The 57,671-nt window shown below is 74.3% G+C and carries 9 protein-coding genes (1 of these 9 running past the window's edge); all 9 read right to left on the bottom strand.

Going from position 1 to position 57,671, the window contains the following annotated elements:
• A protein-coding gene (locus VF092_09340) for an amino acid adenylation domain-containing protein (GenBank protein HEX6747477.1) crosses the window boundary here: on the bottom strand, nt 1-11,205 show its 5' portion. 159 nt of this gene lie to the left of the window's left edge; only the first 11,205 of its 11,364 coding nucleotides appear in the window; its start codon is at nt 11,203-11,205; its stop codon lies beyond the left edge, outside the window.
• A 446-nt stretch (nt 11,206-11,651) separates the two neighbouring features.
• A complete protein-coding gene (locus VF092_09335; GenBank protein HEX6747476.1) occupies nt 11,652-21,476 on the bottom strand; it encodes an amino acid adenylation domain-containing protein in 9,825 nt (3,274 codons plus the stop codon).
• A gap of 128 nt (nt 21,477-21,604) precedes the next feature.
• Nucleotides 21,605-26,389: an amino acid adenylation domain-containing protein gene (locus VF092_09330; protein HEX6747475.1), complete on the bottom strand. Its 4,785-nt coding sequence runs from the start codon at nt 26,387-26,389 to the stop codon at nt 21,605-21,607.
• Nucleotides 26,390-26,876: 487 nt separating this feature from the next.
• A complete protein-coding gene (locus VF092_09325) occupies nt 26,877-27,959 on the bottom strand; it encodes an HAD-IIIC family phosphatase (protein HEX6747474.1) in 1,083 nt (360 codons plus the stop codon).
• A 607-nt stretch (nt 27,960-28,566) separates the two neighbouring features.
• On the bottom strand, nt 28,567-33,096 hold the full coding sequence (locus VF092_09320) for a beta-ketoacyl synthase N-terminal-like domain-containing protein (protein HEX6747473.1): 4,530 nt from the start codon (nt 33,094-33,096) through the stop codon (nt 28,567-28,569).
• Between the two features lie 540 nt (nt 33,097-33,636).
• On the bottom strand, nt 33,637-43,791 hold the full coding sequence (locus VF092_09315; GenBank protein HEX6747472.1) for an amino acid adenylation domain-containing protein: 10,155 nt from the start codon (nt 43,789-43,791) through the stop codon (nt 33,637-33,639).
• Nucleotides 43,792-43,793: 2 nt separating this feature from the next.
• Nucleotides 43,794-47,033 (bottom strand): amino acid adenylation domain-containing protein, encoded by a 3,240-nt coding sequence (locus VF092_09310; protein ID HEX6747471.1) that lies wholly within the window; start codon nt 47,031-47,033, stop codon nt 43,794-43,796.
• 565 nt (nt 47,034-47,598) lie between these two features.
• Nucleotides 47,599-52,326 (bottom strand): amino acid adenylation domain-containing protein, encoded by a 4,728-nt coding sequence (locus VF092_09305; GenBank protein HEX6747470.1) that lies wholly within the window; start codon nt 52,324-52,326, stop codon nt 47,599-47,601.
• A 490-nt stretch (nt 52,327-52,816) separates the two neighbouring features.
• Nucleotides 52,817-57,352 carry a beta-ketoacyl synthase N-terminal-like domain-containing protein gene (locus tag VF092_09300; protein ID HEX6747469.1) on the bottom strand — a complete coding sequence of 1,512 codons (4,536 nt, stop codon included), beginning with the start codon at nt 57,350-57,352 and terminating at the stop codon, nt 52,817-52,819.
• Nucleotides 57,353-57,671: the final 319 nt, after the last annotated feature.

Here is a 57,671-nt window from a genome sequence, read left to right as displayed (position 1 = left end):
GCCGCCCTCGGGCGCGGGGAGGCCGGGGATGCCGTCGGCGGCCTCGACGAGAAGGACGTCGCCCGCGTAGGCGCCGAGACGGTGCTCGTTGACGGCGCGCATGGTGGTGGCGAAGACGCGCACGCTGCGGCCGATCTGCGCGAGCGTGGCCTCGGCCACGGGGAGGCCGCTGCGCGCGATCCACGCCGCCAGCGCGGGGAGGCGCGCGTTGCCCGCGAGCGGGCGCAGCTCCATCTCCAGCTCCGCCAGCCGCTCGGGGCCGACGCCGGCAAGGTCGTGCGTGTAGCGGAGATACAGGTCCACCTCGTCGGGCGCCCGCGTCTCCCAGTCCTCATTCGGCGCGTGGGTGTCGAGGAGGACGACGAGGGGGACGGCCTCGCCCATCTCCCCGAGCCGCCGCGCCATCTCGTACGCGATCACGCCGCCCGCCGACCAGCCGGCGAGCACGTACGGGCCGCGCGGGAAGGCGTCGCGGATGGCGTCGAGGTAGCGCTCCGCCATCTCGTCGACCGTGGCCAGCGGTTCGGCGTCGTCGTTCACGCCCTGCGCCTGGAGGCCGTAGAACGGCTGGCTGGGGCCCAGGTGGCGCGACAGGTCGGCGTAGCGGAAGACGGTGCCGCCGGCCGGGTGCACGCAGAAGATCGGCGTCCGCGTGCCGCCCGCGAGCAGCGCGACCAGCGGCGACGCGGGCGCGCCACCACCATCGCGCTCGAGGGCGGCGGCGAGCGCGCGCAGGGTGCGACTGCGGAAGAGCTCCGCCAGCGGCAGCTCGCGCCCGAAGCGCTGGCGGATGCGCGACGCCAGCTTCACCGCCAGCAGCGAGTGCCCGCCCAGCGCGAAGAAGTCGTCCGCGGCGCCGACGCGCTCCACGCCCAGCACCTCGCGCCAGACGTCGGCGAGCTCGATCTCCGTGGCCGTCCACGGCGCGACGAACGCATCCGGCCGCGCGCGCATGTCGGGATCGGGGAGCGACTTGCGGTCGACCTTGCCGCTGGGGGTGAGCGGGAGCGCGTCCATCTCCACGAACGCGCCCGGCACCATGTACGGCGGCAGCGCGCGACCGAGGCGCTCGCGCAGCACATCGGCGGAAATCCCATCTCCATCCGCGGGGACGACCCACGCGACGAGGCGCGCGTCCTCGCCCTCCCCCCGCGCGGCGACGACGGCTTCGCGGACGGACGGATCGGCGGCGAGCGCGGCCTCGATCTCGCCCAGTTCCACGCGGAGGCCGCGGATCTTCACCTGGAAGTCGTATCTCCCCAGGTACTCGAGTGCGAAAGTGCGAGAGTGCGAGGGTGCGAGAGTGGTCTCGGCGCTGGGAGAGGCCGCGTCTTCACCGTCGTGCTTTCGCACCTTCGCACTTTCGCACTTTCGCACTTCCGTCCACCTCGCCCGATCCCCAGTCCGGTACATGCGCGCGCCGGGATGATCGGCGAACGGGTCGGGGACGAAGCGCTCGGCGGTGAGCGCGGGGCGATGCTGGTATCCGCGGCCCACCTGCACGCCGGCGATGTGCAGCTCGCCGGGGACGCCGGGCGGGCACGGGTTGCCGCGCGCGTCGAGCACGTGGATACGCGTGTTGGCCACCGGGCGGCCGATGGGCACCGCCGCCTCGCCCGGCACGCACGGGTGCCAGGTAACGTCGACGGCGGCCTCGGTGGGGCCGTAGAGGTTGTGCAGCTCGACGCCGGGGAGTCGCGTGAAGAAGCGGTCGCGCAGCTCCGGCGGCAGCGCCTCGCCGCTGGCGACGATGCGGCGGAGGGTGGGGACGCGCTCCGGCGCCGCCTCGTCCAGCCAGAGCCGCAGCATGGAGGGGACGAAGTGCAGCGTCGTCACCCGCTCGCGCGCGATGGTCTCCGTCAGCCGCGCGGGGTCGCGGTGCGCGCCGGGCGCGGCCACGGCCAGCCGCGCGCCGGCCATCAGCGGCCAGAAGAACTCCCAGACGGAGACGTCGAACGAGAACGGCGTCTTCTGCAGCACCACGTCGTCCGCGCCGAGGGCGAACGTCTCCTGCATCCACAGGATGCGGTTGACGATGCCGCGGTGCGCGTTCCCCGCGCCCTTCGGCCGGCCGGTCGATCCCGACGTGTAGATCACGTACGCCAGCGCGTCGGGATCGGCATCTCCATCGACGGACGATGAGGGGAAGCCGTCGAGCACGCCGGGCGCGTCGAGCGCGATGGCTTCGGCCGGGGCGGGAAGCATCTCCATCCACCGCTGCTGCGTGAGGACGACGCGCGCGGCGGAATCCTCCAGCATGTACGCGATGCGCTCGGCCGGGTACTCGGGGTCGACGGGGATGTAGCATCCCCCCGCCTTGAGCACCCCGTAGAGCGCGATCACCATCTCCAGCGAACGCTCCATGAAGACTGCGACGGGCGTCTCCGGGCCGACGCCGCGCGCACGGAGGAGATGCGCGAGCTGATTGGCCCGGCCATCCATCTCCGCGTACGTCAGCGACCTTCCCTCGAAGGTGACGGCGACGGTGTCGGGCGTGCGCGCGGCCTGCGCCTCGAACAGCCCGTGCAGCGTGAGCGACGGCTCGCGCGCGACCTCCGGGCCGGCGGAGATGCGCATCAGCTCGTCGCGCTCCGCGTCGGGCATCAGCGGGAGATCGGCGACGCGCGCGTCGGGCTGCTGCGTGGCCGCGTCCAGCAGCGTGGCGAAGTGGCCGACGAAGCGCTGGATCGTGGCCTCGTCGAACAGGTCGGTCGCGTACTCGGCCGCGCCGAAGGTGCGGTCGGGCGCCTGCACCAGCGTGAGCGAGAGGTCGAACTTGGCCGCCTCGCCGGCGCGGCCGATGGGCGACATCTCGAGCCCGTCCAGGCGCGGGCCTTCGCGCGGCACGTTCTGCAGCGCGAACATCACCTGGAAGACGGGCGAATGCGCGAGGCTGCGCTCGGGCTGCAGCTCCTCGACCAGCTTCTCGAACGGCAGGTCCTGGCGGTCGAACGCGAAGAGCGACGCCTCGCGCACGCGCGCCAGCAGCTCGCGGAAGGTGGGCGCGCCGGACAGATCGCCGCGCAGCGCCAGGGTGTTGGCGAAGAAGCCGATCAGCGGCTCCACGTCGGCCGAGGTGCGGTTGGCCACGGGGGTGCCGACCACGACGTCGTTCTGCCCCGACCAGCGCGAGAGCACGGCCTGGTAGGCGGCCAGGAGCACCATGAACGGCGTGGCCCCCTCGCGCCGCGCGAGCCCGGCGACGCGCGCCATCAGCTCGTCCGGAAGCCCGAAGCCGAGCGTGGCGCCGCGATAGCTCTGCACCGCCGGGCGCGGCCAATCCGTGGGCAGATCCAGCAGCGACGGCGCGCCGGCGAGCGCCTCCTTCCACACGCGCACCTGCTCGTCGAGCGCGGCACCGGAGAGGCGGCGGCGCTGGCGGACGGCGTGCTGGCCGTACTGGATCGGGAGATCGGGTACGGAAGTGCTGAGTGCTGAGTGCTGAGTGCTGAGTGGGTCGGCTGCGAACGCCGAGTACAGCACGTTCAGCTCGCGCAGCAGGATGCCCGTCGACCAGCCGTCGCTGATGGCGTGATGCAGCGTCCAGAGCAGCGCGTGGTCGTCCGCGGCGATGCGGACGAGCATCGCGCGGAAGAGGGGGCCGCGCGCGAGGTCGAACGGGCGCGCGGCCTCGTCCGTGGCGATGCGGCGCAGCTCGTCGTCCGCTATCTCCGGCTTTTCGATGATCGGGAGATGGAAATCGTCCGCGGGGTCGACGACCTGCACGGGCTCGTCATCACCGCGCGTCTCGATGCGCGTGCGGAGGGTCTCGTGGCGGCGAACGATCTCGCCGAGCGCGCGCTCCAGCGCGGGGGCGTCGAGCGCGCCGCGGATGCGGTACGCGGCGGGGAGATTGTACGCGGCGCTCCCCGGCTCCAAACGGTCGAGCAGCCAGAGTCGCTGCTGCGCGAACGACAGCGGGTAGACGCCCTCGCCATACTCGGACGCGAACTCGCCGGTGTCGGGGGATGCGATGAAGTCGCCGCCGCGCGCGTCGATCTCGGCGGCGAGCGCGGCGACGGTGGGCGCGGCGAAGATCGTCTTCACCGGCAGCCTCACGGCGAAGCGATGCTCGATGCGCGACAGCACCTGCGTCGCGCGGAGCGAATGGCCGCCGCTGGCGAAGAAATCGTCCTCCACCCCCACCTCGTGACCCAGCACCTCGCGCCAGATCTCCGCGACGGCGCGCTCCGTCTCCGTGCGCGGCGCGGTGCGCGTCTCCGCGTGCTCCGGCGCGGGATCGGGGAGCGCGCGGCGGTCGACCTTGCCGTTCTGCGTCAGCGGCAGCCGCTCGAGCGTGACGAACGCGGCGGGGAGCATGAACTCCGGCAGCGATGCCCGGAGGTGGGCGCGAAGGGTCTCGGGGTCAGGGCCGGGACTCGCGCCCTCCACGGGCACCTGCGCGGCCGCGACCTCGCGAGGCCCTCTCCCTGGCTCGTTCCTCGCCTGTCCCTCCCCCAAAACCGACTGGGGGAGGGACGGGGTCGGCGCGGCCTGAAGCGCGTCCTGCGGATCACCGCCGGAGAGGCGCTGGGGGACGATGTAGGCGATGAGGCGGCGGTCGGCTGCGTCGCCGCGGGCGATCACGACGGCTTCGCGCACCTGCCGGTGGCGGGCGAGGGCGGCCTCGATATCGCCCAGCTCCACGCGGAAGCCGCGGACCTTCACCTGCTGGTCGGCGCGGCCCATCGGCTCCACCTCGCCGTCGGGGCGGTAGCGGCCGAGGTCGCCGGTGCGGTACAGCACGTCCCACGCATCGCCGCGCCATGGGTTGCGCACGAAGCGCGATGCCGTGAGGTCCGCGTCGCCCAGGTAGCCGAGCGCCACGTGCGGGCTGCGCAGCCACACCTCGCCCACCTCGCCGATCCCCGCCATTCCGCCGCTCGTGGAACGGACGAGCAGCTGCACGCCGGGGATGCCACGCCCGAGCGGGATCACCTCGCGGGCGGCATCTCCATCACCATCTTCGTCCATCTGCACGACGTGGTAGGCGACGGCGCGCTGCGTCTCGGTGGAGCCGTAGTAGTTGACGACGGTGAGGTTGGGCGCGAGGCGGCCCAGGCGCTCCACGTCGCCGCGCGTGAGCACGTCGCCGACGAAGAAGGCGCGGCGCAGGGATTCGACCGGCGCGGCGCGCTCCACCCCGCCGGGGACGTCGGCGATGAGCTGGCCCATCGCGGGCGTCAGGTGCGCCACGGTGATGCCGGCCTCGCGCATCCAGCGCGCGAGATAGCCGGGCGCGGCGACCTCGTCGGGCTCGGGCGCGACCACGGCGGCGCCCAGCTGCAGCGGCGTGAACACGTCGCGGTGGAGCGGGTCGTGCGCCAGGCCGCTCAGCAGGCTGAAGCGGTCGCCGGCGGAGAGGCCGAACGTCTCCGCGAGCCACGGGGTGAAGTGCGTGAGCGAGCCGTGGCGGCCCATCACCGCCTTGGGCGTGCCCGTGGTGCCCGAGGTGAAGGAGAGGTAGGCGAGGGTGTCGGGGCCGATCTCGGCGCGCGACTCCGGCAGCGCACCCTCTCCGGCTGGGGCGCCCTCTCCGGCTCGCTTAGGCTCGCCACCTCTCCCGTACCGGGAGAGGTAGCCGCCCGATGCCGGCGCGGCCGGGCTGGCTTCGGCGCTGCCGTGGATTACTGCGGCGCCGGGGTGGCTTTCGCTCGCGTCCCCGGCTGTGTGCTCCCCCGGGCTATAGATCCTTCGGCCTGCATCCTCTGGTGCGGACGCGGGTTCGGTGTGGCCGGCCTCAGGATGACGTCCCGCGGGTACGGCGCCTGGTTTTCCGCAGATGGTGATGCCGCAGCGGACGGTTTCGGCGAGTGCGGATTCGAGCTCGGCGGGGATGTCGCCGGCGGCGGGGATCTCCAGGAAAGCCTTGGGCTGGGCGATGCGGACGTAGTCGGCCAGGCGCGCGGGCGGATACGCGGGGTCGAGCACCAGGAAGGCGGCGCCAGAGCGCAGCGTGGCCAGCAGCGCGCGGACCAGCGCCGTGCCGCGGTGGCCCCAGATCGCGACGACGTCGCCGCTCCCCAAGCCGGCGGCGACGAGGTCGTTCGCGATCTCCGCCGTGTCGGCGTCGAGCTCGGCGTAGGTCCAGCGCTCGCGCGGATCCTCGGCGGCGAGGGCGTGCGGCGCCTCGCACGCGCGGCGGGCAAACAGCTCGGGGACGCTGCCGCGCCACGCGTTCGACAGCTCCGCCGCGGGGTCGGGGAGCACCGCGCGCGCCATCTCCGTCTGCAGCGTGATGCGCGACGTGGCGGCGTCCGGGTCCGCCGCGGCCTGCGCGAGGACGGCGCGGAGCTGGTCCAGCAGCTCGCGCATCCGCGCGGCGCCGAACAGGTCGCGCGCGTACACCAGGCGCAGCGCCAGGCCGTCCGGCATCTCCGTGGCGTACAGCGTGAGGTCGAACTTGCTGGTCTGCTCGCCCGCGTGGCCGTATCCCTCGACCTCCACCCCGCCGAACCGCATCTCCCCGCCCTCGTAGTTCTGCAGGTTCAGCATCACCTGGAACACGGGGGTGTGGCTCACGCTGCGCCGGGGCTGCAGCTCGGCCAGCAGCAACTCGAAGGGCACGTCCTGGTGCGCGTACGCGTCGAGCGTGGTGCGGCGCACGCGGCGGAGCAACTCGCGGAACGAGGGGTCGCCGCCGAGGTCCGTGCGCATCGCCAGCGAGTTGAGGAAGAGGCCGATCAGCCGCTCCGTCTCCGCGCGTGTGCGCCCCGCGATGGGCGTGCCCACCACCACGTCGTCGTGCCCCGCCAGCCGGCCGAGGACGAGCGAGAACGCCGCCAGCAGCGTCATGAACAGCGTGGCCCCCTCGGCGCGGCCGAGCGCGTGGATCGCCGCCAGCTCGTCCGCGGGAAGGACGGCATGCTCGTCGGCGCCGCGGTAGCTCTGGACGGCGGGGCGCGGGCGGTCGGTGGGCAGCTCCAGCAGCGGCGGCGCGCCGGCCAGATTGCCGCGCCAGTAGGCGAGCTGCCGCTCCAGCACCTCGCCCCGCAGCCACGCGCGCTGCCACGCGGCGTAGTCGCCGAACTGCACCGCCGGCTCGGCGAGCGGCGACGGCTCGCCGCGCGCGAACGCGTCGTAGAGCGCCGCCAGCTCGCCAAAGAAGATGCCGAGCGACCACCCGTCGCCCGCCACGTGGTGGAGGTTGAAGGCGAACAGGTGCTCGCCCTCGTCCAGCCGCACCAGCACCGCGCGCAGCAGCGGCCCGCGCGCCAGGTCGAACGGCGTGGTGAACGGCTCGCGCACGATGCGCCCGGCCGCGGCGCCCCGCTCGTCCTCCGGCAGCGCCTTTAGGTCCGTCGTCGGGAGATGGTACGCGCGCCACGGGAGCACGCGCTGCACCGGCGTGCCGTCGACCTCGGGGAAGACGGAGCGCAGCGACTCGTGGCGGCGCACCACCTCGCCCAGCGCGCGCTCGAGCGCGGCGGCGTCCAGCGCGCCCGAGAGGCGGTAGACGGAGCCCATGGTGACGACCATGCTGCCGGGCTCCATCCGGTCCACGAACCAGAGCCGCTCCTGCGCGAAGGTCAGCGGCAGGTCGCCCGTGCGGTCGACGGGGACGATGGGCGGCGCCTCCGTCCCCGTCCCCGCCAGCCGGCCGATCTCGGCGGCGAGCGCGGAAAGGGTGGGAGATTCGAAGACGGCGCGGAGCGGGAGGTCGACGCCGAACGCCTCGCGGACGCGGGTGATGACGCGCGTGGCCAGCAGCGAGTGCCCGCCGAGCGCGAAGAACTCGTCCTCCGCCCCGACGCGCGGCACTCCCAGTAGTGGAGCCCAGATGCCGGCGAGCGTCTCCTCGTCCGGCGTGCGCGGCGCGACGTACTCCACGGCCGACGCGGCGAGGTCCGGCTCCGGCAGCGCGCGGCGGTCGACCTTGCCGTTGCGGGTCAGCGGCAGCGCGTCCATCGCCACGAAGGCGGACGGCACCATGTAGTCGGGGAGATGCGACGACAGGTGCGCGCGCAGCTCCGCCGTCAGCCGCGCTGCGGACGCCCCCTCCCCCGGCTCGCTACGCTCGCCACCCCCTCCCCCGGAACCGACTGGGGGAGGGGGAACCGCAGCGTCTCCGTTCGACGGGACGACCCAGGCGACGAGGCGCTTGTCGTCGCCGGAGCCGCGGGCGAGGACGACGGCTTCGCGGACGCGCGGATGCTCGAGCAGCACCGACTCGATCTCGCCCAGCTCGATGCGGAAGCCGCGGACCTTCACCTGGTCGTCGGCGCGGCCGAGGTACTCGAGTGCGAGAGTGCGAGGGTGCGAGAGTGCGAAAGTGGACTCAGCGCCGGACGAGGCGTCGGCCGCGGCGTCCCGCTCTCGCACTTTCGCACCTTCGCACTCTCGCACTTCGGTCCACCGCGCCAGATCTCCCGAGCGGTATAGGCGCGCGCCGGGGACGGGCGGATACGGATCGGGGACGAAGCGCTCGGCGGTCAGCGCGGGACGGCCGAGGTAGCCGCGCGCCACCCCCGCGCCACCGACGTACATCTCCCCCACCACGCCCACGGGGACGGGGCGGCCGCGCGGGTCGAGCACCTGCACCGACAGGTCGGGGATGGGGATGCCGATCGGGCTGGCCGAGCCGGCGAGCACGTCCGCCTCGCGGATCACGCGATAGGTGACGTGCACCGTCGTCTCGGTGATGCCGTACATGTTGACCAGCCGCGGCGCCTCGTCGCCGTGCCGCTCCACCCACCCGCGCAGCGACGCCGGGTCCAGCGCCTCGCCGCCGAAGATGACGCAGCGGAGCGCAAGCCCGCTCGCAGCCGCGGGATGCGCGTTGGAGCCCGCGTCGGGGTCTGCTTCGGCAGGACCAGCCAGCGCCCCAGTCCGCGAAGGCGGACTTTGTGTAGTTGTTGCCGCGAATTCATTCGCCCGGCTCCCCCGCGCCGGGGCCTGGCCACCAGAGGCCGAGCGACTGCGATCTCCCCACGCCTCCTCGTCGGCGCGGATGAGCTGGCGGAAGGCGCTGGGGGTCTGGTTCAGCACCGTCACGCGCTCGCGGGCGAGCAGGTCGCGGAAGGCGTCGGGGTTGCGGCTGACGTAGAAGGGGACGACCACCAGCCGGCCGCCGTACAGCAGCGAGCCCCAGATCTCCCAGACCGAGAAGTCGAACGCGTACGAGTGGAAGAGCGTCCACACGTCGTCCGCGCCGAAGCCGAACCACTCGTCCGTCGCCGCGAACAGGCGCATCACGTTCGCGTGCGTCACCTGCACGCCCTTCGGCCGCCCCGTCGAGCCCGAGGTGTAGATGACGTACGCGAGCGCATCGCCATCCACCTCCACGGCGGGGGGGATGGACGGATGCGCGTCGATCTCCGCGCGGTCGGAATCGAGGAGGATCGCGGTGATGCCATCTCCCGAAACCCGCGACGCGAGGTCCGCCGTCGCGAGGACGAGGCGCGCGCCGGAGTCGGCCAGCATGTGCGCGATGCGCTCGTCCGGGTACGCCGGGTCGAGCGGGAGATAGGCGGCGCCGGCCTTGAGGATGCCCAGGATGCCGACCACCGTCTCCAGCGAGCGCTCCACGCACAGGCCGACGAGATCGCCCGGCCGCGTGCCGCGCGCGGCCAGGTGATGCGCGAGTCGATTCGCGCGCGCGTCCAGCTCCGCGTACGTCAGCCGCTCGCCCTCGTACGTCGCCGCGACGGCGTCCGGCGAGCGCGCGGCCTGCGCGGCGAAGCGGACGTGCAGCGGCTCGTCCGCAGCGAAGGCGGCGGCGGGGCGGGCGCGCGCCTCCAGCTCCACGCGCTCGGCGTCCATCAGCAGCGGGAGATCGGAGATGCGCGCGTCCGGCCGCCGCAGCGCCTCGCGCAGCAGGACGCCGAGGTGGCCGATCATCCGCTCCACCGTGGCGCGGTCCCACAGCTCGGCGGCGTACTCGAGGCTGCCGAGGGTACGCCCGGAGTCCTGCACCAGCGTCAGCGTGAGGTCGAACTTGGCGGTCTCGCGGCCGCGGCCGGCGGGCTCCATCGCCGCGTCGCCCAGCCGGCGCTGCTCGGTGATGCCCGTGGCCGCGGCCAGGTTCTGGAAGACGAACGCGACCTGGAAGAGCGGCGTGTGGCTGAGGCTGCGCCCGGGGTTGATCTCCTCCACCAGCTTTTCGAAGGGGAGATCCTGGTGCTCGTACGCGCCCAGCGTGGCCTCGCGCACGCGGGCGAGGAGGGCGCGGAAGGTGGGGTCGCCGCCCAGGTCGCCGCGCAGCACCAGCGTGTTGGCGAAGTAGCCGATCAGCGGCTCCACGTCCGGCGTGGTGCGGCTGGCGATGGGCGTGCCGACCAGCACGTCGTCCTGCCCCGACCACCGCCCGAGCAGCGCCTGCCACGCCGCGAGCAGCACCATGAACGGCGTGGCGTCGGCCTCGCGCGCCAGCGCCTCGACCGCCGCGGCGACGCCCTCCACCTCGAAGCCGACGACGTCGCCGCGGTCGGAGCGGACGGCGGGGCGCGGGCGGTCCGTCGGCAGCTCGAGCAGCGCGGGCGCGCCGGCCAGGCGATCCTTCCACCACGCCACCTGCCGTTCCAGCGCCTCGCCCGACAGCCGCTCGCGCTGCCGCACCGCGAAGTCGCCGTACTGGATGGGCAGCGGCGGCAGCGGCGACGAGCGGCCGGCGGCGAACGCCTCGTACAGCGCCTTCAGCTCGCGGTCGAACACGCCGGTGGACCAGCCGTCGCCGACCACGTGGTGGACGGACCAGACGAAGAGGTGGTCGTCGTCGGCGGCGCGCACCAGCAGCGCGCGGAAGAGCGGCCCCGCGGCCAGGTCGAACGGCCGGTTCGCCTCCTCCGTGGCGATGCGCGCCAGCTCCGCCTCGCGCTCCGCCTCGGGGATGGGGCGGTCGACGACGGGGAGCGTCCACTCGCGGAACGGCTCGACGACCTGCGCGGGCTCGCCGTCGCGGACGTCGATGCGGGTGCGCAGCGTCTCGTGCCGCCGCACGATCTCGGCGACGGCGCGCTCCAGCGCGGGCACGTCGAGCGGGCCGCGCAGGCGCCAGGGGAAGGCGAGGTTGTAGGCGGTGGCGCCGGGGTCCAGCCGGTCCAGCAGCCACATGCGCTGCTGCGCGAACGAGAGCGGAAAGACGCCGCCCTCGCGCTCCTGCGGCGCGGGGGCGGATTCCTTCGCCTTCTGCATCCGCAGCCGGAGCGCGAGGAGCTTCCGCTGCTCCGGCGACAGCTCGCCCAGCTTCTTCGAGACTTCGGTCATCTAGACTTCAACAGGTAACCCGTTCACGTGCGCAGATCCGCACCGTCAGCGCGCGCCCGTCCCGCCCTCTCCGCGAGGCCGGAGACCAACCGACTGCTGCAATGCCGCCTTCCGTCCGCCCTCTCCCCGCGCCTTAGAGCGCTCGCCCTCTCCCGTACCGGGAGAGGGTTGGGTTCCGGTCTGCCGCGCAGCCTGCGGCTCGGTTACAGGCTCCGGTGCACCGCGAGGCCGGAGGTCGGCACCGTCACGTACCCCCCACTTTGTTCTCCCCTCCCCTGCGCAGCGGGGGAGGGGCCGGGGGAGGGGGCCAGTCCGCGGCCACGCGAATCCACGCCGCCCGCGCCGATGTTCTCACCCCTACCTCTCCCGGTAGGGGAGAGGTGGCGAGCCTAGGCGAGCCGGAGAGGGCGCGATGCCGGAGAGGGCGCGATGCCAGGTGAGGGCTCCTAATCCCCCTCCGCGCCGCCAACCTCCGCCAGCAGCGCGGCCAGCTCCTCGTCGCTGAGCTCGGCCAGCTCGGCGTCGGCGTCCGCCAGCACACCCACGCCCAGCGCCTCGATCTGCGCGGCGAGCGCGGCCACGGTGGGGTGCTCGAAGATCGCACGCACGGGAAGCTTCACCCCGAACGCCTGCTCCACGCGCGACAGCACCTGCGTGGCCAGCAGCGAGTGCCCGCCCAGCGCGAAGAAGTTGTCGTCCGCCCCCACGCGCTCCGCGTTCAGCACCTCGCCCCAGATCTCCGCCAGCACCTGCTCGGCGGCGGTGCGCGGCGCGACGAACTCGGTGCGCTCCGCCGCCTCGTCCGGGTCGGGGAGCGCGCGCAGGTCGAGCTTGCCGTTGGCCGTCAGCGGCAGCGCGTCCACCCGCACGAACGCGGCGGGCACCATGAACTCGGGAAGGCGGCCGCGCAGGTGCGCCCGCAGTTCGTCCGCGACGTCGCCGGCCTGCGCGTGGGTGGCGACGTAGGCCACCAGCCGCCGCCCGCCGTCCGCCGCCTCGCGCGCGACGACGGCCGCCTCGCGCACCGCGGGGTGCGCGGCGAGGGCGGCCTCGACCTCGCCGGGCTCCACGCGGAAGCCACGGACCTGCACCTGGCGGTCGGCGCGGCCGGCGATCTCCACCGCGCCGTCGGGGCGGTAGCGGCCCAGGTCGCCGGTGAGGTAGACGCGGTCCGCCTCGTCGCCGGTGAGCGGGTTGGCGCGGAAGCGCTCGGCCGTCAGCGCCGCATCGTTCGCGTATCCCGCCGCGAGGTACGGCGTGCGCACCGCGATCTCGCCCGGCTCGCCCACGCCCGCGAGCGTGTCGCCGCGCATCACCAGCAGCTGCACGCCGTCGATCCCCCGCCCCACCGGCACGCGCCCGGCGCCGTCCATCTCCCGCGGCACGCGGTGGTAGGCGACGGCCTGCGGCGTCTCCGTGGCCCCGTAGAAGTTCACGATCTCCACCCCCGGCGCGAGCGCGCGCAGGCGGTCGACGTCGTGCCCGTGCAGCACGTCGCCGCCGAACGCGGCCAGGCGCAGCGCGGGAAGGCGCGCATCCCCCGTCGCCAGGAGCTGGCCCATGGCGGGGGTGAGGTGGGCGATGGTGATGCCCGTCTCCGCGAACCACGTCGCCAGCCACCCCGGCTCCGCGATGCGCGCGGGGTCGGGGATGCAGAGCGCCGCGCCCGCCGCCAGCGGCGCGAAGACGTCGCGCAGCAGCGGGTCGTGCGCCAGGCCCGAGAGCATGGAGATGCGGTCGCCGGCGCGCGGCCCGAATTCGTCCGCGTACCAGCGGAAGAAGTGCGAGAGCGGCCCGTGCGTTCCCGCCACGGCCTTCGGCGTGCCCGTCGTCCCCGAGGTGAAGACGAGGTACGCCAAGTCGTCCGCGCCCACCTCGATTCCCATGGGCTCCGCGGAGATGGACGCGAGATCCTCCGTCTCTCCCAACACGAGCGTCGGGAGATGCTCCGCCGCGCGCCGCAGCTCGTCCGGGAGCGCGCCGGCGGCGGAGATGGCGATCACCGCGCCCGGCGCCGCGGCGGCGAAGCGCTCCGCCAGCCGCGCGGCGGGATAGGCGGGATCGAGGATCGTCCACGCTGCGCCCGCCTTCGCGATCCCCAGCATCGCCACGGGGAGCCACGCGTTGCGGTGGGCGTGGACGGCGACGACGTCGCCCTTCCCGATCCCCATCTCCATCAACCGACGGGCGACGCGGTTGCTCGCCGCGTCCACCTCCCCGTACGTCCACGTCGCCGCCGCGTCGACGATCGCCGCCGCCTCGGGAGATGCGGCCGCGCGCGCGGCGAAGGTCTCGTGCACCGCGCTGGACCAGCGCGCGGGGAGCGGCGTCGCCGGGTCGGGGAGGACGGGCGCGGCCGCGTCCGTCCGCAGCGAGATGGCGTCGAGACGGAGCGCCGGGTCGGCCGCGGCCTGGCGGAGGACCGCGCCCAGCTGCCGCATCATCTCCGCGATCCGCTCGCGCTCGAACAGGTCGGCGTCGTACGCGGCGGTGAAGGCCAGGCCCGCCGGCGTCTCCTGCACGTAGAGCGTCAGGTCGAACTTGCTCCCCACCTCGAGCTCGTCGGCCCAGTTGCGGATGGCCAGCTCGCCGCGCCCGGGCTCCACCGCCTCGCGCGCGTGGCCGAACGAGCCCTCCAGGTTCAGCATGTTGAACATCACCTGGAAGACGGGGGTGCGGCTGAGCGTGCGCTCCGGTTTCAGGTCCTCCAGCAGCCGCTCGAAGGGCACGTCCTGGTGGGCGTACGCGCCCAGCATGGTCTCGCGCACGCGCTGCAGCAGCCCGGCGAAAGTCTCGCCGCCGTGCCAGCGCGTGCGGATGGCCAGCGTGTTGAGGAAGAGGCCGACCATCGGCTCGGTCTCCATCCGCGTGCGCCCGGCGATGGGCGTGCCCACCACCACGTCGTCCTGCCCCGCGAGGCGGCCGAGGACGAGCTGGAAGGCGGCGAGCACCGTCATCGCCACCGTGGCGCCGTGGCGGGCGGCCAGCGCGTGCACGTCGCGCAGCAGGTCGGGCGGAAAGGCGCCCGCGTGCGAGCCGCCGCGGTGGCGCTGCACGGCCGCGCGCGGGTGGTCGGTGGGCAGCTCCAGCGCGGGGGGCGCGCCGGCCAGCTGCGCCGTCCAGTACTCCACCTGCTGGCGCACGCGCTCGTCGGTCAGCCAGCGGCGCTGCCACACGGTGTAGTCGGCGTACTGCACCGCCAGCTCCGGCAGCGGCGACGGCCGCCCTTCGCGGAACGCCTCGTACAGCGCCACCATCTCGCGCGTCAGCAGCCCGTGCGACCAGCCGTCGGTGACCGCGTGGTGCACGTCCAGCAGCAGCACGTGGTCGTCCGCCGCCAGCCGGACCAGCGAGACGCGGTAAAGCGGTCCGCGCTCCAGGTCGAACGGCGTGGCGGCCTCGACGTTGGCCAGCCGCCGCGCCTCCTTCTCCGGATCGGGGTGGCGGGAGACGTCGGTGACAGGGATGGCGACCGGCGCGGGCGCCATCACCCGCTGCACCGGCTTCCCTTCGACGAGGGCGAAGACGGTGCGCAGCGGCTCGTGGCGGCGCACGATCTCGGTGAACGCGCGCTCCAGCGCAGCCAGGTCCAGCGGCCCGCGCAGCCGCATCGGCGTCGCCAGGTTGTAGAGCGCGGACGCGGGATCGAGCTGCTGCAGGAACCACATCCGCTCCTGCGCGAAGGAGACGGGGAGGTCGCCGTCGCGCGGCACGGGAACGACCGGGTCGTCCGCGCCGGTGCCGGCGCGCACCAGGCCGTCCACCCGCGCGGCGAGCTCGGAGAGCTGGGGAGATTCGAAGAGCGCGCGCAGCGGCAGCTCCACCCCGAACGCGGCGCGGATGCGGCCGGCCACCTGCGCGGCCAGCAGCGAGTGCCCGCCGAGCTCGAAGAAGGCGTCGTCGGGCCCCACGCGCGACGCGCCCAGCAGCTCGGCCCACACGGTGGCGATCATCTCCTCCGTGGCCGTCAGCGGCCGCGTGGGCCCGCTTCCCACCGCGGCGGGCGCGGGGAGGGCGGCGCGGTCGACCTTGCCGTTGGGCGTGAGGGGGATGGCGTCGATGGGGACGACGACGGACGGCACCATGTGCTCCGGCAGCGTCCGCGACAGGTGCTCGCGCAGCGCGGGGGTCGAGACCTCCGCGCCGTCCGCGGCGACGACCCAGGCGACCAGGCGCCGGTCCGCGCCCTCGCCGCGCGTGTCGGCGGCGGCGGCGCGCACGGCCGGGTGCGCGGCCAGCGCGGCCTCGACCTCGGCCGGCTCGATGCGGAAGCCGCGGACCTTCACCTGGCGGTCGGCGCGGCCCAGGAACTGGAGTGCGAGAGTGCGAGGGTGCGAAGGTGCGAAAGTGGTTTCGTCGCGCGAGGAGCCGCTTTCGCACTCTCGCACCTTCGCACTCTCGCACTCCGTCCACCGCACCCGGTCCCCCGTCCGGTACAGCCGCTCGCCGGGGACGAAGGGATCGGGGACGAAGCGCTCGGCGGTGAGCGCGGGCGCGCCCAGGTAGCCGCGCGCCACGCCGGGGCCGCCCAGGTACAGCTCGCCGGGGATGCCGGGGGGGACGGGGCGCAGCCGCTCGTCCAGCACGTACGCCCGCGTGTTGGCCAGCGGCCGGCCGATGGGGATGTCGCCCGCGTCCGCGTCCTCCCGCGTCACCACGTGCGTCGTGGCGAAGGTCGTCGTCTCCGTGGGGCCGTAGCCGTCGACGATCTCCGTGTCGGGGAGCAGCTCCATCGCCCGGCGCACGTGCGCGGCGGAAACCACGTCGCCGCCGGAGAGGAGGCGCCGCACGCCGCCCAGCCCCGGCGCGCCCGCGTCCACCACCTGGTGGAAGAGCCCCGAGGTGAGCCACATCTGCGTCACCCCGTGCCGGGCAGCGAACGCGCCCAGCTCCGCCGGCTCGGGCAGGTGCGGGGGATGGACCGCCAGCGCCGCCCCGCTCAGCAGCGCGCCCCACACCTCGAAGGTGGAGACGTCGAAGGCCACGGGGACGAACTGGAGGAACACCTCGTCCGCCGCGAAGCGCGCGTACGATTGCCCGCGGACGAGACGGACGACCGCGCGGTGCGGCACCGCCACCCCCTTCGGCGTTCCCGTCGACCCCGAGGTGTAGAGGACGTACGCCAGGTTCTCCGGCGCGACCTCGACGTCCGCCAGATCCCCATCCCCCAGCGCGGCGATGCGCTCGCGCTCGGCGGCGAGGGAGAGGACGCGCACGCCGTCCCCCCGATCTCCCGCTCCCTCCCGCGTGACGACGACGGTGACGCCGGCGTTGCGGCGCATCAGCGCGCGCCGCTCGGCGGGATAGACGGGGTCGAGCGGGACGTACGCAGCCCCCGCCTTCAGCACCGCCAGCAGCGCGACGACGAGGTCGGGCGAGCGCTCCATCGACACGCCGACGCGGTGCTCCACGCCGACGCCCAGCTCGCGTAGCCGCCGCGCGATGCGGTTGGCGCGCGCGTTCACCTCCGCGTACGTCAGCCGCGCTTCATCCGTCAGCAGCGCGGGCGCATCGGGCGTTGCCGCGGCGTGCGCCTCGAACAGGCGGTGGATGGGCGCGGAGGGGATCTCCGTCTCCATCCCGATCCCCAGCGCCGCCATCTCCTCCATCTGCGCCGCGGGCATCAGCGGCAGCGCGTCGACGGCGCGCGACGGGTCTTCCAGCGCCGCGGCGACCAGCGAGGTGAACGCCCGGGCGAAGCGCGCGGCCGTCTCCGGGCGGAAGAGGTCGGCGCTGTAGACGAGAGAAGCGTACATCCCGTCGCCGCTCTCGTGCATGTTCAGCTCGAGGTCGGTCTTGGCGCTGGCGACGGTGCCGGCGAGGTGCTCCACGCGCAGCCCTTCCATCTCCCCCGCGCCGTCGGCGGCGGCGTTCTGCAGCGAGAACATGGCCTGGTAGAGCGGCGTGCGGGCCAGCGAGCGCTCCACGCGCACCTCGTCCACCAGCCGCTCGAAGGGCACGTCCTGGTGCGCGAAGGCGTCGAGCACGTCCTCGCGCACGCGCGCCAGGAAGTCGCGGAAGGGCTCGCCCGGGCGCACGGTGCCGCGCAGCACCAGCGTGTTGACGAAGAGGCCGATCAGCCCCTCGGTGCGCGCGTGCGTGCGCCCGGCCACCGGCGATCCCACCAGCACGTCGTCCGTCCCCGCCAGCCGGGTGAGGAGGAGCTGGAAGACGGCGAGGAGGACCATGAACGGCGTCACGCCCTCCGCGTTGGCCACCTCGCGCAGCCGGGCCACGGCGCCGACGTCGATGGTGATGCCCACCGAACCCCCGGCGAAGGTGCGCACCGGCGGGCGTGAATGGTCGGTGGGGAGCTCCAGCACGTGCGGCGCGCCGTCCAGGTGCGCGCGCCACCACGCCACCTGCCGCTCGGCCGCCTCGGCGCTGGCCGCGGAGCGCTGCCAGGCGGCGAAGTCGGCGTACTGCACCGGCAGGTCGCGCAGCGGCGACGGCAGCCCGCGGCTGAACGCGGAGTAGAGCGCCGCCAGCTCGCGGTACAGCACGCCCAGCGACCAGCCGTCGGCCACGGCGTGGTGCATGGCCAGCACCAGCGCGTGGTCGCCGCGCGCGATGCGGAAGAGGCGCGCGCGGAAGAGCGGCCCGGCGGCCAGGTCGAACCCGGTCCCCGTCTCCTCCGTCACCCGCCGCTCGACCTCGGCCAGCGCGGCCTCGGGCCCGTCGGCGGACAGGTCCTCGAGCGGGAGCGGGAACGCGGTGAAGGGGCGGATGCGCTGCGTCGGCCGTCCGTCGACCTCGGCGAAGGTCGTCCGCAGCACCTCGTGGCGGCGCACCAGCTCGGCCACCGCGCGGCGCAGCGCGTCGAGGTCGATGGCGCCGCGCAGGCGCATGGACGAGGAGACGACGTAGCCCGCCGTGCCGGGGTCCATCCGGTCGATGAACCAGAGCCGCTCCTGCGGCAGCGACGCGGGGAGCAATCCGCCGCGCGGCACGGGGACGATGTCGCCGGCCACGGCCGCGAGCGGCGGCGCGGCGGCCGGCGCCAGCGTCTCCCCCGCGGACGCGTCGTCCGCGCCCTCGACGTCGGCCACGAGCAGGTCCTCGATCACCACCGCCAGGGCGCGCAGCGTGGGGTTCTCGAACATCTTCCGCAGCGGCAGCTCCACCCCGAACGCGGCGCGCACGCGGGAGACGACCTGCGTGGCCAGCAGCGAGTGCCCGCCCAGCGTGAAGAAGGAGTCGTTGGCGCCCACGCGCTCGCGCTTCAGCACCTCCTTCCAGATCTCCGCCAGCGCCTCCTCGGCCAGCCCGCTCGGCGCCTCGTCGGCCGCGGTGTCCTCGGGGGCCTGGGGATCGGGAAGCGCGGCGCGGTCGACCTTGCCGTTGGGCGTGCGCGGCAGCGCGCCGAGCGGGGTGATGGTGTCGGGCACCATGTAGTCGGGCAGAGACGCGCGCAGGCGCTCCTTCAGCTCCGCCGGGGTGGGGGGATTGGACCCACCGACGTACGCCGCCAGCCGCATGTCCCCCGTCTCGGCGGGACGCGCGACCACCACGGCCTCGTCCACGCCGGGGATGGCGAGGAGGTCGGCCTCGATCTCGCCCGGCTCGATGCGGAAGCCGCGGACCTTGACCTGGAAGTCGGCGCGGCCGAGGTACTCGAGTGCGAAAGTGCGAGGGTGCGAAGGTGCGAAAGTGGTTTCGTCACGCGATGAGTTGCTTTCGCACTCTCGCACTTTCGCACTCTCGCACTTTCCATCTTCCACCCACCGCGCCAGGTCGCCGGTGCGATACATCCGCGACCCCGCAGGGCCGAACGGGTCGGGGAGATAGCGCTCCGCCGTCATCGCGGGATGGGCGCGGTAGCCGCGCGTCACCCCGTCGCCCGCAAGGTACAGCTCGCCGCGCGCGCCGAAGGGGACGGGGCGCAGCAGGTCGTCGAGCACGTACGCGCGGCTCCCGGCCACCGGACGGCCGACCAGCACCTTCTCCGTGCCGCGCGGGACGATCCATGAGCACGAGTAGGTGGTGTCTTCCGTGGGCCCGTACTGGTTCTCCACGCGCGTGACGCTGGGGAGCGCGTGCACGGCCGCGGCGATCGCCGGGGCCAGCGGCTCGCCGCCGAGCGCGAAGGTGCGCACGGTGGACGGCACGCGCCCCATCCGCGCCAGCTCGGCCGCGGCGCTGGGCACCATGCTCGCGCGCACGACGCCCGCATCATCCCCCAGCTCGGCGAGGGAGAGCGCGTTCTCCACCATCACCAGCCGTCCGCCCCACGCCAGCGTGAAGAAGACCTCGGCGATGGAGACGTCGAAGGAGACGGAGGTGGAGAGGAGCACGCCGCGCAGCTCCTCCTCCGGCACCCACGCGCGCAGGTGGTGCAGGAAGGCGGCGGCACCGCGGTGCTCGATCTGCACCCCCTTGGGCCGGCCGGTGGAGCCCGAGGTGTAGATGGTCCACGCCAGGTTCTCGTCCAGCGCGAGCGGCGGTGGGTTCTCCGCCGATTCGCGGGCGATCTCCTCGCGCGCCGCGTCGACCAGCAGCACGCGGGCGTCCGTCGCGGGGAGCGCATCCTCCGTGCGCCGCTCGGCGATCACGACGCGCGCGTCCGCATCCCCCAGCATCCACCCCAGCCGCTCGGCGGGATAGGCGGGGTCGAGGGGGATGTACGCGCCTCCCGCCTTCAGCACCGCGAGCAGGGCGACGACCAGCTCCGGCGTGCGCTCCAGGCACACGCCGGCCGACGCCTCGGGCCCCACGCCCAGCGCGCGCAGGCGGTGGGCGAGCCGGTTCGCGCGCGCGTTCAGCTCCGCGTAGGTAATGCGATCGGTGCCGTGCTGCAGCGCGACCGCGTCGGGCGTGCGCGCGGCGGCGGCCTCGAACAGCGCGTGCACCGTCCCGCCGCGGGGGAAATCGATCGCCGTCTCCGCGAGATGGACGACGCGCCGCGCCTCGTCCGCGTCCAGCACCGCCAGCGACGCCATCGGCCGTTGCGGGTCGTCGGCGATCTGCTCCAGCACCCGCGCCAGCCCGCCGAGCACCGTCCGCACCGACGCGGGGGCGATGCGGGTGGGGTCGAAGGTCGCGGTGACGCGGAACCGCTCCGCCGACGGCGCGGCGACGAGCGACAGCGGGTAGTTGGTGCGCTCCGGCGAGTCGGCGGCGGTGACGAGGAAGCCTTCGTCGTCCTCGTCCGCCTCGGCCTCGAACTCGGCGCCGCCGCCCTGCTGGAGGGCGTCGACCGGGTAGTTCTCGTAGACCAGCAGCGTCTCGAAGCGCCCGCCCTGGCTCCACGCCTGCACCTGGGCGAGCGGCGCGTGCTCGTACAGCCGCGCCTCGTTCTGGCGGCCGTGCGCGTCCTGCACCCACTCCGCCACCGTCCCCGCGCGGGGCACGCGCACGCGCACGGGGACGGTGTTGATGAACATCCCCACCATCTCCTCCACCCCCGGCAGCTCGGGGGGGCGGCCGGAGACGGTGGCGCCGAACACCACGTCGCGCTCGCCCGAGTACGCGGCGAGGACGGCGGCCCAGGCGCACTGCCACACCCCGCTCGCCGTGGTCCGCATCCCGCGCGCGGCGGCGTCGACGGCGGCGGCGAGCGACGGCGGCAGCACCACCGTCTCCTGCGCGTGGCGCTCGGAGGGGGCGCCGGCGCGCGACGGGTCGCGGTCCAGCGGCAGCGGCGTGGGCGCGTCGACGCCCGCCAGCCGCCCGCGCCAGAACGCCTCGGCCGCGCGCTCGTCCTGCTGCTTCAGCCAGGTGATGTAGTCGCGGAACGGCCGCCGCGCGGGAAGCCGCGGCAGCTCGCCGTGCGCGATCCCGTAGTAGAGCGCCGCGAACTCGCCCAGGATGATGGGGAGCGACCATCCGTCGAACAGGATGTGGTGGATGTCGAGCACGAAGCGGTGCTCGTCGTCGCCGACCTGGTAGAGGCGGACGCGCAGGAGCGGCGCCCTGACCATGTCCACCCCGCGCGCGCGGGACGCCTCCATCTCCTCGCGGTAGCGGCGGTCGCGCTCGGCGGCCGACAGCAGGCGCCAGTCGGCGAAGGTGAACGGCACCTCGGCCTGGCGGTAGACCACCTGCAGCGGCTGCGGCACCCCTTCCCACACGAAGCCGGAGCGGAGCGCCGGGTGGCGGTCGACCACGGCCTGCCACGCGCGGCGGAACGCGTCCGGGCGCACGTTGCCGCGCAGGGTGAAGCCCATCTGCTCCAGGTACGCGCCGGTCCCCGGCGAGTAGAGCGTATGGAAGAGCATCCCCTGCTGCAGCGGGGAAAGCGGGTACAGGTCCTCTACGTTCTTGCGATTCATATCACGTCATCGCGACCGGCGTCGTCGCGTCGGCCGATCTGGTTGATGGTGTCACGCAGAGCAGCAGAGGGAGCAGAGAACTTCCTCTGCTGCCTCTGCTCCTCTGCGTGAGCCCATTTCTTTTTGGATCACCCGCCCAGCTGCGCCATCAGCGCGTCGAGCGATGCCTGGTCGAGGCCGGCCTCGGGAAAGTCGGACGGGGTGAAGCCGCCCGCGCCGCCTTCGCGGCAGTGCGCGATCAGCGCCCGCAGCGCAGACGCGTACGCCTCCGCCAGCCGCTCCACCGTCTCGCGGCGGTAGACGGCGGTGGAGTGCCAGAACGCCATCCGCAGCCGCCCGCCCGCCGTCATCCCCTCCACGGCAATGCGGTGGCGCCGCTGCGCCCGCGGCGACCGCACCGCGCCCGCCGGCTCCTCTGCCGGCACCAGCAGCGGCGAGCGGTCTCCCTGCGCGCTGCCGTCCACCTGCCCCAGGTAGTTGAAGCTCACCTCCGGCCGCGCGCGCGACGCCAGCAGCGCGCGGTCGGCCGGCTCGCCAATCCAGCGCAGCATCCCGTAGCCGATGCCGCGGCGCGGGACGGCGCGCAGCGTCTCCTTCGCCGCCTTCACCGTCGCCCCCACGTCGCCCACGGCGCGCAGGAGGACGGGATACATCGTCGTGAACCAGCCCACGGTGCGGCTGGAATCCACGTCCTCGAACAGGTCTTCGCGGCCGTGCCCCTCCAGCTCCACCAGCGCCTCCTCGCGCCCGGTCCACTCGCGCAGCGCGATGGCCAGCGCGGCCAGGAGCGCGTCGTTCACCTGCGTGCCGTAGACGGGCGGCACCTCCTCCAGCAGCGCCCGCGTCTCGGCCTCGTCCAGCTCCACGGCCACGGCGTCCGCGGCGCCCTCCACGTCCTCTCCCTCCGCGTCCACGGGGAGCGGGGGGAGATGGGTGGGGATGCCGCTCCAGTAGCCCGTCTCGCCGCGGACCTCGGGGGTGCGCGCGAACGCCGCCAGCCGCCGCGCCCAGTGCGCGTACGACGTGGTCTTGGGCGGGAGATGGGGATCCGATCCGGCGGCCAGCGCGCGGTACGCCGCCTCCAGATCCGCGAGCAGCGGCGGCCACGAGACCGCGTCGACGACGAGATGGTGCGCGGCGACGAGCAGCCGCTGCGGGCGATGCGCACCGCAGTCGAACAGGGTGATGGAGATCACGGGTCCGCGCTCCACGTCGAGCGACGCCTGCGCCTCCGTCGCCCGCGCGGCGATCGCATCCGCCAATGCCGCGTCGGAGACGTCACCCAGATCGACGACGAAGACGGGGGACGGGCCGCCGGGCGCGTCGAAGCGCTGCGTCCACCCGTCGCCGGTGCGGACGAAGCGGGCGCGGAGCGCGTCGTGGTGCGCCAGCAGCGCGTCCGCCGCCCGCGCGAGGAGATCCGCGTCGATGCGCTCCGTGGCGCGGAGGAGGAACGCCTGGTTCCAGTGGTGCGCGTCCGCGAGGTCCTGCGCGAAGAACCACGCCTGCACGGGCGTCAGCGGCGCCTCGCCCGTCACCGCGCCCTGCTCGGCGACGACGACGGGCGCCGTCCCCGCGACCGCGGCCAGCTCGGCGACGGTGGCGTGCGCGAAGATCTGGCGCGGCACGATGCGGATCCCCTCCTGCGCCGCGCGGAGGATGACCTGGATGGAGAGAATCGAATCTCCCCCCAGCTCGAAGAAGTTCTCGTGCACGCCCACCCGCTCGCGCCGCAGCACCTGCGCCCAGATCCGCGCCAGCGCCTCCTCCACCGCGTTCGCCGGCGCGTCTCCCTCCGACGCGGCGGCCGCGGGCGCTTTCTCCGCCGCCGGCTCGGGGAGCGCGGCACGGTCCATCTTCCCGCTCGTTGTCGTCGGGAAGGCGTCCATCGCCACGAAGGCCGCGGGCACCATGTACTCGGGGAGGCGCTCGCGCAGGAAGGCGCGCAGCTCGGCCCCCGTCGCGGCCTCCGCCCCCGGCGCGGCCACGGTCCACGCCACCAGCCGCCCGTCGCGCACGGCCGCGGCGGCCTCGAGCACAGCGGGGTGATGCATCAGCGCGTGCTCCACCTCGCCCGGCTCGATGCGGTGGCCGCGCACCTTCACCTGCGTGTCGAAGCGCCCGTGGTATTCGAGTGCGAAAGTGCGAGGGTGCGAGGGTGCGAGAGCGGATTCGCCGCGAGACGAAGCATCTCCCGCGTCGTTCCACTTTCGTACCTTCGCACTTTCGCACTCTCGCACTTCCTTCCACCGCACCCGATCCCCCGTGCGGTACATCCGCGCGCCGGGGACGCCGGAGAACGGGTCGGGGACGAAGCGCTCGGCGGTGAGCGCGGGGCGGCCGCCGTAGCCGCGCGCCACCTGCGCGCCGGCCAGGTACAGCTCGCCGAACACGCCCGGCGGCACCGGCTGCAGCGCCGCGTCCAGCACGTACGTGCGCGTGTTGGCGACGGGGCGGCCGATGGTCACCGGCGCACCGGGCGCGCACACGCCGGCGGTGGCGTAGACGGTGGCCTCGGTGGGGCCGTAGATGTTGCGGACGGTGCGCACCGTCCCCGTGGCGTACAGCGCGTCGACGAGGGTGTCGGGGAGCGCCTCGCCGGCCAGGTTCAGCGTGGCCAGCGACGGAGGGAGCGCGCCCGCGCGCAGCAGCTCGGCGGCGGCGGTGGGCACCATCACCCCCATCCGCACCTCGTCCGCGCCGGGGAGCCCGACGAGATCGAGCGCGTTGCCGACGAGGACGAGCCGCCCGCCGTTGCACAGCGTGTCGAAGATCTCCGCCACGGAGACGTCGAACGAGGTCGACGTCGAACCGAGCACCACCGCGCGCTCCTCGTCCGCCACCATCTCGCGCATCCACCCCAGGAGGTTCGAGACGGCGCCGTTGGGGATCTCCACCCCCTTCGGCGTCCCCGTCGACCCCGAGGTGAAGAGGACGTAGGCGAGGCTCGCCGGATCGATCCCGATCCCCAGATCCCCAGAATCTTCATGGGAGATTTCATCGCCGTGCGCGTCGACGAGGACAGGCGCGAGGCCGTCGGACGCGATCGCCTCCCATCGCCCCGAGGTGGTGACGACGAGCGGCGCGCCGGCGTCCGCCAGCAGCGCGCGGATGCGGGCGGGGGGATACGACGGGTCGAGCGGCACCCACGCCGCCCCCGCCTTGGCGACGGCGAGGAGCGCGGCGATCAGCTCCGGCGTGCGCTCCAGGCACACGCCCACGCGCACCTCCGGCCCCGCCCCCAGCGCACGCAGCCGCCGCGCGAGCCGGTTCGCGCGCGCGTTCAGCTCCGCGTAGGCGAGCGTCGTCCCCTCGTGCGTCAGCGCGGGCGCGCCGGGCGTGGCCGCCGCCTGCTGCTCGAAGCGGCGGGCGAGGGGGAGGTACGGGAGCTCGCGGTCGGTCGCGTTGAAGTCGCCCAGGACGGCGCGCCGCTCGGCCTCGTCGAGGATCGACAGCTCGGAGAGCCGCGCGTGCGGCCGGGCGACGGCGCCGCGCATCAGGTTCAGCATGCGCGCGCCGAACGCCTGCATGCTGGGCGCGTCCCACAGGTCGGTGTTGTACTCCAGCATGGCCATGAGGCCGTCGCCGGCCTCCATGGTGCACAGCATCATGTCGAACTTGCTGACGCCGGTGTCCACCAGCGACACGCTGTTCTCCGCGTAGACCGGCTGCGGGTCGAGCGGCGTCACCATCCCGTCGGCCGAGGCGCGGTGCACGCCCACGAACACGTGGTGGAAGAACATCACCTGGAACACCGGGTGCCGGCTGAGGTCGCGCGGCAGGTCCAGCTCGTCCACCAGCTTCTCGAACGGCAGGTCCTGGTGCGCGTCGGCCTCGAGCACGGCGGTGCGCGCGCGGAGGACCAGGTCCATGAACGTGGGGTCGCCGGCCACGTCCATCCTGAGCGCCGCGGTGTTCACGAAGTAGCCCAGGATCTGCTCCAGCTCGGCGCGGCTGCGGTTGCCCAGCAGCGTGCCGACGACGATGTCGTCCTGCCCCGACAGCTTGTGCAGCAGCGCCATGAACGACGCCATCAGCACCATGTTCAGCGTCACCGTCTCGCGCGCGCACAGCTCGCGCATGGGCAGCGTGACGTCGGGGGGGATGTTGAAGCGGTGGAAGGTCCCGCGGTGGCTCTGCTCCGCCGGGCGCGGCCGGTCGGTGGGCAGCTCCAGCGCGGGCGCCCCCGCGAGGAGGTTGCGCCAGTAGTCCACCTGCTCCTGCAGCGTGTCGCCCGAGAGCCAGCGGCGCTGCCACACGGCGTAGTCGGCGTAGCGCAGCTCCGGCTCGGGAAGGTCCAGTTCCAGCCCGCGCACGAAGCGGCCGTACGCGTAGTCGATCTCGCGGTTGATGATGGGCATCGACCACCCGTCGGTGGCGATGTGGTGCACGGTGGTCACCATCACGTACCGCTCTTCGCTCACGCGCAGCAGGGTGACGCGGTAGAGCGGGCCGGTGGAGATGTCGATGGGCCGCGCGCCCTCCTCGGCCACCAGCGCGTGCACGTCCTCGCCGGCGGCGACGCGATCGCGCCAGTCGAACACCTCCACGCGCGCGGGATAGGGCGGGAGGACGATGGACCTGAGCTCGCCGTCGACCATGCGGTAGACGGTGCGCAGCGTCTCGTGGCGGCGCACCACCGAGGTGAGGGCGCGCTCCAGCGTGGGCACGTCCACGTCGGCGCGGATGGAGATGGCCAGGGGCACGCTGTACATGGGCGAGCCGGGGTCCATCTGCGCCAGGAACCACATCCGCTCCTGCGCGAACGAGAGCGGGAACACGGGCCCCTCGCCGGCGCAGCGGGTGACGGCCTCGCGCGCGCGGTGCGAGCGCGCCTGGCCGCGCAGCCGCTTCTCGAGCAGCGCGCGCTTGGCGTCGGAGAGTCCGGCCTTGCGGTTCAGCAGGTCCTGCATGGTCCTATGGCTCGCGTCAACGTGATCGTTCCACAGCCGAAATCGTCGAATCCTCGATCCTGCGTCTGCCGGGGAGACGTCCCGGCCCTGCTCGCGTACGTCTCCGCGGCCGCCCCCCTCACCCTGCGCCTTAGAGCGCAAGCCCTCTCCCGATAACGGGAGAGGGTAGGGCTCCCGTCTGCCGCCCCGCCTGCGGTGCGGTCAAACCTCCGGTGCACCGCGAGGCCCGTGGGCTGCTCCATCGCGGCCCCCACGCTTTGTTCTCCCCTCCCCTGCGCAGCGGGGGAGGGGCCGGGGGAGGGGGCCGCTCGCGGCCGCGCGACCGCCCGCCGTCCGAACCGAATCCGACCCCGCGCTGAGGTCTCCCCCTCCCCCAGTCGGTTTTGGGGGAGGGGGCGGGGGGAGAGGGCCTCCGCGCCGCGCCGGGCACGATGCCTTTCCCCCGCGTCTCCCTCTATCCCCCAATCTCCCTTATCCCCGCCCGTTCCTACGCCCCCACGTCCACCCGCACGTACTCCGGGAACGGGGCGATCGTCGCCAGGTCGTGCTCGAAGAGGATCATCTCGCCGCGGCGCTCCACCTCGCGGAAGCCGCCGAAGCGGTAGGTGACCTCCATCATCCGGTTGCGCCCGTTGGGGACGAACTCGGCGCGCAGCTTCGCCCCCTCCGCCTTCGCCAGCTCCATGATGTGGCTCATCATGATGGTGCCCACCCCGCGGCTCATCACCCGGCAGCTCATCAGCAGCAGCTTGACGGTCCAGAACTCCGTCGTGGTCTTCTCCACCAGCGCCAGCCCGATCTTCCCGTAGGTGCCGTAGCGGTCCTCCAATCCCGCCACGAGAAGGACGTGGCCGGGCGAGGTGCGGAAGGCGTCGAGCTCGTCGTAGCCGTAGGTGTAGCCGGTGGTGTTGAGCTGGTTGGTGCGCACCGTCAGCTCCTCGGCGCGCTGCAGGTCGTCCACGCTGCACGGCCCCAGGGTGAAGCGCATCTCCAGTGTGCGCAGGAACTCCTCGCTGGGCCCGGCGAAGCCCTCCTCGGCCTGCTGCCGCTCGATGTCGGCGCGGTACATCTCGCGGCGCCGCCGGCTGTCGTCGGTGATGAACTCGGGGTTCATCTCGGGGAGGTCGAGGAGCCCGGCGAGGTCGGCCGCGTCCATGGTGCGCACCTGCGGGCAGGCGAACGCCACCTCCTCGCGCTCGAACGGCTGGTCGTCGATGAACAGGAAGGTGTCGAGCCCGATGTTCAGCTTCTTGGCGATGCGCTCGACGTTCTGCCCCTTGGCGTTCCAGTCGATCTGGGGATGGAGGAAGAAGTCGGCGATGCCGAGCGCGCGCAGCCGCTCCATGGCGCGGTCGTGGTCGTTGCGGCTGGCGATGGACTGCAGGATGCCACGCTCGTCCAGCGCGCGGATGATGTCCAGCACGCCCGGCCGCAACTCGACGTTGTCGTCCTCGAGCAGGATGCCGTCCCACACCGTGTGGTCCAGGTCCCACACGACGCACTTCACCCCCTTGGGCTTCTTGGCCTTCTCCGTCATCGTCGTCGGCGCTTCGTTCGTGGTGATGCTCATCGTCTCGTCTGCTCGGTCGTGTGCGTCGGCGGGAACAAGGCCCCGCGTGATCTCATCGGTGATGCGGACGCCTGCGCGGCCGCGGAACCCCTCACCCTGCGCCTTAGAGCGCAAGCCCTCTCCCGATAACGGGAGAGGGTGGGCGTCCCGTCTGCCGCCCCACCCGCGGCTCGTTCACAGCCTTTGGTGCACCGCGAGGCCGGACGCAAACAGACTGCTGCTGTGCGGCCCCCGTCCGCCCTCTCCCCGCGCCTTAGAGCGCTCTCCCTCTCCCGTACCGGGAGAGGGTGGGGTGCCATCTGCCGCGCATCTTGCGGCTCGTTCAGAACCTCCGGTGCACCGCGAGGCCTGTGGTCGGCTTCCGTCTCTCCCCCGCGCTTTGTTCTCCCCTCCCCTGCGCAGCGGGGGAGGGGCCGGGGGAGGGGGCCGCCCGCGGCCGCGCGAATCCCCGCCGCCCGAGCCGATCTCCTCACCCCTACCCCTCCCGGTACGGGAGGGGTGGCGAGCCTAGGCGAGCCGGGGAGGGCGCGATGCCGCGCCGCACATCAATTCCCGTCGCGTCGGCCAAGCCGGGGCGGGCGAGCCGGGGAGGGCCCGCCGGGGAGGGCTACCCCGCCACCAGCTCCTCCGCCTCCTCGTCCGTCAGCTCCTCGATCTCCGCGAGGATGGCCTCCTCCACCAGCACGGCCAGCCTGGCGATGGTCGGCGCCTCGAAGATCACCTTCAGCGGCAGCTCCAGCTCGAACATGTCCTTCAGCCGCGCGATGATCTGCGTCGCCAGGAGCGAGTGCCCGCCCAGCGCGAAGAAGTCGTCGTGCACCCCCACGTGGTCCACGCCCAGCAGGCTCTGCCACACCTCGGCGATGCGCTCCTCCGTCTCCGTTTCCGGCGGCGCGTACTCGGTCGTCAGGTCGTCGGGCCGGGCGTAGCGCTGCGCCGGCGCGGCGGCCTCGGCGGCCGGCTCGGCGCTGCGGCGGACGCGCGCCTCCAGGTCGCCCGTCGACACCAGGACGTTCGGCTCGCCCGCCAGCGCGAGGACGCGGCCCAGCGCGGGGGCGACTTCGTCGGGCGTGATCCACAGGTCGTCGCCATCGGCGAGCGGCGCGGCGGCCCAGCGGTCCCACGCCACGCTCGTCCACGGCGCGCCGGAGCGGGCCGCGCGCTGCGCCCAGGCGTCGGCCAGCGCGTTCGCCATCGCCACGCGCACGCGGCCGGGGCTGCCCAGGACGCCCGCGAGCGACGACTCCAGCAGCACCCACTCCGGCGCGCGGCCGGCGAGCGCGCGCTCCAGCGCGGCCAGGCGCTCCCGCAGCGTCTCGATCTCCAGCGCCCAGCCGGCGGGGTGCACCTCGTCGGTCGCGGCCAGGGTGCCGAGCGTGCCGGTGCCGAGCTCGTGGATCACCCCGTCGATCCGCCCCCAGCGCTCCTCCACGCGGCGGAAGCCGGCCTCCAGCTCGTGCACGGCGTCGGCGCGGTCGGTGATCATCTCCACGCCCGCCTCCCACAGCCCGCGCACGGCCATCCCCGCGGCGTACACCGGGTTGTCCGGCGCCACCATCCTCAGCAGGAAGTCCAGCTCGCCGCGTCCGGGTACGCGCGGATCGAGCACCGCGATGCGCACGCCCGGCGTCCGCGCCAGCGCCGCGGCCAGCGCGGCGCCGCGCCCCTCCATCCCCCCGACGAAGACGTAGACGCCGCCTTCCTTCGCCGCCGCCGGCCGCTCCACGCGCGCCGCCCGGAAGCCGCGCGCCCAGCGGTGCCGCCCGCGCAGCGCCACGACGGGCTCGTCCGCGTCCGCCAGCACCTCGCCGGCGAGGCGGGCGGCGAGCGCGGGGTCTTCGCCCACGACGTCGACGCCGCGGCAGGCGAGGCCGGGGTGCTCCTGCTGGACGACGCGCAGCGCGCCCAGGATCGCCGCCGCGCGCGGGTCCATCTCCTCGTCGCCGCTCACCTCCTGCGCGCCGCGGGTGACGGCGACGACGCGCGCCTCCACGCCCGCGTGCGCCAGCGCCGCCGCCAGCAGCAGGAAGGCGACGGGATCGTTGGAGACGTGGACGACGACGCGCGGCGGATCGTCCTTCACCGCGTCGGCCAGCGCGCGGAAGTCCTCGCGGTGGTCGGCGCGCAGCGTGAAGCCGTCCGCCGTGTGCGCGAACCTGTCCCCCGGTCGCGCGGAGACGAGCGGGCGGCCCGTGCCCAGCAGCTCGATCGCCAGCGCGTCGCCCAGCGCGCCGCCGTCGGTGATGAGCAGCACGCGCCCCTCGTCCGCCGCGGGCGTCGCCGCGCGCGTGCGCGTCCACGTCGGCACGTACGTCCAATCCGCCGGATCGGTGCGCTTCCCCTCCGCCCGCGGCGCGATGGAGAACGCCGCGTCGTCGGGCGCGTCGACCCAGTAGCGCTGCTTCTCCCACGGATAGGCGGGAAGATGGACCCGGCGGCGGCGCTCCGGGCCGCGGAACGCGCCCCAGTCGGCGGAGACGCCGGCGAGCCAGAGCCGGCCCAGCGCCTCCAGCAGCACCGCCTGGTCCGGCCGCCGGTCGTACGCGAAGCGGATGGAGGGGACGATGGCCGCGGGCGCCTCCTCGCCGTCCCCACCCGGGCGCTGGCGGACGAAGGTGCCGAGCGTCTGGCCGGGGCCGACCTCCAGCAGCACGCGGCCGGGCTCGCGCAGCAGCTCCCCGATCCCCTCCGCGAAGCGCACGGTGCCGAGCATGTGGCGCGTCCAGTACGCCGGGTCCGTCGCCTCCGCGTCCGCCAGCCACGTCCCCGTCACGTTGCTCACCATGGGGATCTTCGGCGGGGAGAGCCGCACCGCCGCCGCGAGCCGCGCCACCCCATCCGCCGCGGGCGCCATCATCGGCGAGTGGAAGGCGTGCGTCGTCGGCAGCCTGCGCGCGACGATCCCTGCATCTCCCAAACGCTTTTCCAGGATGGAGATGCCGCTCTCCGGCCCGGCCGCCACGCACAGCCCCGGCGCGTTCACCGTCGCGATCCCGACCCCTTCGGGGAGATGGGGACGGAGCGCGTCGGGAGAGGTGGAGACGGCGAGCATCACCCCCCCGGGAAGCGCGTCGATCAGCCGCGCGCGGCCGGCGACGAGGCGCAGCGCATCCTCCAGCGAGAGCACGCCGGCGATGCACGCGGCCGCGTACTCGCCCAGCGAGTGGCCGATCACCGCGTCGGGGACGATCCCCCAGCTCATCCACAGCCTGGCCAGCGCGTAGTCGATGACGAAGACGGCGGGCTGGGCCACGTCGGTGCGGTTCAGCCGCGCGGCCGCGGGGTTCGGCTCGTCGCGCTGCAGCATGCGGCGCAGGTCGATGCTCGTGGACGGCGCCGCGTCGGACGGCGCGTCGCCCGCGAACACCACCTCGCGGAGGTCGAGGTCCAGGAGCGGGCGCAGGATCTCCGCGCAGCGGTCCACCTCGGCGCGGAAGGCGGGCTCGGCCTCGTACAGCCCGCGCGCCATGTTCGGGTAGTGATCCCCCAGCCCCGGGAAGAGGAAGGCGACCGACGGCGTGTTCGCCTCCGCCACGCCGCCCGCCACGCGCCCGGGGACGGCGCCGCGGAGGATGGCCGCCGCGTCCTCGCCCGCACGCACCACGGCGACGCGGCGGTGCGAAAAGGCGCGCCGCCCCTCGCGCAAGGTAAAGGCGACGTCCGCGAGGGGGAGGTCGGGATGCTGCTGGAGATGGTCGGCGAGGCGCGAAGCCGCCGCGTCCGCCGCCGCCCCGCTGCGCGCGGAGACGGCGAGGAGCTGCCACGGCCGCGACGGGCCGGAGGGCGACGTCGCCGGCGCCTCTTCCAGCACCACGTGCGCGTTCGTCCCGCCGATGCCGAACGAGCTGACGCCCGCGCGGCGCGGATGCCCGTCCGTCTCCCACCCCTTCGCGACGGACGGGACGTAGAAGGGCGACGACGGGAGATCGAGCCGCGGGTTGGGCGCGGTGAAGTTGACCAGGGGTGGGATCTCGCCGTGCTCCAGCGCCAGGACGGCCTTGATGAAGCCCGCGATCCCCGCCGCGGTGTCGAGGTGGCCGACGCTCGTCTTCACCGCGCCGAGCGCGCAGAAGCCGGTGCGGCGCGTCGACGCGCGGTACGCCCGCGTCAGCGCGGCGATCTCGATGGTGTCGCCCAGCTCCGTCCCCGTGCCGTGCGTCTCCACGAAGCCCACGGTGTCGGGGTCGACGCCCGCCAGCGCCAGCGCCTCGCCGATGACGGCGGCCTGGCCTTCCACGCCGGGCGCGGTGTAGGCGACCTTGGCGGCGCCGTCGTTGTTCACCGCGCTGCCGCGGATCACCGCGTGGATGGCGTCGCCGTCGCGCAGCGCATCGGCCAGGCGCTTGAGCACGACCACGCCCGCGCCGTTGCCGCCGATCGCCCCGGCCGAGTGCGCGTCGAAGGCGCGGCAGTGGCCGTCGGGAGAGAGGATGCTCCCCGGCGAGTACATGTAGCCGCTCTCGGCGGGAACGTTGACGCAGGTGCCCCCGGCCAGCGCCAGGTCGCACTCGCCGCGCAGCAGCCCCTGCGCCGCGAGGTGGATGGCGACGAGGCCGGTCGAGCACCCGGTCTGCACGGAGACGGCGGGCCCGCGCAGGTCGAGCTTGTACGCCACGCGCGTCGCCAGGAAGTCGGGCGCGGAGCCGAGCTTCACCTGGAAGGCGCCGGCGGCCATGATCTCGGCGTTCGCGCGGACGCGGTCGCCATACCCCGCCCCCGCCGCGCCGGCGTAGACCGCCACGGCGCCGGGAACGCGGCCGGGCTCCCACCCCGCGTCCTCCATCGCCTCCCACGCCACCTCGAGGAAGAGGCGGTGCGCCGGCTCCAGCGTCTCCGCCTCGCGCGGGCTGAAGCCGAAGAACGCGGCGTCGAAGTGCTCCACGTCGGAGAGCTTCCCCGTCGCCTTGACGAAGCTGGGATCGGCGAGAACGGCATCCGGGAAGCCCGCGGCGCGCAGCTCGTCGTCGGAGAAGAAGGTGATGCACTCCTTCCCGTCGCGGAGGTTGGCCCAGAACGTGTCCAGGTCGTCCGCCCCGGGAAAGCGCGCCGCCATCCCGATCACCGCCACGTCGAAGTCGCCGCCGGGCGATGCGTCGGCGGTGGTCTGCTCGATTGCCTGCGTATCGATCATGCTCATCACACTGTGCTCTTTATCGTCTCCAACTGTGAATCACGTCGCCAGCGCCGGCGCGGCGGCCCTCTCCCCGCGCCTTAGAGCGCTCGCCCTCTCCCGATAACGGGGCCCGTACCGGGAGAGGGTGGGGTGCCATCTGCCGCGCGTCTTGCGGCTCGGTCAGAGACTCCGGTACACCGCGAGGCCCGAGGCCGACCGACTGCTGCTGTGCAGCCCCCGGTCCGCCCTCTCCCCGCGCCTTAGAGCGCTCGCCCTCTCCCGTACCGGGAGAGGGTGGGGTTCCGATCTGCCGCGCAGCCACGGGCGCGGTTACAGCCTCCGGTGCACCGCGAGGCCCGTGGTCCGCTTCCGTCGCGTCCCCCGCGCTTTGTTCTCCCCTCCCCTGCGCAGCGGGGGAGGGGCTGGGGGAGGGGGCCACCCCGCGGCCGCGTCCATTCCCGCCGCCCGCGCCGGTGTCCTCACCCCTACCCCTCCCGGTACGGGAGGGGTGGCGAGCCTAGGCGAGCCGGGGAGGGCTACCCGGGGAGGGCTACCCGGGGAGGGCTACCTAGGAGACCGCCGCAGCATCTCCCGCCGCATCGCCGCGCGGTCCTGCCCCACCTGCGCCGCCGCGGTCTCGTCGCGCGGCGCGGCGGCGGGGTCGTCGGGCGCCGCGGCGGCCTTCGCGCGGGCGTCGAGCTGCTCGGCGAGCTGCCGCACGGTGGCGAACTGGAAGAGGTCGATCACCGACACTTCCGTCGCCATCGCCGCGCGCAGCGCCTCCTGCACCCGCGCCAGCAGCAGCGAGTGCCCGCCGATCTCGAAGAAGTTGTCGTCCACCCCCACCGGCACCCCCAGCACCTCCTCCCACACCCGGGCCACGGCGCGCTCGGCGGCGCTCTTCGGCGCGGCCTCGGCGGGGCGCTCGGGCGCGGGGTCGGGAAGCCGGTCGCGGTCCACCTTGCCGTTCGGGGACAGCGGCAACTCGGGCACGATGACGAAGGCCGAGGGGATCATGTACTCCGGCACCCGCGCGCGGAGCCACGCCCGCAGCTCGGCCGGGCTGGGCTCGTCGCCGGCGGGAACGATCCACGCCACCAGGCGCGCCGCCGCGTCCTCGCCGCGCGCGGCCACCACCGCCTGGCGCACGCCGGGATCGCGCATCAGCTCCGCCTCGATCTCGCCCGGCTCGATGCGGTGGCCGCGCAGCTTCACCTGGAAGTCGATGCGGCCGAGGTACTCGAGCACCGCCGTCGCCGGGGCGGGAAGTGCGTGAGTGCGTGAGTGCACGAGTGCGGAAGTGCGTGAGTGCACGAGTGCGTGAGTGCGCTCCTCGCGCGCGGAATCCGGCGCACTTCCGCACTCACGCACTTCCGCACTTCCCGCCTCCGCCCCGCTCCGCCAGCGAACCCGGTCGCCCACGCGATACATCCGCGCGCCGGGGACGCCGGAGAACGGGTCGGGAACGAAGCGCTCGGCGGTCATCCGCGGGCGCCGGTGATAGCCGCGCGACACGCCCTCGCCGCCGATCCACAGCTCGCCGGCCACGCCGAACGGCACGGGGCGGAGATGCGCGTCGAGCACGTACATCCGCTTGTTCGGCGCGGCGCGGCCCACGAAGACGCGCTCGGCGCCGGGGGGGACGAAGTGCCAGGTCGAGTAGGTGGTGTCTTCCGTCGGCCCGTAGTAGTTCCCCACCGTCTCCAGCGTCCCCAGCGCGTGGAGCCCCTGCGCCAGCGCGGCGGGGAGCGCCTCGCCGCCCAGGTTGATGCGCCGCAGCGAGCGCGGGATCCCGCCGGTGCGCAGCAGCTCGGCGGCCGCGCTGGGCGCCATGCTGGCCAGCGCCACCGGCTCGTCCACCCCGCGCAGCGCCAGCGCGTCGCGCACCAGGACGAGGGTGCCGCCCCACGACAGCGTGCCGAAGATCTCCGCGATGGACACGTCGAAGGAGACGGAGGTCGATCCCAGCACCGCCCGCCGCTCGTCGTCCGACACGTGCCCGCGCAGCCAGTGCAGCAGGCCGACGGTGCTGCGATGCTCAATCTGCACCCCCTTCGGCCGTCCCGTCGACCCCGAGGTGTAGATCACGTACGCCAGCGTCCGCTCGTCCGCGGGGAGATCCAGCCGCGCGTCCGATTCCCCCGCGACCTCCGCCTCCCAGTCCGCGTCCACGCGCAGCACGCGGGCGCCCGTCGCGGGGAGCGAGGCCGCGAGCGAGGCGTGGGTGAGCACCACGGGCGCGCCCGACTCGGCCACCATGAAGCCGATGCGGTCGGCCGGGTAGGCGGGGTCCACGGGGACGTACGCGCCGCCCGCCTTCAGCACCGCGTAGAGCGCGACCACCAGCTCCGGCGTGCGCTCCATGCAGACGGCCACCTTCACCTCCGGCCCCACCCCCAGCGCGCGGAGCCGCCGCGCCAGCCGGTTCGCGCGCGACTCGACGGCCGCGTACGTCCAGCGCGCGCCGGCGTGGACCACGGCCGCCGCGTCCGGCGTGCGCTCCGCCTGCGCCTCGAAGAGCTGGTGGATCCCCAGGCCGCGGGGATGATCGGCCGCCGTGTCGTTCAGCGCGCGGAGGACGTACGCCTCCTCGTCCTCCCTCATCACCCGCAGCGCGGAGATGCGCTCGCCCGGCGCGCGCGTGATGGCGTCGAGCAGCACCTCGAAGTGCGCGGAGAGGCGCTCGATGGTCTCCGGATCGAACAGGTCGCGCGCGTACTCGAAGACGCCGGCCATCCGCCCGTCCGCGTGGGCGAGGGCGAGGAGGAGATCGACCTTGGCCGTGGACGTCTGCCCCTCCCGCATCTCCACCCGCAGGCCGGGGAGAGCGGGCGCGGGGGCGCCCTGCGCGTGCATGGAGAACACGACCTGGAAGAGCGGGTGCACGCTCAGGCTGCGCTCCACCTTCAGCTCCTCCACCAGCCGCTCGAAGGGGAGGTCCTGGTGCGCGTACGCGTCGACCACGCGCTCGCGCACGCGCTCCAGCAGCGCGCGGAACGTCGGGTCGCCGGAGAGGTCGGTGCGCAGCGCCAGCGTGTTGGCGAAGGTGCCGATCAGCCCCTCCGTCTCCTCCGGCACCCGCCCGGCCACCGGCGAGCCGACCACCACGTCCTCCGTCCCCGACCAGCGCGCGAGGAGCGCCTGGAAGGCGGCCAGCAGCACCATGAACGGCGTGGCGTTCTCCGCGCGGGCCAGCGCCTCGACGCGGGCGACGAGCTCCGGCGGCATGTCGAACGGGTGCGAGGCGCCGCGGAAGCTCTGCACCGGCGGGTGCGGGCGGTCGGTGGGAAGCGCCAGCGTGGCCGCGCCCTCCAGCCGCTCGCGCCACCACGCCAGCTCGCGCTCCAGCGCCTCGCCGCTCATCCGCTCGCGCTGCCAGGCGGCGTAGTCGGGATACTGGATGGCCAGCGGCGGCAGCGGATCGCCCCGCCCCTCCAGCGCGGCGGCGTAGAGCGCGCCCAGCTCGCGGAACAGCACCCCCATCGACCAGCCGTCGGAGATGATGTGGTGCATGTTCAGCAGCAGCTCGTGCTCTTCCTCCCCCAATCGCAGGAGCTGCCAGCGGATCAGCGGCCCCGCGGCCAGGTCGAACGGCGTGCGCGCCTCCGCCTCGCCGCGCCGCGCGGCTTCCGCATCGCGCTCCGACTCTCCCAGCGCGGACAGGTCGGTCACGGGAAGGGGGATGAACAGCTCCGGCGCCACCTCCTGCAATGGCGCGCCGTCGCGGAAGTGGAAGGTGGTCCGCAGCGCCTCGTGCCGCGCGACGAGGGCGTTGAGCGCGGCCTCCATCGCCCCGAGGTCGAGGCGGCCGTGGAGGCGCAGCTCCATCGGCATGTTGTAGGCGGGCCCGGCGGCGCCCATCCGCTCCACGAACCAGTAGCGCTGCTGCGCGAACGACAGCGGCGAGGTGCGCCCGCGCTCGGTGGGGACGAGCGGAGGGAGATGGGCGTCGCCGCCGCGGCGGGCGGAGGTGACGCGCTCGGCCAGCCCCGCCACCGTGGGCGCCTCGAAGAGCGCGCGGAGGGGGAGGTCCACGCCGAACGCGCGGCGGATGCGGGCGACCACCTGCGTGGCGCGCAGCGAGTGCCCGCCCAGGTCGAAGAAGTTGTCGTGCGCGCCGGGGCGGACGCCGAGCACCGCCTCCCACGCGTCGGCCACCATCCGCTCCGCGGGGGTGCGCGGCGGCACGTGCGCGGCCGTGGGCATGGCCTCGGGCTCGGGGAGCGACCGGCGGTCTACCTTCCCGCTGGGCGTCAGCGGCAGCGACGGCATCACCCGCCACGCCGTGGGCACCATGTACTCGGGGAGATTCGCCGCCAGGTGCGCGCGCAGGTCGGCGATCGACGGCGCCATCCCCGCGGCGGGAACGACGTACGCGGCCAGGCGCTTCCCCGCCCCCTCACCGCGGACGACCACGGCGGCCTGCACGACGGAGGGGTGCTCGGTGAGCGCCGCCTCGATCTCGCCCGGCTCCACGCGGAAGCCGCGGATCTTCACCTGGAAGTCGGTGCGGCCGAGGTATTCGAGTGCGAAAGTGCGAGAGTGCGAGGGTGCGAAAGTGGTTCCGTCGCGCGATGAGTCGCTTTCGCACTCTCGCACCTTCGCACTTTCGCACTCCGTCCACCGCACCCGGTCGCCCGTCCGATACAGCCGTCCGCCCGGCGCGCCGAACGGGTCGGGGACGAACTTCTGCGCGGTGAGCGAGGGGCGGCCCAGGTAGCCGCGCGCCAGGTTGGCGCCGCCCGCGTACAGCTCGCCGGGCACGCCGGCGGCGACGGGGCGCATCCGCGCGTCGAGCACGTACAGCCGCGTGTTGTCCACCGGCGCGCCGATCGGCGGGAGCGCGGCCCACGCCTCCGTGTCACCCTCCAGCAGGTGGGCGGAGATGACGTGCGTCTCCGACGGCCCGTACTGGTTCTCCAGCCGCGCCTGGGGATTGGCCGCGAAGAACGCGCGCAGCTGCGGCGTAGACCGCAGCGCCTCGCCCGCCGTGATCACCTCGCGGAGATCGGGGAGGCGCGCGTCCATCCCCTCCGCCGTCTCCGCCAGGTTCTGCAGCGCGGCGAAGGGGAGGAAGAGCCGCTCGACGCGATGCTCCCGCAGGTGCGCGATCAGCGCCTCGGCATCGCGCCGCGTGTCGTCGTCGATCAGGACGAGCGTGCCGCCGCTCGCCCACGTCGAGTAGATCTCCTGGAACGACACGTCGAACGAGAGGGACGCGAACTGCAGCGTCCGCGCGGGGGCCGTCGCGCGCGCCGCGGCGGCGTCCGCGCCGTCGCCGGTAGTCTGCGAAGGCAGACTTCGTGTGGTTGTTGCAGCGAATTCATTCGCCCCCTCCACACCGGCTCCATCCCCTTCCCCGCCGATCCCCCACCGCTCCGTCTGCCAGCGGAGGAGGTTGGCGAGCGCGCGGTGCGGGAGCGCGGCGCCCTTCGGCTTCCCCGTCGACCCCGAGGTGTAGAGGACGTAGAGGAGGTTCTCGGGATCGACCGGCACGCGCGGGTCGTCCGGCGGCTCGGCGGCGATGGCGTCGCGCTCGGCGTCGACGCGCAGCACCGCCGCGCCGCTCGCCGGCAGCCGCGCGGCCACGGCGGAGGTGGTGACGACGACCGCGGCGCGGCTGTCCGCGAGCATGTAGGCCACGCGGTCCGCGGGATAGTTCGGGTCGACCGCGACGTAGCCGCCGCCCGCCTTGAGAGTGGCCAAAGTGGCCACAACCATCTCGATCGACCGCTCCATGGCGACGGCCACGCGCGCGTCGGGGCCCATGCCCAGCCGCCGCAGCCGGTGCGCGAGGCGGTTGGCGCGCGCTTCCAGCTCGGCGTACGTCACCCGCTCGCCGCGCTGCTCGACGGCGACCGCGTCCGGCGTGCGCGCCGCCTGCGCGGAAACGAGCGCATGCACCGTCTCCGCCGCGCGCGGGCGGTCGGTGGCGTTGAAGCCGCGGACGACCTGCTCCTCTTCCTCCTGGGACAGGAAGGACAGGGTCGAGAGCGGCGCGTCGGGCGCGGCGACGGCGGCGCCGAGGAGCGCGCCGAGGTGCCGCGTCAGCCGCTCGATCGACGTCTCGTCGAAGAGCGCGGTCGCGTACTCGGCCCATCCGCCCATACCGCCGTCGGGCGACTCGGCCAGGATCAGCGTCAGGTCGAAGCGCGACGTCCCCGTCTCCACCGCGCGCGGAAGAACCTCCACCTCGCCGAGCGCGGGGACGGCGGATGCCGTCGGCGCGTTCTGCAGCGTGAGCATCACCTGGAAGAGCGGGGTGTGGCTCAGGCTGCGCTCGGTCTTCAGCTCGTCGACCAGCTTCTCGAAGGGCACGTCCTGGTGCGCGTACGCCTCGAGCGTGGTCTCGCGCACGCGGGCCAGGAGCGCACGGAAGCCCGGGTCGCGCGACACGTCGGCCCGCAGCGCCAGCGTGTTGTCGAAGAAGCCGACCAGCCGCTCCAGCTCCGGCCGCATGCGGTTGGCGATGGGCGTGCCGACGACCACGTCCTCTTCGCCCGTCAGCCGGTGGACGAGCGCGGAGAAGGCGGCCAGCAGCACCATGAACGGCGTGGCGCCCTCCTGCCGGGCCAGCGCGCGCGCGCCGGCCACCGCGTCCGCGGGGAGGGAGAAGGGGAGGAGCGCGCCGGCCAGGTCCTGCACCGCCGGCCGCGGCCGGTCGGCGGGGAGGTCGAGCACCGCGGGGATGCCGGCCAGCCTGCGGCGCCAGTACGCCGCCTGCCGCTCCAGCGCCGGGCCGCGCAGCCAGCCGCGCTGCCACGCCGCGAAGTCCGCGTACTGCACGGGGAGATCGGCGAGCGGCGACTCGTCGCCCCGCCGGAAGGCGTCGTACAGCGCCGCCAGCTCGCCGAAGAGCACCCCCGACGACCACGCGTCCGTCGCGACGTGGTGCAGGACGAGGGAGAGGACGTGATCTCCATCCCCCCGCCGCAGCAGCCGCGCGCGGAGCACCGGCCCGGTGGCCAGGTCGAACGCGCGCGTGGCCTCGTCGGCGAGGATGCGCTCCGTCTCCGCCTCTCTCTCATCTCCCTGCAGCGACGTGAGATCGGCGACGGGGAGAGGGAAGCCGGCGAACGGCTGGACCACCTGCGTGGGCGCGTCGCCGTCGTGCGCGAACACGGTGCGCAGCGGCTCGTGGCGACGGACGACCTCGCCGAGCGCGCGCTCCAGCGCGGCCACGTCGAGCGCGCCGCGCAGCTCCAGCGCCACGGGAACGTTGTACGCGGCGTTCCCCGGCTCCAGCTGGTCGATGAACCAGAGGCGCTCCTGCGCGAAGGAGAGAGGGAGCGGCCGCGCGCGGTCCGCGCGCGGGATGGGCCCGGCGGGCGCGCCTTCACCCGCCAGGCGCAGCTCGGCGATGCGGCGGGCCTGCGCGCGCAGCACGGGCGCCTCGAACACCGCGCGCAGCGGCAGCTCCACCCCGAACGCGGCCCGCACGCGCGTCACCACCTGGGTGGCGAGGAGCGAGTGGCCGCCCAGCTCGAAGAAGTCGTCGCCCGCGTGCACGGCGTCGATGGAGAGCACCTCGCGCCAGATCGCCGCCAGCAGCTCCTCGTCGGGCGTCGCGGGCGCCTCGCCGCGGGAAGCGCGCGCCGCGCCGAAGTCGGGGGACGGGAGGGCGCGGCGGTCGATCTTCCCGGTCGCCGTGCGCGGCAGCGCGTCGACGGCGACGATGGCGGAGGGGACGAGATAGGCGGGGAGCCGCGCCGACAGCTCCGCGCGCACCGCCGCCGGATCGAACGCGCCGCGGGGAACGACGTACGCCGCCAGCCGCATCGCCCCGGCGGCGTCCGCGCGCGCGGCGACCGCGCAGTCGGCGACGTTGGGGAGCGCGCGCAGGGCGGCCTCGACCTCGCCCGGCTCCACGCGCGCGCCGCGGATCTTCAGCTGGGCGTCGGCGCGGCCGAGGTAATCGAGTGCGAAAGTGCGAGGGTGCGAGGGTGCGAAAGTGGTTTCGGCGCCGTGCGGATCACCTTCGCACTCTCGCACTTTCGCACTTTCGCACTCTCGCACTTTCGCACTTTCGCACTCACGCACTTTCGTCCATCGCACCCGGTCTCCCGTGCGGTACATGCGCGCGCCGGGCGTGGCGGAGAACGGGTCGGGGACGAAGCTCGCCGCGGTCAGCGCGGGGCGGCCGAGGTAGCCGCGCGCCAGCGCGAAGCCGCCGAGATACAGCTCGCCCGGCACGCCGTCGGGCACCGGGCGCAGCGCCGCGTCCAGTACGCGCGGCTCGCGCCCGCCCACCGCCGCGCCGATCGGCATCCGCGCGGGATCGGCGTCCGCGAAGCCGGTGGGGACGGGGAAGACGGCGGCGGTGACGACGGCCTCGGTCGGCCCGTAGCCGTTCAGCAGCGCGGCGCCGCCGGGAAGGGCGTCCCACGCGCGCGCCGCGTCGGGGTGCATCGCCTCGCCGCCGGCGACGAGGAGGCGCACCGCCTGCTTCGTGGCCGCCGCGGCGTCCGCGTCGCGGACGAGCTGGTGCCAGTACGAGGTGGGGAGATTGGCGACGGTGACGCCGAGCGCCGCCAGCCGCTCCGGCAGCTCCGCCGGCGCCCACGGCTCCGCGTCGCGCACGGCCACCGACGCGCCGACGGCCAGCGGCGCCAGCACCTGCTCCAGCGACGGATCGAACGACGGCGCCGCGAAGCCGAGCACGCGGTCGTCCGCGCGCAGCCCGAACGCCTCCGCGACGGCCGCGAAGTGCGCCGCCGCCGCGCCGTGCGGTACGACCACCCCCTTCGGCGTCCCCGTCGTCCCCGACGTGTACAGCAGGTACGCGGCGGAAGCGGGATCGATCTCCTCGTCCCCCTCCCCCTCGTCCCCCGCCGCCGCGGACGCATCCACCAGCACGACGGGGAGATCAGAGGAGATGCGATCGCGGAGCGCGGGCGTGGTGACGATCGTGCGGGCGCCCGAATCCTCCAGCAGCCACGCGATGCGCTCGGCGGGAAGGGACGGGTCGAGCGGGAGATACGCGGCGCCGCTGCGCATCACCCCCAGCAGCGCCACCACCAGCTCCGGCGACCAGTCCGCATAGACGCCGACGATGGATTCCGCGCGCGCGCCGGCAGCGCGGAGATCCGCGGCCAGCGCGCCGGAGCGCGCGGCGAGCTCCGCGTACCTCATCCCCCCATCGCGCCAAGCCAGTACGGGGGCGTCCGGTGCGCGCCGCGCCCAAGCCAGGAAGCGCGCCGGCACCGTCTCGCCGCGCGCGCAGGCGGCGGAGGCGCGCTCGAGCGCCGTCTCCGCCACGCCCCGCGGCCCGGCGGCCAGCGCGGAGACCGCCGCGTCGGGCGACCCGGCGGCGCGGGCGAGGACGAGGACGAGGTGGTCCACGAGCGCCTGCGCGGTGGCCTTCTCGAACAGCGCGGTGTCGTAGTCGCAGGCCACCGCAAGCCCCTCGGCCAGGTCGTGCGCCTCGAAGGAGAGGTCGAACTTGCTGAAGCTGAGCTCCACCTCCACCGGCTCCACCTTCACCCCGGCGAAGGCGGGCGCGCCGCCGCCGGTGGCGTTGGCCAGCGAGCACATCACCTGGAACACGGGGCTGCGCGCCGGATCGCGCGGCACCTTCAGCTCCTCCACCACGCGCTCGAAGGGGAGCTCCTGGTGCTGGAATGCGTCCAGCGCGGTGTCGCGCTCGCGGCGCAGGAGCGCGCGGAACGACGGGTCGCCAGCCAGCGGCGTGCGCAGCGCCAGCGTGTTGATGAAGTAGCCGACCAGCGCCTCCGTCTCCACCCTGGTGCGGCCGGCCACGGGGGTGCCGATCACCACGTCGTCCTCGCCGCTCCAGCGGGTGAGGACCACGCGCAGCGCCGCCAGCAGCACGGCGAAGAGGGTGGCGTTCTCGGCGTGCGCCAGCTCGCGCAGCCGCTCGGTGGCCTCGCGCGGGAGCCCGGCGTAGGTGCGCGCGCCGCGGTTGCGCTGCGCGCGCGGGCGGGGATGGTCGGCCGGCAGCTCCAGCGCGGGCGGGGCGCCGTCCAGCGCGCGCCGCCAGAAGTCGATCGCGCCCTGCAGCCGCTCGCCCGACAGCTGCTCGCGCTGCCAGGCGGCGTAATCCGCGTACTGCAGCGCCGGCGGCGCGAGGGGATCGGGAAGCCCGGCGGCGAAGGCGGCGTACAGCCGCTCCATCTCGCGCTGGATCACTCCCATGCTCCACCCGTCGCTGACGATGTGATGGACGCACATCAGCAGCACGTGGTCGTCGTCGCCCAGGCGCAGCAGCCGCGCGCGGAAGAGCGGCCCCGCCTCCAGGTCGAACCCCGTGTCCATGTCGGCCTGCGCGCGCCGCGTGGCCTCGGCCACCCGCGCCTCCGGGCCGAGCCCGGACAGGTCGTCAACGGGGAGGGGGACGGGGGCGAAGGGGTGGACGACCTGCACCGCCCGCCCCTCGCGCTCGGCGAAGGTGGTGCGCAGCGACTCGTGCCGCCGCCGCAGCGCGTCGAGCGCGCGCTCCAGCGCGGAGATGTCGAGCGCGCCGCGCAGGCGCATGGCCGTGGGGATGTTCCAGGTGGGCTCGCCCGGCGCCATCCGCTCCAGCACCCACAGCCGCTGCTGCGCGAAGGAGAGCGGCGCCGTGCCGTCGGGCCGCGCCCGGGGCTGGAGCGTGCCGGGGTCGCCGGAGGACGCGGCCTGCCGGGCCATCCGCAGGCGCATCTCCAGCAGGCGGCGCTTCTCGGGCGAGAGGCCGGCCAGGCGGTCGGTCGCGTCGGCCATCGTCACCCCTCTCCCACGTCGGCGAGGGCGGCGGCCTCCTCGTCGCTCATCGCGTCCAGCTCGGCCAGCAGCGCCTGCAACTCGGCCTCACGCTGGGCGTCGATCCACGCCGCCAGGTCGCACAGGCGCGGGTGGTCGAACAGCACGCGCAGGGGAACGTCGGTCTCCAGCGCGGCCTTCACCCGCGACGCGACCTGCATGGCCAGCAGCGAGTGCCCGCCCGCCGCGAAGAACGAGTCCTCCGCGCCGACGCGGTCGATCCCCAGCACCTGCCGCCAGATCTCCGCGATGGCGCGCTCCGTCTCCGTGCGCGGCTCCACGAACTCGGCCGCCGCGGCGGGCGCGGGATCGGGAAGCGCGCGCCGGTCGATCTTCCCCCCCGCCGTCCGCGGCAGCGCGTCGACCGTGGCGAAGACCGACGGCACCATCGCCTCGGGGAGCCGAGCGCGGAGCGCCCGCGCCAGCGCGTCGGCCGCGACGGCATCCTCATCCCCCGCCACCCAGGCGACCAGGCGCTCGCCGCGCAGGGCGACGGCGGCCTCGCGCACGCCGGGGAGGGCGGCCAGCGCGGCCTCCACCTCGCCCGGCTCGATGCGGACGCCGCGGAGCTTCACCTGCGCGTCGGCGCGGCCGAGGAAGTCGAGTGCGAAAGTGCGAGGGTGCGAGGGTGCGAAAGTGGAATCGTCTCCCTCTCGCACTTTCGCACTTTCGCACTCTCGCACTTCGGTCCATCTCGCCACGTCGCCCGTGCGGTACATGCGCGCGCCGGGCGCCTCCGCGAACGGGTCGGGGAGGAACGACGCGGCGGTCCGCGCGGGGCGATGGAGATAGCCGCGCGCCAGCGCCGGGCCGGAGAGATAGAGCTCGCCGGGCGCGCCGGGGGGAACGGGCGACAGCGCGCCGTCGAGCACGTACGCGCGCAGGTTGGAGATGGGCCGCCCGAGCGGGACCATCGCCCCGCCGTCCCCGCCGAACCGGTGCGCGGCGGCGTCGATGCACGCCTCCGCCGGGCCGTAGAGGTTCACGATCTCGGCCCGGGGATGGAGATCGGCGGCGCGGCGCGCGAGGTCGGCGGGGAGCGCCTCGCCGCCGGCGAAGAGGCGGCGCAGCCGCGTCGCGCGCGCGAACGCCGGCTCGTCGACGACGGCGCGCAGCAGCGCGGGAACGAGCTGGAGGACGGTGATCCCCCGCTCCGCCGTCTCCCGCGCCAGCGCGGCGGGGTCGCGGTGCGCGTCGGGGCCGCCCATCACCAGCGTGGCGCCGGCCACGAGCGGCGCCCAGAACTCCCACACCGACGCGTCGAACGACACCGGCGTCTTCTGCAGCACGCGGTCGCCCGGGCCGAGCGGGAAGGCGTCCTGCATCCACGCGCAGTGGTTGGCCAGCGCGCGGTGCGGGATGGCCGCGCCCTTGGGCCGCCCCGTCGTCCCCGAGGTGTAGACCACGTACGCGACGTCGTCCCCATCCACCTGGGGGAGATGGAGATCCGGAGCGGGAACGATCCCGTCGATCGCCATCACCTCCGCCCCCGTCTCGGGCAGCGTCTCGGCGATGGCGGGCGTGGTGACGACGACGGCCGCGGCGGAATCCTCCAGCATCCACCGCACGCGCTCGGCGGGATACGACGGGTCGATGGGAACGTACGCCGCGCCCGCCTTCATCACCCCCAGCAGCGCCGCGGGAAGATCGGCCCCGCGCTCGAGGCAGACGGCGACCAGCGCGCCCCGCCCCACGCCTCGCGCCCGCAGCGCCGCGGCGACCGCCTGCGCGCGCGCCTCCAGCCGCGTGTAAGTCAGCGCCCCGTCGAGCGCGTCCACGGCCACGGCATCGGGCGTGTGCGCGGCCTGCGCGGCCACCCGCGCGTGCACCGGCGCGTCGGTCACGGCCAGCGCCGGCCCGCGCGACCAGGCGTCCAGCCGCTTGCGGTCCGCCGCGGTGAGCACGGAGAGATCGCCCACGCGCGCGTCCGCGGCGCCGCGGACGGCGTCGAGCGCGGCAGCGGTCGCGGCCAGGATGCGCCGCGCCGCGACGGCGTCGAAGCGCGCGGTCTCGTACGCCAGCCGCAGCTCGAAGCCGTGCGGGCCGGGGCCGCAGGTCAGCGTCAGCGCGTAGGTGCTGCGCTCCGCGCTGGGCAGCGGCGACACGCGCGGCCCCACGTCGTCGTCCGCGGGGGTGGGATAGTTCTCGAAGACCAGCAGCGACTCGAAGAGCGAGCGGTCGCGCGGCACGGCGCTCCATCCCTGCACGTCCACCAGCGACGCGTAGCCGTGCTCGCGCGCCTCGGCCTGCGCGCGGTGGATGCCGCGCAGCCACTCGCCCAGCCGCGCGCCTGCGTCCAGGCGGACGCGGGCGGGGATGGTGTTGATGAACAGCCCCACCATCCCCCCCACCTCGGCCAGCTCGGGCGGGCGGCCGGAGATGGTGGTGCCAAACGCCACGTCGTCCGCGCCGGCGAAGCGCGCCAGGACGAGCGACCAGGCGGCCTGCGCCAGCGTGGCGGGGGTGACGCCGAGCTCGCGCGCCACGGCGGCCATGCGCGCGCTGGCCTCGTCGCCCACCACGAGCGTCTCCAGCGCCTGCTCGTCGCCGCCGGCGCCGGCGCCGCTGCCGTCGAGAGGGAGCGGCGTGGGCTCGGCGAAGCCGTCGAGCGCCGCGCGCCAGAACCGCTCGTCGGCCGACGCGTCGCGCGCCTGCAGCCACGCCACGTAGGCGCGGTAGCGCGGCGCCGGCGGCAGCTGCGCGGGGTGATGGGTGATCTCGGCGCGGTACAGCCGGATCAGCTCGTCCACGACGATGGGAAACGACCAGCCGTCCATCACCAGGTGATGGAAGCCGAGGAGCATCACCGTCTCCTCGGCGCCGACGCGCGCGAGGTCGAGCCGGACCAGGGGCGCGCGCTTGAGGTCGCGGGCGGCGGCGCGGTTGGCGTCGAGGAGCGCGGCCAGCTCCGCGCGCCACTGTGCCGCGCGCGTCCAGTCGTGCCGCGAGACGGGCGGCTCGGCCACGCGGTAGACCACCTGCAGCGGCTGGGCGACGTTCTCCCACACGAAGCCGGTGCGCAGCGCGGGATGGCGCGCCACGACGCCGCGGAACGCGCGCTCCAGCGCGTCCGCGTCGACGGGCCCGTGCAGCAGCAGCGGGAACTGCTCCCAGTACGCGCCCTGCCGCAGCACGGCGTGGAAGAGCAGCCCGTGCTGCAGCGGCGACAGCGGATAAACGTCCTCTACGTTCCTGCGGTCCATCGAATCCTGTGCGTTGATACGAGGCGGTCACCCGACCCGCCGGGTGTCATCGATCGTCACTTGCGAACGTCCGGCAGCTGTGCGCCCCTCCGTTCGCCCTCTCCCCGCGCCTTAGAGCGCTCTCCCTCTCCCGTACCGGGAGAGGGCGGGGTTCCGGTCTGCCGCGCAGCCTGTGGCTCGGTCAGAGGCCCCGGTGCACCGCGGGGGCCGGAGGCCAACCGACTGCTGCTGTGCGGCCTTCCGTCCGCCCTCTCCCCGCGCCTTAGAGCGCTCTCCCTCTCCCGTACCGGGAGAGGGTGGGGTTCCGGTCTGCCGCGCCGCCCGCGGCTCGGTCAGAACCTCCGGTGCACCGCGAGGCCCGTGGGCTGCACCATCTCGGCTCCCAAGCTTTGTTCTCCCCTCCCCTGCGAAGCGGGGGAGGAGCCGGGGGAGGGGGCCACCCCGCGGCCGCGCCAATCCCCGCCGTGCGCGCAAATGTCCTCACCCCTACCCCTCCCGGTACGGGAGGGGTGGCGAGCCTAAGCGAGCCGGGGAGGGCGCCCGGGGAGGGCGAGCGAGCCGGCCCCTACTCCCCGATCTCCGCGAACAGCGCGTCGAGGCCCGCCTGGTCCAGCCCGGCGAGCGCGAAGTCCGACGGCGTGTAGCCGCCGGCCTCGGGGTGGCGGCAGTGCTCCACCAGCGCGCGCAGCTCGTCCACGAACGCGTCCGCCACGCGCTGCACCGTCTCGCGGCGGTGGATGCGCGCGCCGTAGGTCCACGTCGCCCACAGCCGCCCGTCGCCGACCGCCGCGTCCACGGCGATCAGGTGCGGACGCGGGCCGGCGGGGCTGCGGCCGTCGCCGAGGTGGCAGTCCGCGCCGGTGAGCAGCGCGTCCTCGGGCTCCGCGCCGCCATCCATCCGCCCCAGGTAGTTGAAGGAGACCTGCGGCTGCGGCCGCGCGGCCAGCTGCGCGTGGATCTCGCGGTCGTCCGACAGCCAGCGCAGCAGCCCGTGCGAGATCCCCCGCTCGGGCACCGCGCGCAGCTGCTCCTTCACCGCCTTGATCGCCTCGCCCTCGCCGCCGTCCTCCGGCAGCTCCAGCCGCACGGGGTGGATGGCGGTGAACCAGCCCACGGTGCGCGACAGGTCCACCCCGTCGAACAGGTCCTCGCGGCCGTGGCCCTCGAGGTCGACGAGGAGCGACCGGTCCCCCGTCCACCCGCGGAAGGCGCGGGCGAGCGCGGCCAGCAGCACGTCGTTGACCTGCGTCTGGTAGACGGAGGGTACGTCGTGCAGCAGCGCGTGCGTGGTCTCCTCGTCCAGCGCCACGCTGATGCGCTCCGCCTCGCCCTCGCGGTTCGACGTCTCCGCCGTGTCGACGGGGAGCGGCGCCGCGCCGCCCTGCTCCAGCCAGTACGCCGCCTGCGCGCGCACCTCGCCGCTGCTGGCGTGCTGCGCCAGCCGCTCGGCCCAGTGCTGGAACGACGTCGTCTTGGCCGGGAGACGGACCTCCTCGCCCGCCGCCAGCTGGCGGTACGCGGTCTCCAGGTCCGCCTGGACGACACCCAGCGCCACCGCGTCCATCACCAGGTGGTTGGCGATGAAGACCAGGCGCTGCGCCCCGTCCCCCATCTCCACCAGCGCCCAGCGGACGACGGGGCCGGAGGCGAGGTCGAGCGAGCGCTGCAGCGCCTCCGCCCGCGCGGTAAACGCCGCCTCCCGCTCCGCCGCGGGGACCGCGGAGAGGTCGATGGTCTCGAACGGCGTGGGATCGGAGAGATCGGCGTCCGTCTGCGACCACACGCCGTCCACCTGGCTGTACCGCATCCGCAGCGCGTCGTGGTGCGCGAGGACGGCGGCCACGGCGCGCTCCATCACCCCCGCGTCGATCTGCTGCTTTGCGTCGAACGCCGCGGCGAGGTTGAAGTGGTGCGGCTCGGGCGACCCCTGCGCGAAGAACCAGCGCTGCACCGGGGTGAGCGGCACGGGCCCGGTGACCACCCCCTGCTCGGCGGCGAAGTGCGCGGTCTCGCCCACGGCGGCAGCCAGCTCGGCCACCGTCTGGTGCACGAACAGGAGCCGCGGACTGATGCGGAGATGCGCCTGCTGCGCGCGCGCGATTACCTGGATGGAGAGGATCGAATCCCCGCCCAGCGAGAAGAAGTTGTCGTAGACGCCCACGCGGGGGACGTTCAGCACCTCGGCCCAGATCCGCGCCAGCGTCTCCTCCGCCGGCGTGCGCGGGGCCACGAACCCCTGCGTGCTCTCCAGCCGCCGCCCCTCGGGCGCGGGAAGCCGCTTGCGGTCGACCTTCCCCGCCGGCGTCAGCGGCAGCGCGTCGACGGTGACGAAGACGGTGGGGACGTAGTACTCGGGGAGATGCCCCTTCAGGAACGCGCGCACCTCGTCGACCGACGGCGCCTCGGCGACGGGGACGAGGTAGCCGACCAGCTTCTTCTCCCCCGTGTCCTCGCGCGCGGCGACCGCGGCGTCGCGGATGGCGGGATGGAGCCGCAGCGCCGCCTCGACCTCGCCGGGCTCGATGCGGAAGCCGCGCACCTTCACCTGGTCGTCGATGCGGCCCAGGAACTCCAGCACGCCGTCGGCCGCCCAGCGCACCCGGTCGCCCGTGCGGTACGCGCGCCCCTCGCCCGCGAACGGGTCGGCCACGAAGCGCTCGGCGTCCAGCTCCGGGCGGCGGTGGTAGCCCAGCGCCACGCCGTCGCCCGCGGCCCACAGCTCGCCGGGCACGCCGACGCCCGCCAGCCGCCCGCCCGCGCTCACCACGTACGCGCGCGTCCCCCCCACCGGCGTGCCGATGGGGACGATCGCGCGATCGAAGTCCTCCGCGCGGAGGGGATGGCTGGTGGTGTAGACCGTGCTCTCCGTCGGCCCGTACATGTGCAGGAGGCGGAGCCCGGGATGCGCCTCGACCACCCGCCGGGCGTGCGCGCGGGAGATGGCCTCGCCGCCGGTGAGCACCTGGTCGAGCGAGGCGAAGGTGGAGAGGTTGGTGTCCGCCACCTGGTTGAACATCCCGGTGGTCAGGAACACGACGTTCACCCGCTTCTCCACCAGCTTCCGGTCGTAGCCCGCCGCGTCGAGCAGGAAGTCGCGGTCGATGTTGACCAGCGTGCCCCCGTTCAGGAACGCGCCCCAGATCTCGAAGATCGACGCGTCGAAGAGGAGGCTGCTCTGCTGGGCGACGCGCGACTGCGGCCCGAGATCCACGTAGTCGGGGCGATGGCAGGTCCGCACGATGGAGCGGTGCGGCACGCGCACCCCCTTCGGCGTGCCCGTCGATCCCGAGGTGTAGATGATGTACGCCACCGACTCCGCGCCGAACGACGGGAGATCCTGGTCGGGTGAGAGCGATTCGATCTCCGCCCACTCGCGGTCCAGGCGGACGAGGGAGGCGTGCGGGCGCTCGCCCAGCCACGCCATCAGGTCGCCCTCGGTGAGGAAGACGCGCAGCTCCGTGTCGTCGGCGATGAAGGCCAGGCGCTCGGGCGGATACTCGGGGTCGAGCGGGACCACCGCCGCGCCCGCCCGCAGGATCCCCGCGATGGCCGCCATCACCCGCGCGCTGTTGGCGGTGACCACGCCCACGGCGTCGCCCGGCCGCACCCCCAGCCGCCCCAGCCACGCGGCGATGCGGCGCGCGTGCGCGGCCAGCTCGGCGTACGTCCATGCCGCGTCGTCGAACTCCAGCGCGACGGCGTCGGGCGTCTCCGCGGCCTGCGCCTCGAGCAGCGCGGGCAGCGTCTCGCGCGGGAAGCCGCGCTCGTTGGTCCCCCATGCCAGCAGTGTCGCGCGCTCCTCCTCGCTCACCATCTCCAGCTGCGAGACGGGGAGGTCGGGGCGGTCGCAGCCGTCCTCCAGCAGCACGCGCAGGTGCGCCACCATGCGGGCGATGGTGGACTCGTCGAACAGGTCGGTGCTGTACTCGACCATGGACGGCATGGAGTCGTTCATCTCCAGCGTCGCCCAGGTCATGTCGAACTTGCTGGCGCCGGTGTCGACCAGCACCGCCTCGCCCTCCTGGTAGAGGGAGCGGAGGTTGAGCGACCCTGCCAGCCCCTCGGCGTCGTCGAGGTGGTGCGAGCCGACGAAGGTGTGGTGGAAGTACATCACCTGGAAGAGCGGATTCCGCCCGGGGTCGCGCGGCGCGCCCACGGCGTCGACCACCATGTCGAACGGCACCTCCTGCGCGGCGTCGGCCTCCAGGATCGACGCGCGCACCTGGCGCACGACCTCGCGGAAGGTGGGGTCGCCGTCCAGCCGGGTGCGGATGGCGCCGGAGTTCACCAGGTAGCCCACCAGCGGCTCCAGCTCGGCGCGGTTGCGGTTGCCCAGCAGCGTGCCCACGACCAGGTCGTCCTGCCCGCTGTAGCGCTGCAGCAGGAGGTTGAACCCGGCCATGAACACCATGTTGATGGACGCGCCCTCCTCGCGGCCCAGGCGCCGCAGCCGGTCCACCAGCCGGCCGGGATACGTCCAGCGGTACATCGTCCCCCGGTTGCTGGAGACGGCCGGGCGGGGACGGTCGTAGGGGAGATCGAGCGCCGCGGGGGCGCCGTCGAGGTGGCGGCGCCAGAAGGCCAGCTGCTTCTCCAGCGTCTCGCCCTGCAGGTGCCGCCGCTGCCAGACCGAGTAGTCGGCGTACTGGATGGGCAGCTCGGCAAGGGGCGAGGGGAGGCCGCGGCTGAACGCGTCGTACAGCTCCTCCATGTCGCGCGACACGATCGGCATGGCCCAGCCGTCGGTGACGATGTGGTGGATGTTGAAGACCAGCAGGTAGTCGGCGTCGGACACGCGGAAGAGGCGCGCGCGGAAAAGCGGCCCGCGCTGCAGGTCGAACGGGAGCGAGCCCCAGTCGCTGGCCTTGCGGCGCACGACCGCGGCGGGTGCGTCCTGGCCGCCCGGCCCGCGCAGGTCCTCGACCTCGATGGACACGGGGTAGGGCGGCTGGACGATCTGCATGGGCTTGCCGTCGACCAGCCGGAAGACGGTGCGCAGCCCCTCGTGGCGCCGCACCACCTCGCCGAGCGCGCGCTCGAGCGTGGGCACGTCGATGCGCGCGGACACGAGCGACGCGCCGGGGATGTTGTAGAACGGGCTGCCGGGCTGGAGCTGGTCCAGGAACCAGAGCTGCTCCTGCTGGTAGCTCATCGGGTACGCGGGCCCGCCCGGCGCCTTGCCGATGGTCTCGCGTGGCGCGCGCTTCACCTCGCCGCGCAGGCGCTTCTCCAGCAGCAGGCGCTTGGCCTCGGCCAGGCGGTCGGCCTTCGCTCCCGTGGTCGTATCGCTCATCGTGTATCCTTCAGTCGTCGCTCGGATTCGCTCGAAACCCGCATCAGCCTTCGTCCTTCGTGCGGCCCTCCGGCCGCCCTCTCCCCGCGCCTTAGAGCGCTCGCCCTCTCCCGTACCGGGAGAGGGTGGGGGTGCCATCTGCCGCGCATCTGGCGGCGCGGTCAGAAGCTCCGGTGCACCGCGAGGCCCGCGGTCCGCTCCCGTCGCCTTCCCCGCGCTTTGTTCTCCCCTCCCCTGCGCAGCGGGGGAGGGGCCGGGGGAGGGGGCCACCCCGCGGCCGCGCCCATCCCCGCTGTCCGCGCCGATCTCCTCACCCCTACCCCTCCCGGTACGGGAGGGGTGGCGAGCCTAGGCGAGCCGGGGAGGGCGAGCCGGGGAGGGCCACCCACTTCCGTCACCACCCACCCGCACTGAGGTCTCCCCCTCTCCTGCTGTCGGGGCCTGCTGTCGGGGCCTGCTGTCGGCAGAGGAAGCCGGGGGGTGAGGGTCCCTACGCCAGGCTCAGGATCTCCTCCTCCGACATCTCCTCGATCTCTGCCATGATCGCGGCCTCGATCAGCTCGGCGTAGCGCGCGATGGTGGGCGCCTCGAACACCGTCTTCAGCGGCAGCTCCAGCCCCCACATCTCCCGCACGCGCGAGACGATCTGCGTGGCCAGCAGCGAGTGCCCGCCGAGCCCGAAGAAGTCGTCGTGCACGCCGATGCGGTCGATCCCCAGCAGCTCCTGCCAGAGCCCGGCGACCATCCGCTCGGCCTCGGTCTCCGGCGCGAAGTACTCCGTCTCCAGCTGCGGCCGGGCGTGCGCCGCCGCCATCGCGCCGCGCGCCTCCGTCCGCCCCGCCTCGGCGATGCGCGCGGCCACGTCGCCCGTCGACAGCAGCAGCTGCGGCTCGCCGGCGAGCGAGAGCGCGTGCGCGAAGACAGTGGCGGCCTCGTCGGCACTCATCCCGTAGCCCTGCGCCGGCTCGCCGGGCGCGTACCAGCGGTCCCACCCGAGCGACGTCCACGCGCGGCGCCCGTCCAGCGACTGGCGGTGCGCGAACGCGTCGACGAACGCGTGCGCCGCGGCGATGCGCGCGTGGCCCACCCCGCCCAGCACCGGCGTCAGCGACGACTCCAGCAGCACGTGCCGGACGTCGCGCGCGGCGAGGACGGCGGCCAGCGCCTCCAGCTCCCGCGCGAACAGGCCGAAGTCGCGCGCCCACTCGCCGGCGCTGGCGTCGCCGAGCGCCTGGAAGCCGCCAATGGCGTCCAGCGGCGGCGCCACCACCACGCCGTCGATCCGCCCGAAGCGCTGCTCCGCGGCGGCCAGCGCGTCCGCGGCCTGCGTGGCGTTATAGAGATGCGCCCGCAGCGCGAGCACCTCCGTCCCCGCCGCCTCCAGCTCGCGGACGGTCTCGATCAGCTGGCGCATGGGGTCGTCCGCCTCGCGCCGCTCGACGACCTGGTCCCAGTTCAGCCGGTCCGGGAGATCGGGATGCGCGAGCGCCAGGCGCGCGCCGCGGCGGGCCAGGTGCCGCGCCAGCAGGTCGTTGCGCCCGTCCAGCCCGCCCGCGAAGAACCACACGTCGCCCGGCTCCACCGCGGCGGCGGGCGCCGGACGCACCGCCTCGAAGCCGCGCACCCAGCGCCGCCCGCGGCGGATGGCGACGACGGCGTCGCCCGCGCCGGCCAGCGCTTCCGTGACGAGAGTCTCGGCCGCGGCGGTGTCGTACGGCAGCACGTCCACCGCCACGCAGGCGACGTTCGGGTGCTCCTCGCGCACGACGCTGCACGCGCCGGCGAGGATGGCCGCGTAGGGATCGATCGCCTCGCCGCCGGTGACGTCCTGCGCCTCGGCGGTGACGGCGACGAGCCGCGGCTTCCACTCGCGATCGTGCCCCAGCGCGGCGGCGAGAAGGGCGAGGGAGACGAAGGCGCGCCCCTCCGCGCCGGCCTCGGCGTTCGACCAGAGGTGGATCGCGTGGACGGGAGATTCGCCGCGGACGGTGTCCAGCAGCGCCGCGTAGTCCTCGCGCGCGGCGGGACGAATCGCCATCTCCCCACCGGAGACCTGCTCGAAGCGCTCGCCCGGGCGGACGAGCACGACCTCGCGCCCGCGCGCCCGCAGCGCCGCGGCGACGTCGTCCCCCAGCCGCTTGCCGTCGTGGAAGACCAGCCAGCGCGCGCCGTCGTCCGCGGCGGGACGGGCGGCGGGGGTGCGCTTCCACACCGGCGTGTAGAGCCACGCGGCGGGATCGGCCTTCTTTCCAGCGCGCGCGACGGCGGACGGCTCCTCGTCGTGCGCCGGCGCGTCGATCCAGTAGCGCTGCCGCTCCCAAGGATAGGTGGGGAGCGCGACCTTGTTGAGCCGCTCGCCCTCGTGGAAGGCGGCCCAGTCGGGGGTGATCCCCGCCAGCCAGAGCCGGCCGAGCGCGCCGAGGGCGAACGCCGTGTCCGCCGTGCGGTCGTACGGGTAGCGGACGGTGGGGATGACGGTGACGCCGCCCGCGTCCGGCCGCTGCCGCACGAAGGTGGACAGCGTCTGTCCGGGACCGACTTCGAGGAGGACGCGCCCCGGCTCCTTCAGCAGCTCGCCCACGCCGCGCTCGAACTGCACCGGCTGGCGGATGTGGCGCGCCCAGTACGCCGGATCGGTCGCCTCGGCGGCCGTGATCCACGTCCCCGTCACGTTGCTGACGAAGGGGATGGAGGGCGCGGAGAGCCGCATCCGCCCCACCATCTCGCGCACCGGCCCGACGAGCGCGTCCATCTGCGGCGAGTGGAAGGCGTGCGTCGTCTTCAGCGGCCGGGCTACGTGGCCGGCATCCGCGAGGCGGAGGCGGACGGCCTCGACGGCCTCGGGCGTCCCCGCGACGGTGCACAGCTCCGGCGCGTTGAGGGTGGCGACGGCGGCGCCCTCCGCCAGGAACGGCCGCACCGCCTCCGCCGAGAGGGGGACGGCGAGCATGGCGCCCGCGGGGAGGTCGGAGATCAGCCGCCCGCGCGCCGTCACCAGCTCCAGCGCGTCCTCCAGCGCGAACACGCCCGCGATCGTCGCCGCGGCGTACTCGCCGAGCGAATGGCCGATCACCGCGCGCGGCGCGATCCCCCAGCTCATCCACAGCTTCGCCAGGGCGTACTCGATGACGAAGACGGCGGGCTGCGCCAGCTCGGTGCGGTTCAGCCGCTCCGCGGCGGGATCGGCCTCCTCCTTCGCCAGCATCGCGCGGAGATCGAGCCCCGTGCCCGGCGCGGCCTCCGCCGGCGCGGCGCCGGGATGGATGGCGGCGAGGAGGTCGATGCCGAAGCGCGCGCGCAGGATCTCCGCGCAGCGGTCCACCTCGGCGCGGAAGACGGGCTCGGTGTCGTACAGCCCGCGCGCCATCTGCGGGTACTGGTCGCCCACGCCGGGGAAGAGGAAGGCGACGGAGCGCAGCGTCTCGTCCACCGTGCCGGAGGCGACGCGGTCGGGGTGGCGGCCCTCCAGCAGCGCCGCCGCGTCCTCGCCGTCGCGGACCACGAGCATGCGCCGGTGCTCCATCTCCCTGCGCCCGCTCTGCAGCGTGTGCGCGACATCGGCGAGGGGGAGACCGGGATGCGCGCGGAGATGCGCCGCCAGCCGCTCCGTCGCCGCGTCCAGCGCGGTCGCCGTCTTCGCGGAGAGGGTGAGGACGTGCCACCGGCGGCGCGGCCGCGACGGGCGCGGCGCCGGCGCCTCCTCCACGATCACGTGCGCGTTCGTCCCCCCGATGCCGAACGAGCTGACGCCCGCCCGGCGCGGCTCGCTTCCCCGCTCCCACGGCTCGGCCTGCGACGCGACGTAGAAGGGGGACGAGGCGAAGTCGATGTTGGGGTTGGGCGTGCGGAAGTGCGCCGTGGGCGGGATGGTGGCGTGCTCCAGCGCCAGCACGGCCTTGATGAAGCCCGCCACTCCCGCGGCAGCGTCGGTGTGGCCGATGTTGCTCTTGATGCTTCCCACCGCGCAGAAGCCGGTGCGCTCCGTCTGCGCGTGGAACGCCTCGGTCAGCGCGGCGATCTCGATGGGGTCGCCCAGCTCGGTGCCGCTGCCGTGCCCCTCCACGTAGCGGATCGACTCGGCGGGGATGCCGGAGACGGCCAGCGCCTCGCCGATCACAGCCGCCTGGCCTTCGACGGAGGGCGCGGTGAAGGCCACCTTGTGCGACCCGTCGTTGTTCACCGCGCTCCCGCGGATCACCGCGCGGATGGGATCGCCGTCGCGCAGCGCGTCTTCCAGCCGCTTGAGGACCACGGCGCCCGCGCCGTTGCCGCCCGCGGTGCCGCTCGCGTCCGCGTCGAACGCGCGGCAGCGGCCGTCGGCGCTCATGATCCCCCCCGGCGCCCACAGGTAGCCCGAGGGAGAGGGGACGGAGACGGACGCGCCGCCGGCCAGCGCCAGGTCGCACTCGTGCGCGAGCAGCGCCTGCACGGCCACGTGGATGGCGACGAGCGAGGTGGAGCAGCCGGTCTGCACGCCCACGGCGGGGCCGCGCAGGTCCAGCTTGTACGCCACGCGCGTGGAGAAGAACTCCTTGTTGCTCCCCACGTTCACGGCGAAGTAGCCCAGCGCCGCGATGACCTCGGGGCGGGTGAGGAGGTTGTGGTTGGCGTAGTGCGGCTCGCCGGCGCCGGCGTAGACGCCGACGGCGCCGGGGAAGCGCGCGGTGTCGCACCCGGCGTTCTCCAGCGCCTCCCACGCGCACTCCAGGAAGACGCGGTGCGCGGGCTCGAGCGCCTCGGCCTCGCGGGGGACGTAGCCGAAGAAGGCGGCGTCGAAGCGGTCGATGTCGCGCAGCACGCCCAGCCGCCTGACGTACGCCGGGTCGTCGAGCAGCGCGCGGGGGATGCCGGCGGCGAGCAGCTCGTCGTCGGAGAAGTCGCGGATCCCCTCGCGCCCCTCGGCGACGAGGCTCCACAGCTCGTCCAGCGACTCCGCGCCCGGGAACCGCCCCGCCATCCCTACCACGGCGATCTCGGTGCCGGTCAGCCCTCCGTCGTGCCCGTTCTCTATCACTTCAACGCTCATCGTTCGGTCACCCGTCGTCGGATGTATGTGCCTCAGTTCGGCGCGTGTGCTCAGCGCCGGGATGGCACGGAACCCAGCCGCTCGCGTCACCGGCCCCGGCGCGGCGGCGGAGCCCCTCACCCTGCGCCTTAGAGCGCAAGCCCTCTCCCGATAACGGGAGAGGGTGGTAGATCCGTCTGCCGCCCCACCTGCGGCTCGGTCACAATCTTCGGTGCACCGCGAGGCCGGGGGCAAACCGACTGCTGCTGTGCGGCCCCCGGTCTGCCCTCTCCCCGCGCCTTAGAGCGCTCGCCCTCTCCCGTACCGGGAGAGGGTGGGG

The sequence above is a fragment of the Longimicrobium sp. genome, assembly GCA_036377595.1.
Taxonomy (GTDB): Bacteria; Gemmatimonadota; Gemmatimonadetes; order Longimicrobiales; family Longimicrobiaceae; genus Longimicrobium.
This window is presented reverse-complemented; position numbering and strand designations above follow the sequence as displayed.

What these genes read in the sequence shown, in the direction of transcription:
- VF092_09335 (HEX6747476.1), bottom strand. Translation starts at nt 21,476, where the DNA reads ATGAATCGCAAGAACGTAGAGGACCTGTACCCGCTTTCCCCGCTGCAG.
- VF092_09330 (HEX6747475.1), bottom strand. Translation starts at nt 26,389, where the DNA reads ATGCAGGACCTGCTGAACCGCAAGGCCGGACTCTCCGACGCCAAGCGC.
- VF092_09325 (HEX6747474.1), bottom strand. Translation starts at nt 27,959, where the DNA reads ATGAGCATCACCACGAACGAAGCGCCGACGACGATGACGGAGAAGGCC.
- VF092_09320 (HEX6747473.1), bottom strand. Translation starts at nt 33,096, where the DNA reads ATGAGCATGATCGATACGCAGGCAATCGAGCAGACCACCGCCGACGCA.
- VF092_09315 (HEX6747472.1), bottom strand. Translation starts at nt 43,791, where the DNA reads ATGGCCGACGCGACCGACCGCCTGGCCGGCCTCTCGCCCGAGAAGCGC.
- VF092_09310 (HEX6747471.1), bottom strand. Translation starts at nt 47,033, where the DNA reads ATGGACCGCAGGAACGTAGAGGACGTTTATCCGCTGTCGCCGCTGCAG.
- VF092_09305 (HEX6747470.1), bottom strand. Translation starts at nt 52,326, where the DNA reads ATGAGCGATACGACCACGGGAGCGAAGGCCGACCGCCTGGCCGAGGCC.
- VF092_09300 (HEX6747469.1), bottom strand. Translation starts at nt 57,352, where the DNA reads ATGAGCGTTGAAGTGATAGAGAACGGGCACGACGGAGGGCTGACCGGC.